The organism is Streptomyces sp. NPDC056222 (genome assembly GCF_042264065.1).
In the GTDB taxonomy this organism is placed as follows: domain Bacteria; phylum Actinomycetota; class Actinomycetes; order Streptomycetales; family Streptomycetaceae; genus Streptomyces.
Window position 1 is genome coordinate 1 of the sequence record NZ_JBHJTL010000064.1, and the last position, 46,996, is coordinate 46,996.

General features: G+C 70.6%; 47 protein-coding genes. 29 read left to right on the forward strand and 18 right to left on the reverse strand.

Annotation, left to right across the window (positions count from 1 at the left end; all coding sequences use genetic code 11):
- Positions 1 to 282: 282 nt before the first annotated feature.
- Positions 283 to 549, forward strand: coding sequence for a hypothetical protein (locus ACFC0D_RS26010; protein WP_376440475.1), 267 nt, complete (start codon positions 283 to 285; stop codon positions 547 to 549).
- 541 nt (positions 550 to 1,090) lie between these two features.
- Here ACFC0D_RS26010 and ACFC0D_RS26015 read toward each other — a convergent pair.
- Positions 1,091 to 1,360, reverse strand: coding sequence for a hypothetical protein (locus tag ACFC0D_RS26015; RefSeq protein WP_376440477.1), 270 nt, complete (start codon positions 1,358 to 1,360; stop codon positions 1,091 to 1,093).
- Between the two features lie 615 nt (positions 1,361 to 1,975).
- Here ACFC0D_RS26015 and ACFC0D_RS26020 point away from each other — a divergent pair.
- Positions 1,976 to 2,452, forward strand: a complete 477-nt coding sequence (locus ACFC0D_RS26020) for a hypothetical protein (RefSeq protein WP_376440479.1) — start codon at positions 1,976 to 1,978, stop codon at positions 2,450 to 2,452.
- A 292-nt stretch (positions 2,453 to 2,744) separates the two neighbouring features.
- A complete protein-coding gene (locus ACFC0D_RS26025; protein ID WP_376440482.1) occupies positions 2,745 to 3,026 on the forward strand; it encodes a chaplin in 282 nt (93 codons plus the stop codon).
- 88 nt (positions 3,027 to 3,114) lie between these two features.
- Here the strand turns inward: ACFC0D_RS26025 and ACFC0D_RS26030 are convergent, their stop codons facing one another.
- The gene (locus ACFC0D_RS26030) at positions 3,115 to 3,981 is read right to left on the reverse strand and encodes a tyrosinase family protein (RefSeq protein ID WP_376440485.1); all 867 of its coding nucleotides are present in this window, start codon (positions 3,979 to 3,981) and stop codon (positions 3,115 to 3,117) included.
- Positions 3,965 to 4,357, reverse strand: a complete 393-nt coding sequence (locus ACFC0D_RS26035; protein ID WP_376440488.1) for a tyrosinase family oxidase copper chaperone — start codon at positions 4,355 to 4,357, stop codon at positions 3,965 to 3,967. The genes ACFC0D_RS26030 and ACFC0D_RS26035 overlap by 17 nt, the downstream gene beginning before the upstream one ends.
- Positions 4,358 to 4,530: 173 nt before the next feature.
- Between ACFC0D_RS26035 and ACFC0D_RS26040 the strand changes: the two genes are divergently transcribed.
- The 3 genes from ACFC0D_RS26040 to ACFC0D_RS26050 are packed head-to-tail and all read left to right on the forward strand — an operon-like array spanning position 4,531 to position 6,733.
- Entirely contained in the window at positions 4,531 to 5,034 is a 504-nt protein-coding gene (locus tag ACFC0D_RS26040; protein ID WP_376440491.1) for a DUF5949 family protein, read from the forward strand.
- Between the two features lie 18 nt (positions 5,035 to 5,052).
- Positions 5,053 to 5,700 (forward strand): vitamin K epoxide reductase family protein, encoded by a 648-nt coding sequence (locus ACFC0D_RS26045; protein WP_376440494.1) that lies wholly within the window; start codon positions 5,053 to 5,055, stop codon positions 5,698 to 5,700.
- 1 nt (position 5,701) lies between these two features.
- Positions 5,702 to 6,733 carry a glycoside hydrolase family 26 protein gene (locus ACFC0D_RS26050; protein ID WP_376440496.1) on the forward strand — a complete coding sequence of 344 codons (1,032 nt, stop codon included), beginning with the start codon at positions 5,702 to 5,704 and terminating at the stop codon, positions 6,731 to 6,733.
- On the opposite strand, the gene ACFC0D_RS26055 is transcribed toward ACFC0D_RS26050, so the two are convergent.
- Positions 6,699 to 7,313 carry a TetR/AcrR family transcriptional regulator gene (locus ACFC0D_RS26055; protein ID WP_376440498.1) on the reverse strand — a complete coding sequence of 205 codons (615 nt, stop codon included), beginning with the start codon at positions 7,311 to 7,313 and terminating at the stop codon, positions 6,699 to 6,701. The genes ACFC0D_RS26050 and ACFC0D_RS26055 overlap by 35 nt on opposite strands.
- 17 nt (positions 7,314 to 7,330) lie before the next feature.
- Positions 7,331 to 8,023, reverse strand: coding sequence for a hemolysin III family protein (locus ACFC0D_RS26060; protein ID WP_376440501.1), 693 nt, complete (start codon positions 8,021 to 8,023; stop codon positions 7,331 to 7,333).
- Positions 8,024 to 8,218: 195 nt separating this feature from the next.
- Here ACFC0D_RS26060 and ACFC0D_RS26065 point away from each other — a divergent pair, with 195 nt between their 5' ends.
- Complete coding sequence (locus ACFC0D_RS26065) at positions 8,219 to 10,054, forward strand: phosphoenolpyruvate carboxykinase (GTP) (protein ID WP_376440504.1); 1,836 nt, start codon at positions 8,219 to 8,221, stop codon at positions 10,052 to 10,054.
- A gap of 150 nt (positions 10,055 to 10,204) precedes the next feature.
- On the opposite strand, the gene ACFC0D_RS26070 is transcribed toward ACFC0D_RS26065, so the two are convergent.
- The 6 genes from ACFC0D_RS26070 to ACFC0D_RS26095 all read right to left on the reverse strand — a co-directional run bounded on the left by ACFC0D_RS26070 (position 10,205) and on the right by ACFC0D_RS26095 (position 16,585).
- Positions 10,205 to 10,795, reverse strand: coding sequence for a hypothetical protein (locus ACFC0D_RS26070; protein ID WP_376440506.1), 591 nt, complete (start codon positions 10,793 to 10,795; stop codon positions 10,205 to 10,207).
- On the reverse strand, positions 10,782 to 12,437 hold the full coding sequence (locus ACFC0D_RS26075) for a substrate-binding domain-containing protein (protein WP_376440509.1): 1,656 nt from the start codon (positions 12,435 to 12,437) through the stop codon (positions 10,782 to 10,784). The genes ACFC0D_RS26070 and ACFC0D_RS26075 overlap by 14 nt, the downstream gene beginning before the upstream one ends.
- Positions 12,434 to 13,603 (reverse strand): toxic anion resistance protein, encoded by a 1,170-nt coding sequence (locus ACFC0D_RS26080; protein ID WP_376440512.1) that lies wholly within the window; start codon positions 13,601 to 13,603, stop codon positions 12,434 to 12,436. The genes ACFC0D_RS26075 and ACFC0D_RS26080 overlap by 4 nt, the downstream gene beginning before the upstream one ends.
- Positions 13,600 to 14,718, reverse strand: a complete 1,119-nt coding sequence (locus ACFC0D_RS26085; protein ID WP_376440515.1) for a hypothetical protein — start codon at positions 14,716 to 14,718, stop codon at positions 13,600 to 13,602. Before ACFC0D_RS26085 ends, ACFC0D_RS26080 begins: the two co-directional genes overlap by 4 nt.
- A gap of 180 nt (positions 14,719 to 14,898) precedes the next feature.
- Positions 14,899 to 15,291 carry a hypothetical protein gene (locus ACFC0D_RS26090; RefSeq protein ID WP_376440517.1) on the reverse strand — a complete coding sequence of 131 codons (393 nt, stop codon included), beginning with the start codon at positions 15,289 to 15,291 and terminating at the stop codon, positions 14,899 to 14,901.
- Between the two features lie 82 nt (positions 15,292 to 15,373).
- Positions 15,374 to 16,585, reverse strand: coding sequence for a pyridoxal phosphate-dependent aminotransferase (locus ACFC0D_RS26095; RefSeq protein WP_376440520.1), 1,212 nt, complete (start codon positions 16,583 to 16,585; stop codon positions 15,374 to 15,376).
- Between the two features lie 164 nt (positions 16,586 to 16,749).
- Between ACFC0D_RS26095 and ACFC0D_RS26100 the strand changes: the two genes are divergently transcribed.
- The 3 genes from ACFC0D_RS26100 (at position 16,750) to ACFC0D_RS26110 (ending at position 19,511) form a co-directional block, all read left to right on the forward strand.
- On the forward strand, positions 16,750 to 17,208 hold the full coding sequence (locus ACFC0D_RS26100) for a hypothetical protein (protein ID WP_376440523.1): 459 nt from the start codon (positions 16,750 to 16,752) through the stop codon (positions 17,206 to 17,208).
- A 29-nt stretch (positions 17,209 to 17,237) separates the two neighbouring features.
- The gene (gene mptB / locus ACFC0D_RS26105; protein ID WP_376440592.1) at positions 17,238 to 18,686 is read left to right on the forward strand and encodes a polyprenol phosphomannose-dependent alpha 1,6 mannosyltransferase MptB; all 1,449 of its coding nucleotides are present in this window, start codon (positions 17,238 to 17,240) and stop codon (positions 18,684 to 18,686) included.
- A gap of 147 nt (positions 18,687 to 18,833) precedes the next feature.
- Positions 18,834 to 19,511 (forward strand): GAP family protein, encoded by a 678-nt coding sequence (locus tag ACFC0D_RS26110; protein ID WP_376440526.1) that lies wholly within the window; start codon positions 18,834 to 18,836, stop codon positions 19,509 to 19,511.
- Between the two features lie 28 nt (positions 19,512 to 19,539).
- Here the strand turns inward: ACFC0D_RS26110 and ACFC0D_RS26115 are convergent, their stop codons facing one another.
- The gene (locus ACFC0D_RS26115) at positions 19,540 to 21,144 is read right to left on the reverse strand and encodes an amidohydrolase family protein (RefSeq protein WP_376440529.1); all 1,605 of its coding nucleotides are present in this window, start codon (positions 21,142 to 21,144) and stop codon (positions 19,540 to 19,542) included.
- 14 nt (positions 21,145 to 21,158) lie between these two features.
- Positions 21,159 to 22,442 (reverse strand): alanine racemase, encoded by a 1,284-nt coding sequence (locus tag ACFC0D_RS26120; protein ID WP_376440532.1) that lies wholly within the window; start codon positions 22,440 to 22,442, stop codon positions 21,159 to 21,161.
- A 123-nt stretch (positions 22,443 to 22,565) separates the two neighbouring features.
- Between ACFC0D_RS26120 and ACFC0D_RS26125 the strand changes: the two genes are divergently transcribed.
- The 4 genes from ACFC0D_RS26125 (at position 22,566) to ACFC0D_RS26140 (ending at position 26,380) form a co-directional block, all read left to right on the forward strand.
- Positions 22,566 to 23,627 (forward strand): sugar kinase, encoded by a 1,062-nt coding sequence (locus ACFC0D_RS26125; RefSeq protein WP_376440535.1) that lies wholly within the window; start codon positions 22,566 to 22,568, stop codon positions 23,625 to 23,627.
- Complete coding sequence (locus ACFC0D_RS26130) at positions 23,624 to 24,385, forward strand: IclR family transcriptional regulator (protein ID WP_376440538.1); 762 nt, start codon at positions 23,624 to 23,626, stop codon at positions 24,383 to 24,385. The genes ACFC0D_RS26125 and ACFC0D_RS26130 overlap by 4 nt, the downstream gene beginning before the upstream one ends.
- Complete coding sequence (locus ACFC0D_RS26135) at positions 24,382 to 24,792, forward strand: RidA family protein (protein ID WP_361854879.1); 411 nt, start codon at positions 24,382 to 24,384, stop codon at positions 24,790 to 24,792. The genes ACFC0D_RS26130 and ACFC0D_RS26135 overlap by 4 nt, the downstream gene beginning before the upstream one ends.
- Before the next feature lie 121 nt (positions 24,793 to 24,913).
- Positions 24,914 to 26,380 carry a GntP family permease gene (locus tag ACFC0D_RS26140; RefSeq protein WP_376440542.1) on the forward strand — a complete coding sequence of 489 codons (1,467 nt, stop codon included), beginning with the start codon at positions 24,914 to 24,916 and terminating at the stop codon, positions 26,378 to 26,380.
- Positions 26,381 to 26,461: 81 nt separating this feature from the next.
- On the opposite strand, the gene ACFC0D_RS26145 is transcribed toward ACFC0D_RS26140, so the two are convergent.
- Complete coding sequence (locus ACFC0D_RS26145; RefSeq protein WP_376440545.1) at positions 26,462 to 27,799, reverse strand: M14 family metallopeptidase; 1,338 nt, start codon at positions 27,797 to 27,799, stop codon at positions 26,462 to 26,464.
- A gap of 169 nt (positions 27,800 to 27,968) precedes the next feature.
- Here ACFC0D_RS26145 and ACFC0D_RS26150 point away from each other — a divergent pair, with 169 nt between their 5' ends.
- On the forward strand, positions 27,969 to 29,246 hold the full coding sequence (locus ACFC0D_RS26150) for a serine/threonine-protein kinase (protein ID WP_376440595.1): 1,278 nt from the start codon (positions 27,969 to 27,971) through the stop codon (positions 29,244 to 29,246).
- 56 nt (positions 29,247 to 29,302) lie between these two features.
- Here ACFC0D_RS26150 and ACFC0D_RS26155 read toward each other — a convergent pair whose 3' ends face one another.
- A complete protein-coding gene (locus ACFC0D_RS26155) occupies positions 29,303 to 31,003 on the reverse strand; it encodes a chitinase (protein ID WP_376440547.1) in 1,701 nt (566 codons plus the stop codon).
- Between the two features lie 341 nt (positions 31,004 to 31,344).
- On the opposite strand from ACFC0D_RS26155, the gene ACFC0D_RS26160 reads away from it, so the two are divergent.
- The 14 genes from ACFC0D_RS26160 (at position 31,345) to ACFC0D_RS26225 (ending at position 42,409) form a co-directional block, all read left to right on the forward strand.
- Complete coding sequence (locus ACFC0D_RS26160; protein WP_376440550.1) at positions 31,345 to 32,220, forward strand: hypothetical protein; 876 nt, start codon at positions 31,345 to 31,347, stop codon at positions 32,218 to 32,220.
- Positions 32,221 to 32,251: 31 nt separating this feature from the next.
- On the forward strand, positions 32,252 to 32,956 hold the full coding sequence (gene cpaB, locus ACFC0D_RS26165; protein ID WP_376440553.1) for a Flp pilus assembly protein CpaB: 705 nt from the start codon (positions 32,252 to 32,254) through the stop codon (positions 32,954 to 32,956).
- Positions 32,957 to 32,962: 6 nt separating this feature from the next.
- The gene (locus ACFC0D_RS26170) at positions 32,963 to 34,267 is read left to right on the forward strand and encodes a CpaE family protein (RefSeq protein ID WP_376440556.1); all 1,305 of its coding nucleotides are present in this window, start codon (positions 32,963 to 32,965) and stop codon (positions 34,265 to 34,267) included.
- A 3-nt stretch (positions 34,268 to 34,270) separates the two neighbouring features.
- On the forward strand, positions 34,271 to 34,657 hold the full coding sequence (locus tag ACFC0D_RS26175) for a TadE/TadG family type IV pilus assembly protein (RefSeq protein ID WP_376440559.1): 387 nt from the start codon (positions 34,271 to 34,273) through the stop codon (positions 34,655 to 34,657).
- On the forward strand, positions 34,654 to 35,022 hold the full coding sequence (locus ACFC0D_RS26180) for a TadE family protein (protein WP_376440561.1): 369 nt from the start codon (positions 34,654 to 34,656) through the stop codon (positions 35,020 to 35,022). The genes ACFC0D_RS26175 and ACFC0D_RS26180 overlap by 4 nt, the downstream gene beginning before the upstream one ends.
- A complete protein-coding gene (locus tag ACFC0D_RS26185; protein WP_376440564.1) occupies positions 35,019 to 36,359 on the forward strand; it encodes a CpaF family protein in 1,341 nt (446 codons plus the stop codon). Before ACFC0D_RS26180 ends, ACFC0D_RS26185 begins: the two co-directional genes overlap by 4 nt.
- Positions 36,360 to 36,372: 13 nt before the next feature.
- The gene (locus tag ACFC0D_RS26190) at positions 36,373 to 37,314 is read left to right on the forward strand and encodes a type II secretion system F family protein (protein WP_376440567.1); all 942 of its coding nucleotides are present in this window, start codon (positions 36,373 to 36,375) and stop codon (positions 37,312 to 37,314) included.
- A gap of 10 nt (positions 37,315 to 37,324) precedes the next feature.
- Positions 37,325 to 38,212 carry a DUF5936 domain-containing protein gene (locus ACFC0D_RS26195; protein WP_376440570.1) on the forward strand — a complete coding sequence of 296 codons (888 nt, stop codon included), beginning with the start codon at positions 37,325 to 37,327 and terminating at the stop codon, positions 38,210 to 38,212.
- Positions 38,209 to 39,462 carry a sensor histidine kinase gene (locus tag ACFC0D_RS26200; protein ID WP_376440573.1) on the forward strand — a complete coding sequence of 418 codons (1,254 nt, stop codon included), beginning with the start codon at positions 38,209 to 38,211 and terminating at the stop codon, positions 39,460 to 39,462. Before ACFC0D_RS26195 ends, ACFC0D_RS26200 begins: the two co-directional genes overlap by 4 nt.
- The gene (locus ACFC0D_RS26205) at positions 39,459 to 40,232 is read left to right on the forward strand and encodes a response regulator (RefSeq protein WP_376440575.1); all 774 of its coding nucleotides are present in this window, start codon (positions 39,459 to 39,461) and stop codon (positions 40,230 to 40,232) included. Before ACFC0D_RS26200 ends, ACFC0D_RS26205 begins: the two co-directional genes overlap by 4 nt.
- 114 nt (positions 40,233 to 40,346) lie before the next feature.
- A complete protein-coding gene (locus ACFC0D_RS26210) occupies positions 40,347 to 40,559 on the forward strand; it encodes a Flp family type IVb pilin (RefSeq protein WP_376440598.1) in 213 nt (70 codons plus the stop codon).
- 23 nt (positions 40,560 to 40,582) lie between these two features.
- Entirely contained in the window at positions 40,583 to 41,203 is a 621-nt protein-coding gene (locus ACFC0D_RS26215) for a pilus assembly protein TadG-related protein (RefSeq protein WP_376440601.1), read from the forward strand.
- A 20-nt stretch (positions 41,204 to 41,223) separates the two neighbouring features.
- On the forward strand, positions 41,224 to 41,802 hold the full coding sequence (locus ACFC0D_RS26220) for a hypothetical protein (RefSeq protein WP_376440578.1): 579 nt from the start codon (positions 41,224 to 41,226) through the stop codon (positions 41,800 to 41,802).
- Positions 41,803 to 41,809: 7 nt separating this feature from the next.
- Positions 41,810 to 42,409 (forward strand): OmpA family protein, encoded by a 600-nt coding sequence (locus ACFC0D_RS26225; protein WP_376440580.1) that lies wholly within the window; start codon positions 41,810 to 41,812, stop codon positions 42,407 to 42,409.
- Between the two features lie 159 nt (positions 42,410 to 42,568).
- Here ACFC0D_RS26225 and ACFC0D_RS26230 read toward each other — a convergent pair whose 3' ends face one another.
- The 3 genes from ACFC0D_RS26230 to ACFC0D_RS26240 form a co-directional block, all read right to left on the reverse strand.
- The gene (locus tag ACFC0D_RS26230; RefSeq protein WP_376440583.1) at positions 42,569 to 43,540 is read right to left on the reverse strand and encodes a glycosyltransferase family 2 protein; all 972 of its coding nucleotides are present in this window, start codon (positions 43,538 to 43,540) and stop codon (positions 42,569 to 42,571) included.
- A 128-nt stretch (positions 43,541 to 43,668) separates the two neighbouring features.
- On the reverse strand, positions 43,669 to 44,076 hold the full coding sequence (locus tag ACFC0D_RS26235; RefSeq protein WP_376440586.1) for a hypothetical protein: 408 nt from the start codon (positions 44,074 to 44,076) through the stop codon (positions 43,669 to 43,671).
- 187 nt (positions 44,077 to 44,263) lie between these two features.
- Positions 44,264 to 46,666, reverse strand: a complete 2,403-nt coding sequence (locus ACFC0D_RS26240; protein ID WP_376440589.1) for a glycosyltransferase — start codon at positions 46,664 to 46,666, stop codon at positions 44,264 to 44,266.
- Positions 46,667 to 46,996 lie beyond the last annotated feature (330 nt).

A 46,996-nucleotide genomic window follows, 5' to 3' on the forward strand; every position in this document is an offset into this window, starting at 1 on the left:
GGCCCCCCCCGCCCGGGCGCCGGGGCGCGTGGGGGGGGGGCGCGGCCACCCCCGCGGCGCCGCCCCGCCCCCCGGGGCCGCCACGGCGTTTCGCATATCCGATCGGCAAATACGACCGCGCCCCTTCCTTCGGGTGCAGTGTCGAGAAATCCCTCCTCCCGGAGTTTCCGGTGGCCGCGCCCCTCGTTACAGAAGGCAGGAACGACGTGCGGGAATGCCCAACAGGCCTGCACAGCAAGCGACTTGCTTGTGAACTGATGCCATAGAGGAAGGACTCCCCTCATGAAGCCCACCAAGGTCGCCGCGGTCGTCGCCGGTTCCGTCATGGCCCTGGGTGCCGCCGCGCCCGCCATGGCCGCCGAGTCGATGGCGATCCCCACCAGCCTGAACGGTGGTCTCGCGACGATTGCCAGCGAGGGCCTGAAGACGGACGCGCTGAGCAGCACCACGGACGGCTCTGTCGTCAAGGCCGTGGGGGACACCGCGACCGAGCTGAACAAGACGACCCGGAGCGCGCCGCTCATCGGTGGCCTTCCGCTCGGCGGCTGACGAACACTCGGCAGCACCGCTCCACCGCGCACATCCCCCGCGCGGACGACCGCGTTTCGCGGTCCTGACCCTCCTGGATCGCCCCCCTCGTTCCGCCGGTCGGCGGACGCTCCCACCGGCACGGGCCGCTACGCACTGTGATCGGCCGATAGAATGATTTTCTGTTCGGCTGCCGTGTGGCCGCGGCTCTCCGTAGTGTGCCGCTCCTTACGCTCTCGCCAATCCCACACGGAAGGTTGGTTCATGGAGCGACCGAAGACGGCAGCGCTCGACCTCGCACCGCAGCCGCGGCGCGCATCTGCCCGGTACCCCTGAGCCTTACGTTCCGTAACCAGTGCGTCAGTGTGACTGACGCACTGGGCGCGCGGAAAGGCCGGTCGGAGCGAGGGGGGATCCTCGCCGGTCTCTCCCTTCTCCAAGGAAGAGCGGAATGCGATCCATCATCAGTCGGAAGCTGTTCACTGCCGCGGCAGCGACAGGCATCCTGTCGCTGACCGGAGGCTTCGCCGTGGCGGCGAACACCGGAGACGGTCCGGGTGACTCACCCCAGCCGGGCGCCGGGCACCACCTTCAGGTCCCCCTGCCCGCCGATCTCTGCGGGCAGTCCTTGCACCTCGACGGCCCTGCCGCGGCCGCAGTCGGAGACCTCTGCGCCCGTCCGGGCAAGGACGAGCCGGACGGCTACGGCGACGACGGTCACGAGAACCCGCACCACCCGGGCGACCACCCGGGCGAGCACCCGGGCGAGCACCCGGGCGAGCACCCGGGCGAGCATCCGGGGGACCACCCGGGCGACCACCCGGGCGGGCACCCGACGAAGCCTCCGACGCACTCGGAGCCTCCGACGAAGCCGCCCACGAAGCCGCCGACCAAGCCTCCGACGAAGCCTCCGACGAAGCCGCCGACGCACTCGGAGCCTCCGACGAAGCCTCCGACCAAGCCGCCCACCAAGCCTCCGACGAAGCCTCCGACGAAGCCGCCCACCAAGCCTCCGACGAAGCCGCCCACCAAGCCTCCGACGAAGCCTCCGACCAAGCCGCCGACGACAACCGCTCCGCCGACTCATCCCGGCGGGCCGGGTGGGCCGGGTAAGCCCGAACTTCCCGACACCGGAGGCGACTCCGCGCTCATGGGCGCGGCCGCCGTCAGCGCCGCGCTGCTCATCGGCGGATCGGTCGTGTACATCCGCGCCGGGCGCGTCGCTCGCGCCGGACGCCGTCACTGATCAACCGTGCTGACGTAGCGTCAACGAAGGCCCTCGCCGTCACCGGTGAGGGCCTTCCGCGTTGCTGCACACGGGCGAATCTCGCGACGTTCCTTCCGGAGGGCTCGTTCACAGAGCGCATCACCACAGCACCGTCGTCACCTGCTCTGAAGGGCGTACGCAGTCATGAATCTGCGATCTCAAGCCGGCATGGGAATCCTCATGACCGCTCTCGCCTCCGCGGCCATGGCCGCTCCCGCGGCCGCCGCCGAGGCGCCGGTGATCGTTCCGCTCCAGGGCCTGGAACCGGTGATCCCGATGGACGCTCCCTCGGTGGCCTCCGGCGTCCCGCTGCCGGTGCCGGGGGGACCCACGGGCTTCCAGGAGGGGCAGTCCGGCCTTCTGCCGGACGTCGCCCTGCCGCGGGTGCCGGTCTCCAGCACGATCCCGGAGACCCTCGTCGCCGCCCCGCTGCCCGAGCTCATCGAGGGAAGCGAGCCCGGCAAGGCGCTGTTCGCCACCCCCAGCTCGCCCGTGAAGGCGACCACCCCCGGTGCGACGGTCGGCAACCCCGTCGTCGCGCCGCGCGGCGACAGGCTCGGACTGCCGGACCTCGCCGTGCCGGAGGTCGGCGTCCTTACTCCCGCGGTGAGCGGAGCGCTGGATTCCCAGGCGGGTCTGGCGCAGCCGACGGCCTGACGGCGGTCTTTTGTACGACCAATGGCCCGGTTGGTGAAGACACGATTCTTCCCCGCCACCCGAGGGGTCGTTGCTCGTTACAACAGAAGGCTTGTCGCATGGCCGTGGCCCGCAGATCCACAGGGTTCGCTCCGCCGTATCCGACGGTGGGCATCCCGGTGGTCTGCGGGCCTTCCTCACGTCATTTCGTCTCGTCCGGCCTAAAGGCCGTGACCCGTGCGCCTTTTCGGCGTTGAACGGGAACGTCGGCCGTCATTCTCGCGGTCGCCTTTCCACGTTCAAGGAGTTCCTGATGTCTCGCATCGCGAAGGCTGCAGCTGTCCTCGCCGGCACGGGTGCCGTTGCCCTCAGCGGAGCCGGCATGGCCGTCGCCGACTCGGGCGCCGAGGCCGTTGCCGCCCACTCTCCCGGTTTCGCCTCCGGCAACGTCGTGCAGGTCCCGGTCCACGTCCCGGTCAACCTCTGCGGCAACACCGTGACGATCATCGGTCTGATCAACCCGGCGTTCGGCAACCAGTGCGCGAACGTCGACGGTCACCACAAGGGTGGCCACGACGGTGGCTACGGCGGCTGATCACCCCTCAGTAGCGAGCGGCCCCCCGGCATCTGCCGGGGGGCCGCTTCCGTTCTCGTGAGCGCGGTACGGGGCTCCGCGCGGACCGCTACGCGTAGCGGTAGATCCCGCTGTGGTCGAGCATCTCGGCCGGGGTGACACCCCATGGGCCCATCTTCTCGTCGCGGGCAGCGATCCGGCGGTACTGCGACTCGCCCAGCTGCGGGGGGTGCACCGGCACATAGCCGGCCCGCGGATTGCGCTGCTGCCAGCGCGACCAGAGCAGATCGACGAACGAGTGGTGGAGCCAGAAGACCGGGTCGTTCACGGAGGCCCCGCCGAGCATGAGACCGCCGACCCAGCGGTGCACTCGGTTGTGGATATGGAAGCGGTCGTTGCCCCGGCCCGGGGACCAGCCCTCCAGCCGGTTGCGGAACCCCGACGCGCTCGTGGAGTTCCAGGGCTCCACGTCGTACACCGTCTCCGTCATCACCTCGTCGAGCTGCGCCTCCGTCGGCAGCGAGATCGGATCCGAGGGGCGGCCGAAGTCCCTGGTCAGGAATCGGCCCTCGGTCATGTTGTGCACCACGGTCCAGCGGCCGCCCGCGTAGGCGAAGGGGCCGGTCGTCACCTGGAGGTCGCTGCGCCGCCCGTTGCCGCCCATGAAGTCCTCGCTCCAGAGCGAGGCCGCCGGGGTGTTGTCCCGGGTCCAGTCCCAGTACGGCACGGTGACCGACGGGTCGATCCCGCGCAGCGCCCGCTCGAACTCCAGCAGGAACTTGCGGTGCCAGGGCAGGAAGCTGGGCGTCATATGGGCGACGCGCAGACGGTTGTCCCCGTCGGCGACGTAGTAGTCGATGTGCGTACGGACGAAGCGGTCGTACGCGCCCGTCCGCTTGAGCTCCAGGACCGCGGCCACGAACTTCCGCCGCTCGGCGCTCGTCAGATCGCGCTGGTTCTTACGCGTGTACACCACGCGAGCTCCCTCCCGGGTGGACACCGTGAGCGGCGGCGAAGCGGCTCAGCGGGGCGGACCCCAGCTCGTCCACGGCCGCGCGGGTGGCCGCCAGCGGCGTCGGATAGGTCTGGTAATGGTCGATCGGGGTGAGATAGCCGCCGTCCGCGCAGCGCATCAGATGCAGCGGCCGCCCGTCGACGAGAACCTCGGGCACCCCCGCGGGGGTGCGGCGGGCCTGGATGCGGCGGCCCCCGTACATCTCGTCGAAGATGTCGCCGGAGGCGACGGGGAGCCGGCGCGGCGCGGTGGCGATACGGGCCAGCGCGCCGCCGGTGAACGCGGCGACGGTCAGGGTGAAGAGGGACCGCAAAGCGACGCGGCGCGTGACGATCATGAGTGATCTCCTGATGTCGGCTGGGGGTCCCCCGCCGAAGGCAGGGGAAGCCCTCAGGGCACAACGATGGAAACCCGACTTCGTTGCGAGTGACATGCCAGCGGGATGAATGTCGGCCGATCGAGTGAATTCGGTCCGGGGTGACGGCTGTTCGACCACTAGCATCCGGATTCATGACCTCTCCCAATGTCGTTTCCTCGGCGCGCAGCGAATCCCCCTTCGGGACGCTCACCGTCGTTCCGTGGACCGTCGGTCCCACCGCCGATATCCCCGTCACCCCCTTTCTGATGGTGTATTCGCTCGGGGACGGCCGCGAGGGCCCCGAGGCCGGCGAAGAGGCGATGCGGGCCACTCTCGAAGGCATGGGCCTGCCGCTCGGGGGCCGCGTGGTCGACGCCTCGATCGAGCGGGGGACCGGTGCGCATCTGCTCGTCGAGGCCCAGCGGGCCGTGCTCACCCTGCCGTTCATGAAGGTGCAGATCCCGGTGCCGGAGGAGTGGGAGGCGGCCGCCCACGAGAACGGGCACGCCTACCTCATCTGCTCCGTCCGCCCCTGGCCCGACGCGGTGCCCGGAGAGGAGCTCACGGACGAGCGGCTGAGGTCCTTCGTCACCGACGACGAGGTCGTGGGGGCCGCGGCGCACCTTCTGCTGCCCGTCCGGCGGCTGCAGGGCTGAGCGGCGAGGGGGCACGTCATGGCGACGGTCAACGTACGGGGCGGGGTGCTGCCGGGGCAGCGGCAGGAGGAGGCCCGGGAGGACGCCGGGACGATCGGTGCGAGCCGGGCACTCGGTCTGCTGCTGATGATCACCGGGGCGGCCGGGGTGCTGGCCGCCTGGGTCATCACGATCGACAAGTTCAAGCTCCTGGAGGACCCGAACTTCCAGCCGGGCTGCAGCCTCAACCCGGTCGTGTCCTGCGGCAACATCATGAAGAGCGAGCAGGCCTCGGTCTTCGGCTTCCCGAACCCGATGCTCGGCCTGGTCACGTACGGGATGGTCGTCGCCATCGGCGCCGGGGCCCTCGCCGGTGCCCGCCACCGCGGCTGGTTCTGGCTGGGCCTGAACGCCGGGATGTTGTTCGGCGTCGGGTTCTGCACATGGCTGATGCACCAGTCGCTGTACGAGATCAACGCGCTCTGCCTCTGGTGCTGCTTGGCCTGGACCGCGACGATCGTCATGTTCTGGTACGTGACCTCGCACAACGTCCGCACGGGTGTGCTGCCCATGCCCGCCGCCGTGAAGGGGTTCTTCGAGGACTTCACCTTCGCGCTGCCCGTCCTGCACATCGGGATCATCGGGATGCTGATCCTGACCCGATGGTGGGATTTCTGGACGAGCTGACGTGACTCTCCTCTCCTGGCCGCGGGCAGCACTGATCGTGCTGCTCGCGGCCGTTCTCGCGCTCGTCCTGCCCGACGGCCGCATCGCGCCGGGCTCCCGGCATCTCGCGGCGCCGGCCGCGCCCGACCCGACGCCGTCCGTGCCCGACCCGACGCCGGTGACGGTGCCGTCCGGCTTCTTCACTGGCTCCGACGAGGCCGGCGTGCGGCGGATCGCCGAGGTGCAGCGCTGGCTGGGCGGCGGGTCGCTGACCGTCGGACACACCTATCTTCCGGGCGACCGCTGGTCCAACATCGAGGGCCATCGCGAGCTCTTCGAGCCGTGGGCGCGGTGGAAGGAGGAGCAGCCGGGGCGGCTCTTCGTCCTGAACGTGCCGCTGCTCGACCGGAACGAGGAGGGGCTGGCGGACGCCGAGGTCAGGGCCGGGCTGCGGCGCGGGGCGGCGGGGTCGTACGACGGTCACTTCCGGATCCTGGGGGAGCGGCTCGTCGAGAACCGGCTCTCCGACGCCGTGCTCGTGGTCGGCTGGGAGATGAACGGCACCACCTACAGCCACCGGTGTGGACCGGACCCGGAGAGCTGGAAGGCGTACTGGCGGCGGGTGGTGGACGTGCTGCGCGCGGTGCCGGGACAGCGGTTCCGTTTCGACTTCACCGCCAGCCGGGGGCGGGACGCGGTGGAGTGGACGCGCTGCTACCCGGGTGACGCGTACGTCGACATCATCGGGCTCGACGCCTACGACCAGCCCGAGGGGCTCTCCTTCGAGGAGCAGGTCACCGAGGACTTCGGGCTGGCGCACCATGTGCGCTTCGCGGCCGAGCACGGCAAGCCCGTCTCGTACCCGGAGTGGGGTCTCTTCCGCAACGGCGACAATCCGGCGTACGTACGGGGGATGCTCGACTGGTTCGCGCGGCACCGGCCGGTCTACCAGACGTTCACGGACTACTGCCCGCACGGGGTGTGGGGGTGTCCGGACAATCCGGAGTCGGGGCGGGTCGTCAGGGGAGCGCTCGGAGCGACAGACCACCCTTGAGGGTGTCGACGGTCCGGTCGAGAAGGCGGACCAGGTCGTCGGTCTGTCCGCGCTCGGCCCAGTAGACGGTCGCCTCGCGCAGGGCGCCGAGGACCGCCGCGGTGAAGACCCGTACCTCCAGGTCGTCGGCGTCGCGGCCGGTGCGCTCGGCGAGGGCGCGGGCCAGCAACTGCGCGGTCTCGGCGGCGGTCTCGGTGAGCCGGGCCCGTACGGCCGGGACCTCGACCATGACGCGGGCGCGCAGCCGGGTCTCCTCCGGCTCGTCGGCGAGCGCCGTCGCGACCGCGTCGAGGACGACGGCGCGCAGGGACTCCAGCGGCTCCTCGCCGGCCGGCCGGGCCCGCAGCCGGGCGTCGAGGACGGCGTCGCTCTCGTCGGTGAGGAGGATGTCCTCCTTGACCGGGAAGTAGCGCACCACGGTGGAGGGGGAGACGTCGGCCGCCGCCGCGATGCGCTCCACGGTGGCCGCTTCGTACCCCTGCTCGGCGACGAGCTGGTAGGTGGCCTTCCGGATCGCGGCGCGGGTCCTGAGCTTCTTGCGTTCGCGCAGGCTGGGCGGAGGGCTCTGTTCGGCGGCCATGGCCGCCATTGTGGGGCTCACGCGTGCTGGTAGGCGACCAGCGAGATGCCGACGTAATGGACGATGAAGGCCGCCAGGGTCAGCGAGTGGAAGACCTCGTGGAAGCCGAACCAGCGCGGGGACGGGTTGGGCCGCTTCATGCCGTAGATCACGCCGCCCGCGCTGTAGAGCAGTCCGCCGACGATGACGAGGACGAGGACGGCGATGCCGCCGGCCCGCATGAAGTCGGGCAGGAAGAAGACGGCGGCCCAGCCCATCGCGATGTAGCAGGGCGTGTACAGCCAGCGCGGGGCGCCGACCCAGAAGACCCGGAAGGCGATGCCGGCCGCGGCGGCGGCCCAGACCGCCCACATGAGCGGCCGCCCGGTGGAATCGGGGAGCAGCAGCAGCGTGAGCGGGGTATAGGTGCCCGCGATGATCAGAAAGATGTTGGCGTGGTCGAGGCGCCGCAGGATGGCCTCGCCGCGCGGGCCCCAGTTGCCGCGGTGGTACAGCGCGCTGATGCCGAAGAGCAGGCAGGCGGTGAGGACGTAGATCCCGCAGGCGATCCGGGCGCGCGGAGAGTCGGAGAGCGCGACGAGGGTGAGACCGGCGACGATCACCGCCGGGAACATGCCCGCGTGCAGCCAGCCTCTGAGCCTGGGCTTCAGCAGATGCGGGTGGGACGAGGTGTGCTCTATCCGGGTCACGTCCGGCACGGCTGAAGTCATGAGCCGAATGCTACCTACGCCCCCGTAGGTCCCGGATAGGAGTGGCGATGCTCACGTGTGCGGCCCTCTGGACATATGGGCGTATGCGTCGGATGATCAAATGAGTGCGGTCGGCACCGGATGAGCAGCTACGACGCATCCGGGTCGCAGCCCCCACGGGGCAGACATCTAAAAACCCCTCATCAAGGAGCAATCGTGGCGCGCGAGAACGCGGCTCCCACCACCCTTCCGACCAAGCACCAGGAGCTGATCTCCTGGGTGAACGAGATCGCGGCGATCACGCAGCCGGACGCCGTGGTCTGGTGCGACGGATCCGAGGCCGAGTACGAGCGCCTCTGCGAGGAGCTCGTCGCCAAGGGCACGTTCAAGAAGCTTGACCCGATCAAGCGACCGAACTCGTACTACGCCGCCTCCGACCCGACCGACGTCGCGCGCGTCGAGGACCGGACCTTCATCTGCTCCGAGAAGGAGGAGGACGCGGGCCCGACCAACCACTGGAAGGCCCCGGCGGAGATGAAGGAGATCTTCGCGGGCGAGAAGGGCATCTTCCAGGGCTCGATGCGTGGCCGCACCATGTACGTCGTGCCCTTCTGCATGGGCCCGGTCGGCTCGCCGCTCTCCGCGATCGGCGTCGAGATCACCGACTCCGCGTACGTCGCCGTCTCCATGCGCACCATGACCCGCATGGGACAGGCCGTCCTCGACGAGCTCGGCACCGACGGCTTCTTCGTGAAGGCCGTCCACACGCTGGGCGCCCCCCTGGAAGAGGGCCAGGAGGACGTGCCGTGGCCCTGTAACTCGACCAAGTACATCTCGCACTTCCCCGAGAGCCGTGAGATCTGGTCGTACGGCTCCGGCTACGGCGGCAACGCCCTGCTCGGCAAGAAGTGCTACGCCCTGCGCATCGCGTCCGTCATGGCGCGTGACGAGGGCTGGCTCGCCGAGCACATGCTGATCCTCAAGCTCACCCCGCCGCAGGGCGAGTCCAAGTACGTCGCCGCCGCGTTCCCGTCCGCCTGTGGCAAGACCAACCTCGCCATGCTGGAGCCCACGATCTCCGGCTGGACGGTCGAGACCATCGGCGACGACATCGCCTGGATGCGCTTCGGCGAGGACGGCCGCCTCTACGCGATCAACCCCGAGGCCGGCTTCTTCGGCGTCGCGCCCGGCACCGGCGAGCACACCAACGCCAACGCCATGAAGACCCTCTGGGGCAACGCCGTCTTCACCAACGTCGCGCTGACCGACGACGGCGACGTCTGGTGGGAGGGCATGACCGAGGAGCCCCCGGCCCACCTCACGGACTGGAAGGGCAACGACTGGACGCCCGAGTCCGAGACGCCGGCCGCCCACCCGAACGCCCGCTTCACCGTCCCGGCCTCGCAGTGCCCGATCGCCGCGCCGGAGTGGGAGGACCCCAAGGGCGTGCCGATCTCGGCGATCCTCTTCGGTGGCCGTCGTGCCTCCGCGGTGCCGCTGGTGACCGAGTCCTTCAACTGGAACCACGGCGTCTTCCTCGGCGCGAACGTCGCCTCCGAGAAGACCGCCGCCGCCGAGGGCAAGGTCGGCGAGCTGCGCCGCGACCCCTTCGCCATGCTGCCGTTCTGCGGCTACAACATGGGCGACTACATGGCCCACTGGGTCAAGGTCGGGGGGACCGCTGCGGCAAAGGGCGACGCCGCCAAGCTCCCGAAGATCTACTACGTGAACTGGTTCCGCAAGAACGACGCCGGCAAGTTCGTCTGGCCCGGCTTCGGCGAGAACAGCCGCGTCCTGAAGTGGATCGTGGAGCGCCTGGAGGGCAAGGCCGAGGGCGTCGAGACCCCGATCGGCATCCTGCCGACCGTCGACTCGCTCGACACCGAGGGCCTGGAGCTGCCCGCGGAGGACCTCGAGTTCCTGCTCAAGGTCGACCGCGACGTCTGGCGCGAGGAGGCCGCCCTGGTCCCCGAGCACCTGAACACCTTCGGCGACCACACCCCGAAGGAACTGTGGGACGAGTACCGCGCGCTGGTCGAGCGCCTGGGCTGATCCCGCACCTCAAGACTCGTGGCGGGTCGCCCCGAACACCGCCCTGACCAGTGGGGTCACGAACGGCTCGTCACGATGCACACCGGTCCCCCGAAGCCCCCTCACGGCTTCGGGGGCCGGTGCTTTCTGTTCCTCGACCGATGGTCGAGGTCAGGGATTGCGACGGTCTTCGAGGTACTGCGTGTGCGTGCGCTGGCGCATCGCCTCCGCGTCCTGGAGGGCGGCCGCGATCTCGGCGGCCTCGGCGTGCAGCGCCGTCAACTGGCGTTCGAGATGGCGCTCCGGGGGCTCGGAACCCGGCGTGACCCGGGTCCACCAGCGCGTCCGTACGAAGGTGTCCACCGCCTCCGGGATGTCCTGGCGCACCGCCCGGGCCAGCACGTGCAGATGCTCCGGATCGCTCACCCAGCCCGGCGCGAGCAGCGCCTCGACCAGGGCGTCCAGCTCGGTGAGACGGCCGGCCGCGGCGGGCGGCAGCTCGACCTCCGCGAGATAGCCGCGCAGGGTCGCGAAGTCCGCCCGCAGGGCGTCGAGCTGCTCCGCCGCGTCAGGGAACTCCGGCGCCGACGGCCGCTCGGGCGGGGCGATCAGCGCGCCCGCGCCGTACAGGCCCACGACGACCACGGGCCAGAGGGAGCCGGCCGCACCGGTGAAGGTGAGGGCCAGCCCGGCCAGGCCACAGGCGCAGCCGGTCAGGTTCTTGCGGGACTCGAGGAAGGCGACGGCCTTACTGGTAGCCACGGATCTCCTCGAAGGCTCCGTCCAGCGAGCCCTTGGTGGCGTCGAAGAGCCGGCCGCCGGTCAGGGACGCGATGTGGTCGAGTTCGGTGCGGTCGGAGTCCCCGAAGAGGATCGGGAAGACCGGTGTCCGCTGCTGGGCGGGCGACTGGCCCCGGTAGAACGAGTCGAACGCGGTGGCCGGTTCGCCGTCGGTGTTCTCGCCGTCCGTCATCAGCACGATCGAGGTGAAGGTGTCGTCGTCGGACGCGGTCCCGAGATGCTCGTACGCCTCCTTCAGGCTGGAGTAGATCGCGGTGCCGCCGGAGGCGGAGAGCCCGCCAGCCTGGGCGCGCATGGCGTCGATGGCCGTCTGCGGGGCGGCCGGGTCGACCGTGTACGTACGGACCTCGCCCTGCTTCACCGCGGAGCCGAACGGCATCAGGGTGACCGTCTCGCGGTCCCGGAAGTCCCCGGTCAGCTCGGCCAGCGCCGACCTGAGCCGGGTCAGCCGCTCGCCCTCCATGGAGCCGGAGGTGTCGAGGACGTAGACGGTGCGGGAGGGGCGGCGGAGCTTGTTCTCGTACGCGTCGAGGAGGCCGTCGGCGACGGACCGGCTGCCGGGGAAGGGCAGTTCGCGGCGCTGGTCGGCGGTGAGCGGCGCCGCGAGCTCCACACCAGGGACCACCGGGCGGCGCAGGGTCCGGTTGGTGATCATCCGCTGGGCGCTCGGCGTGCGGAGATGGGCGGTGAGGCTCGCGGCCGCCTGCTTCGCGTCCGGGCTCGCGGAGGTGAGGAGCGTGAAGGGGTAGTCGGCGGTGACGACACCGTCGGCGGGGCGGACGACCGTGAGCTTCTCGGCCGAGTTGAGCAGCACGGACTCGTAGTTGATCAGTGCGTCGACGTCGGTGCGGCGGGACCAGGCGGTGGCCAGCCAGCCCGAGGAGCCGGACGTCAGCTTCTGGCCCCCGAAGAACTCCTTGAGCTTCGGGGTGGCCGCGGCGACGTCCTTCTCGGTGAGGGCGGACTGCGCGCCGGAGAGCCCGGAGGCGATGGAGACCAGCGCGGAGAAGCCGGAGTTGGAACGGGCCGGGTCGGTCATGCCGTAGCCGAGCTTCTTGTCGGCGACGGCCTGGTGGATCTGCGACCAGGTGACCTTGGCGGGGTCCCAGCCGAGGCCGGCCACGGCGCCCGGCCGGAGGCCGAGGGCGACCGGGGAGGTCATGATCGGGGTCTCGCCGGTGATCTTCTTCGCGGTGTCGGGACGCAGCCGCAGGTAGTCGTTGGAGGAGAGCCAGACAGCGTCGTACGACTTCTCCGCCGCGCCGGACGCGATCTGCTCGACGGCGTCGAGCGTGCCGGCGTAGGTGGGGCGGACCGTCACCCCGGTCGCCTTGTGCGCCTCTTCGAGAACGGGCTCCATGTCCGCGAGCTCGGACGAGGCGAGGACGCGGAGCGTGCGGGGCGAGTTCGCCCGCGTACCGCCGTCGCCGTCGTCGCCGTCACCACCGGCGGTGCAGGCGGTGACGGCGACCATGACCGCGACGAGCGCGAGGGCCAGGGCGGAGGGGCGGGTGGCGCGCCGAGAGCCCGTGCGGGCGGTCACGTCGTCGGTGGGGGTGGTGGCCGGCGTCGGTCTGCCGGACCCCGGTGCCGAGGGTGTCATTCCTGGCCGCCTTCCAGTGCGCTCCTGCGGCGGGTGCGGTCCAGGTAGGCGCCGGCCGTGCGGAGTTCGGAGGTCAGGGACTCGACCGTCGCCGCCATCGACTCCGTCGCCTGGACCTTGTACGTGTCGATCGCGTCGAGCGTCCGGTAGATCTGCTGGAACGCCGTGCGCAGGGTCTCCGCGCCCACGGCCGGGTCCGCCGCGATGCGCTGGATCTCGCCGCTCTGGGTCGCCAGCATCTCCGCGTTGCCGCGGATCAGGTCCTCCGTCGTCGACCGCAGGACGTTCACCTGCTCGACCACCTTGCGCTGGTTCTCCAGCGCGGAGGAGAGCATCACCGCGATCCGCAGCGCCGAGACGGTCGTCGTGGCCGCCCGGTCGACGCCCTTGATCAGCTCGTCGTTGTTGCGGCGGACGACGTCCATCGCCAGGTAACCCTGGGCACAGACGGCGAGTTGGGTCAGCAGGTCCTGGTGCTTCTGGCGGACCGGGAAGAGGACGTCGGAGCGCAAGGCGTCCGCCGCCGACGGGTCCGCCGTCAGCGCGATGCGCTCCTCCACGGCCGCGTCGAGCGCCTCGGTGAGGACCGCGTACTCCTGGAGCTTGCCCATGGTCTCCCAGAGCCTGGCCCGCTCGGTCTGCAGCGCCGCGTTGTCCCGGCGCAGCTCGTCCTGGCCTCCGCGCAGCGACCCCACGATCCGGTTCAGCGTGCCCTGGGAGGAGGCGTACTTGGCGACGTGGTCGCGCAGCTTGTTGCCGCCCGGCAGCTTGGACAGGAGCCGCCGGGCACCCCTGCCGGGGGTGTCGCGCGGGTCGAGGTCCTCGACCGTGCGACGCAGTTCCACCAGCGAGGAGCCGACCCGCGACTGGGCGTCGCCGCCGCCGTCGGCCAGCGAGCGGACCGTACGGTCGAGCATCCGGTTCGACTGCGCCGCCGCGCTGCGCATCTCGCCGGCCCCGAGCGTGGTGATCTCCCCGATGCGGCCAGCGAACTCGGGCGAGCGGGTGTCGAGCCCGGCGAGCGAGCCGACGTACTCGACCGCCCTGCGGGTCATCTCCGTGCGGACGGACTCGTCGAGCGGGACGAGACCGGAGGCCTGTTCGGTACGGACCGGGGCGACCGGCTCCGGCGGGGTGAGGATCAACGGGGCTTCGGGCGTGGTCATACGGGGTCCCCCTGGGTACGGGCCCGCCGCGCCATCTCGTGCAGCACTTCGCTGGTGGGCACGGGCGCCTGGCGGACTCCGGTCATGGTCTGGTTGAGGCGGTCCTTGAGTGGTGCGGTCGCGGCCGTGAACTCGGCGGCGGCGCCCTGCGGACGGAAGCCGTGGCCCACCGCGAGCTGACGCAACTCCTTGTCGGAGGTGAGCAGTTCGCCGAGCGCCCGGCCGTTGTCGCTGAGCGGTACGACCGTGTGGTCGCTGATCACGGTGGTGTCGGGGTACAGCACCACCAGGTCACCCAGGTCCTGCTTCGCCAGGAGCGGGGAGGCGACCTGGGACTCGTACACGAGCACCAGCTGATTGCCGACACCACTGATGAAGTCGCGGAACGGGGCGTCCGAGCCGGACTGCTGGGCGCCCTGCACCTGGATCAGCTTGCGCAGCAGCGGCGCCGTACGGTCCACGGCCGCCTTGTCGCCCGCCACCTTGCCGCCGTCGGCGACATAGCTCGCCGCGGCCAGGTAGAGCGCGCCGGAGTTGGAGGCGACCGGGTCGGTCGACGTGATGAAGACCGTGCCGCTCAACTCGGGATGTCCGGCCGCGCCCTTGAGCTGCTGCCAGGTCCGGTCCGCCTTCGCGGCCTCCAGGTACGGGCCCATGCGCAGGGTGCCGGTGCGGCCTCCGGCGCCCAGGGCGACCAGGCCGTTGTCGGCGAGGACCTTGGCGGCGGAGCTGTGGGCGACGACCACGAGCGGCGAGTAGAAGGGGCGCAGCACGGCGCCCTTCACCTTCGTCCGGGCCCGCAGCTCGTCGGCCGGCGCCTTGGACGACGGGAACGCGAAGTCATAGCCGTCGAGCGGCAGTTGCTCCATGTCCCAGGACCCGGAGGTCTCCGCCTTCACGGTGAAGCCCTTGTCGGCCAGGGTCTTCACCACCTTGGGATCGGCGAAGAACTCCGCCTTCTCCGATCCGATCACTCCTCGCACGGTCTTCGTTGCCGTGCCCTTGTCCTTGCCGCCGCCCGCCACGAGGGCGGCGGCCACACCGCCCAGGAGCAGGACGGCGAGGACGATTCCCAGGATGCGTCTCACGGGAGCAGGTTGCTCGCGGAAGCCCACATTCCAGGGGGAGTTGGGTGGACGGGGGGTGAAGTGGTGATCCCGGTACCGAACCGGAGCGCCGTGTACCGTGCTCGCCTCCGGGGCGAGGACCCGGCCGGGCGGTGCGACGGCCGCCGGGGTGTCCGGAGCTGGGTGGCACCCGGGCAGCGCGCCTCCCCGGCACGGGGCCCGGGGCCGTCAGGGGGTGCTGACCAGCTCGTCGGAGGCCAGTGCCGCGGTGTGCGCGTCCATGCGCTCGGCGGCGAGGATCGCGACGGCCGTGTCGGCCCGGGAGGCGGCGACGACCAGGGCGCGACCCGCGAGGGCGTGGGCGCGCCGGTGCAGCGACTGGGGGTTCGAGCCACTCAGGCCCGCATGACGGGCCGGCGGCGCGCCGCGCAGCCGCGCAACCTGCCGGGCGATGAGCTCTCCGGCCGCCGCGTCGCCCAGCTCGTCCGTGACGGCGAGCAGCGCGGCGAGATGCCCGGCGAGCTGAATGTCCAGCTCTTCCTCGCGGGAACGGTGCGGGTACGCGTCCTGGTCGTCGTCGGCCATCCGGTGGACCGACTTCGTGCGGATCGGTTCGTACATGGGGACGGCCTCCTGCAGTAGCTCTGCAGCCATCCTAGCTTGGATTCAATCTAAAGTTGAGCCATGTCCGGAAGGTGAGAGGCTACGGCTGGCTGTACCCGTCCAGGAACCGCCCGATCCGCGTCACCGCGTCCGCCAGGTCCGAGGCCGTGGGGAGCGTGACGATCCGGAAGTGGTCCGGCTCGTGCCAGTTGAAGCCGGTGCCGTGCACCACCATGATCTTCTCGGCCCGCAGCAGGTCGAGGACCATCTGCCGGTCGTCCTTGATCTTGTAGACGTTCGGGTCGAGCCGCGGGAAGAGGTACAGGGCGCCCTTCGGCTTCACACAGGTCACGCCCGGGATCTGCGTGAGCAGCTCGTACGCCGTGTCGCGCTGCTCGAGCAGCCGGCCGCCGGGCAGGACCAGGTCCTCGATCGACTGCCGGCCCTGGAGGGCGGCGGCCACCGCGTGCTGCGCGGGCATGTTGGCGCACAGTCGCATGTTGGCGAGGATCGTGAGCCCCTCGATGTACGAGGTGGCGTGGGCCTTGGGGCCGCAGACCGCGAGCCAGCCGGAGCGGAAGCCGGCGACCCGGTAGTTCTTGCTCATCCCGTTGAAGGTGAGGACGAGCAGGTCGGGCGCGATGGCGGCGGTGGGGGTGTGCGTGGTGCCGTCGTAGAGGATCTTGTCGTAGATCTCGTCCGAACAGACGACCAGGTTGTGGCGGCGGGCGATCTCGGTGAGGGAGCGGAGCATCTCGTCGTCGTAGACGGCACCCGTGGGATTGTTCGGGTTGATGATCACGATCGCCTTGGTGCGATCGGTGATCTTCCGCTCGATGTCGGCGAGGTCCGGCATCCAGTCCGCCTGCTCGTCGCAGCGGTAGTGCACGGCCGTACCGCCGGCCAGGGAGACCGAGGCGGTCCACAGCGGATAGTCCGGGGCGGGGACCAGCACCTCGTCGCCGTCGTCGAGCAGCGCCTGCATCGACATCTGGATCAGCTCGGAGACGCCGTTGCCGAGGTAGATGTCCTCGACGGAGAGCGGAATGCCCTTGGTCTCGTAGTGGCTCATCACCGCGCGGCGGGCGGAGAGCAGCCCCTTCGCATCGCCGTAACCATGGGCGTCGGCGAGGTTGCGCAGGACGTCCTCGAGGATCGCCGGCGGGCACTCGAAGCCGAAGGCGGCCGGGTTTCCGGTGTTGAGCTTGAGGATGCGATGACCCGCAGCCTCAAGCCGCATCGCCTCTTCGAGCACCGGACCCCGGATTTCGTAACAGACGTTGGCGAGCTTCGTGGACTGGATCACCTGCATGTCGAGAGCTTACGGCGGGCCGGAGCAGGGCGCCTCGTGTTTTGGGACACGTCGGGCGGAACGGAAGGGCGGCACGGGGCGGCGGGAGGGGCGGCGGGAGGGGCGGGGGCCGGGGAAGTGGGCGGTGCGCCGGGGTGCGCGCCCGCTCCGTAGAATTCGCGGCCATGAGCCGCCACCAGGACGACCGTGCCGCACGCGCCCCCGGGCGACGCCGCCGTCATGCCACGGCGCGGCCGGCCCCTTGGGGGCGCAGGCTGCTGGCCGGGGGCGGCGTCGTCGGCCTCGGACTGCTGGTCGCGGTCGTCTCCGGAGCGTTCCGGTCCGGGCAGACCGGCGGAGCGCCGACGGGTGACGACGGCCGCCCGGGGTTGCCGGCGCTGATCCAGGCCGATCCGACGGAGGACGGCGCGGAGACCGGTGCCACCGGCACACCGGCGCCGTCCGCGTCGAAGCCGTCCGGGTCCGCGTCGGCTGCGGCCTCGGCCCGTCCGAGTGCCTCCGGAACGGCGACCGTGGAGGCCACCACGACGGACAGCGCCACCGACGGTTCGTCCGGCGGTTCCACGACCGACAAGCCCGGGAAGTCGGGCTCCGCCCCCGGGCAACAGAAGCGGACGCAGTGAGCCAGGCGGTCGTGTCGCGGTGGAGCGGCCTGTGGAACGCCTCCGGGTGCCGTTGGCTGGGCGCCTTCGGATCGCTGGCTGTCGCGGTGGGCGGGTACACGGCCGGAACGCTGCCGGTGCGGGAGCCGTGGGGGCTGTGGGCCTCGCGCGGATCGGCGTCGGCTCTGGCCGGTGCCCTGCTCGCGTACCTGGGTCTGTCCCTGCTCGTGGCGGCCTGGTGGCGGTACGGGGTGCTGCTGGCGCGCGGGGTCCGGGACGCGCGGGACGGGGTGATCGGCACGCTGGTGTGGTGGACGGCGCCGCTGGTGCTCGCGCCGCCGCTGTACAGCGCCGACGTGTACAGCTACATCGCGCAGGGCGCCATGGTCCTGGAGGGGCACGACGTGTACGGGGGCGGGCCGTCGGTCCTCGGCCCCGGCGACCTCGGGGCGGACGCGGCGGCGAGCGTCGGCGGGCACTGGACCGACACCCCCGCTCCGTACGGGCCGGTCTTCCTCGTCCTCGCGCAGGCCGTGGTGAAGGTGACCGGCGGGGAGATCGTGCCCGCCGTGTTCGGGATGCGGCTGATCGCTCTCGGCGCGCTCGCGCTGATTGTTCGGGCCGTCAGGGGGCTGGGGGGCGGCAGCGGCGCACTCTGGCTCGCCGCGCTCAATCCGCTGCTGCTCATTCACGTCGTCGGCGGGATGCACAACGACGGGCTCATGGCCGGGCTCATGCTGAGCGGCGTCGTGCTCGCGGTGCGGGGGCGCTGGGTGCTCGGCTGTGTCCTCGTCGGGCTCGCGATGATGATCAAGTCGCCCGCGGCGGTCGCGCTGCTCTTCATCGGGGTGATGGTCGCGCGGCGGGACGGTGGCGTACGGGGTGTGGTGAAGGGGCTCGCTCTGCCGGGCCTGGTGGCGGGTGCGGTGGCCGCGGTGGCCACGGTGGCGGCCGGAACGGGGTTCGGCTGGCTGCGGACGCAGGGCGTCGCCGGGGCCATCCACACCGCGCTGTCGGTCACGAGCGACGTGGGGCTGGGGCTGGGGCTCCTCCTCGCGGACGACCCCGATCCGGTGAAGGACGTGGTGCAGAAGCTCGGACTTCTCGCGGCGGTGGCGATCATCCTGGCGCTCGCCTGGCGCGCGTGGAAGGGGCGGATCGAGCCCGTGGTGGGTCTCGGGCTCTCGCTGGTGGCCCTGGTGGCGCTCTCGCCGATGGTGCAGCCCTGGTACCTGCTGTGGGGTGCGGTCGTCGTCGCGGCGGTGGCGTGGGACACCCGGGCGGGGCAGCTGCTCGCCGTCTTCTCCGCGGCGCTCGTGTACGAGACGGCGCCGTCGGGACACACACCGTGGTACGGGTTCGTGGCGGCCGGCGTGGTGCTCGCCCTGGGACTCGTGTGGGCGCGGCGGGAGCCGTGGGCGCGGCCCGCCGAAGGGATCGCGCCGTCGGTCCCGGCACGCCGGACGGCCCACGCCGACCGGGCCGACAAGCCTTCGTAGACGGCACGCGGGAGGCCGTCGGCGGCGCGGGGCCACGGGCAATGACCCGTTCGGACGGCGAAGTGACAGGCGCTCGACGGGTGGCTGCTGGATACCGTCCCGACAGGGCACCTCGGAGCGACCGACGTGCGGGAGGGAGGTCGTACCGTGCTGCTCCAGGCGATCGGGGCCGTGCTGCCCGCCGCACTCGCCGTCGCGCTCAGCCCCTTCCCGCTGATCGGCGTCGTGCTGATCCTGACCGGCCGGCACGGACGCCGCAACGGCGCGCTGTTCGCTCTCGGCTGGGTCGCCGGACTCGCGGTCGTGGCCACCGTCGTCGTGACGCTGTTCGGCGCGGCCGACGACCCTGACAGCACCTCGTCGTCGGTCGCGGACTGGGGCCGGGTGGCCGCCGGAGCCGCACTGATCGTCCTCGGGGTGCGCAAGTGGTGGCTGCGGCCGCGGTCGGGTGACGTGGTCGAGGAGCCGCGGTGGATGGCGCGGCTGGACGACGTGTCGGCATGGCGCTCATTGATTCTCGGCGCGCTTCTGTCGGGCGCCAACCCGAAGAACGTCGTCCTGACGGCGTCGGCCGCCACGGCTGTCGCCGAAGCGGGCCTCCACGATGCCGATCTCGTGGGGGCCGTCGCCCTCTTCGTGCTCCTCGGTTCCTGCACCGTCCTCGGGGCCGTCGCCGTGGAGTTCGCCGGCGGCCGGCGATCGGAGGCGCTCCTGGACGGTGTTCGGCGGTTCATGGTCGCCAACAGCACCGTGATCATGGTGATCGTGCTGCTCCTCCTGGGCGCCAACGTGCTCGGCGCGGGGCTCGGCGGAATCGGCCGATGACGCCGCCGCGCGCCGGACCACCGTCACGTCACGGCTGCCTCCTGACGGCGCGGCCGGCCAGGACGTCCGTACGTCTGCCGTCCTCGATCACGAACCTCCCGTCGACGAGGACGTGGGGGATGCCCACCGGGAGGGTGCGCGGGGCCTCGTACGTCGAACCCGCCGCCACCGTCGTCGGGTCGAAGAGGACCATGTCCGCCACGTAGCCCTCGCGGATCAGGCCGCGGTCCGGGAGGCGGAGGCGGGCCGCGGGGCGGGAGGTCAGGTGGGCCACGCACTCCTCGAGGGAGAGGACGCCCTCCTCGCGTACGTACTTCCCCAGGTACTCCGGGAACGTGCCGTACGCCCGCGGGTGCGGCTTGAGGCCCTGGAGGATGCCGTCCGAGCCGCCCGTGTGGACCCGGTGGCGCATGATCGTGCGGACGTTCTCCTCGTGGCCGACGTGCTGGAGGATCGTCGAGCCGAGTCGGTCGTCGATCAGCAGACGCCGGGCGGTGGTCCAGGGGGACTCCCCGCGCATCCGCGCCGACCGGTCGATCGTCCTGCCGACGAGGGACGCGAGACCCGGGTCGCCGACCCCCGAGATCTCGATCGTGTCCCACTCGATCGGCACTCCGTGGCAGCCGTCCGAGCCGATCTCCTCCAAATGGTGGCGGATCCGCTCCGAGGTCTCCGCGTCCTGGAGTCGCGCGAGGATCGCCTCCGGGCCGCCCTCGCTCGCCCAGCTCGGCAGCATCGCCACGAGGGTCGTGCAGCCGGGCGTGTACGGGTAGGTGTCGAGGGTGATGTCGGAGCCCTGCTCCAGCGCCTCGTCGAGCAGGTCCAGGAGATCCGGGGCCCTGCCCTTGTTCACGCCGAAGTTCATCGTCGCGTGCGCCAGGTGCAGCGCGCAGCCCGCGTCCCGGGTGAGGGCGACCATCTCCTCGTAGGCCTGGAGCGCACCGGCGCCGTACGAGCGGTGGTGCGGGCAGTAGTAACCGCCGTACCCCGCCACGACCTTGCAGAGCTCGGTGAGTTCGGCGTCCTTCGCGTACATCCCGGGGGTGTACGTGAGCCCGGAGGACATGCCCACCGCGCCCTGCTCCATGCCCTCCGCGACGAGCTGCCGCATCCTGTTCAGCTCGGCGTCGGTCGCCGGGCGGTCGTCCCAGCCGACCGCGTACATCCGCACCGTGCCCTGGGGGATCAGATACGCCGCGTTCACCGCGATCCCGCGGTCGAGGCGGTCCAGGTACTCGCCGACCGTGCGCCAGTCGAAGTCGATGTCGGATCCGTCGCCGTTCCAGCCCGTGATCGACCTGCGGACCTCCGCGAGCGTGCGGTCGTCGACCGGCGCGTACGACAGCCCGTCCTGGCCCAGGACTTCGAGGGTCACGCCCTGCGCGGCCTTCGCGGTGTGCTCCGGGTCGCGGAGCAGCGCGAGGTCGCTGTGGGCGTGCATGTCGATGAAGCCGGGGGACAGGGCGAGCCCCTCGGCGTCCAGGACGCGCCGGGCGGTGGGGCGCTGACAGCCCGCCGCCGCGGCCTCCTTGACGATGGCGGCGATCCGGCCGCCGTCGACGGCGACATCGGCGCGGTACGAGTCCCCACCGGAGCCGTCTATGACGTCCACGTCGCGGATGACGAGGTCCATGGTGACCGGCTCCTCTAGAAGAAGGTACGGATGTAGTCGACGACCGTGCCGTCCGCCTCGACCAGCGGGATCAGCTGCCACTTGTCGAAGGAGGTGCACGGGTGGGACAGGCCCATGCCCAGCCAGTCACCGACCTCCAGCTCGGCGCCCTGCTCCGTCCGTACCCAGCCGTGCTGGTCGGACAGTCCGGTGACCGCGATGCCGTCGGCGGGGCGGACCGCGCCCGTACGGCCGTCGCGGACCACCTGTGCCTCGGGCAGGTCCAGGTCGTACGCGGCGTCGCGCTTGCCCGCGTTGGTGAACGCCTGCTCGGGCGTCGGGCGCGAGACGACCTGGGCCCAGAGCCGGAACGCGGGCTGGAGCGTGCCCTCCTCGGGGACCCGGTTGAAGGGGGTGAGGTGCCGGTAGTGGCCGTCGTCGTGCGAGATGTACGCACCGGAGCGCAGGAGCTTCAGTACGGGGAGGGAGAGTTCGGGGATCCCGGCGAAGACGTCGGCTACCGCGTCGAACCAGGCGCTGCCGCCCGCGCTGACGACGATCTCCTCGACCCCGGGGGAGAACCGGCCCGCCTTGTCGAAGTCGGCGGCGAGGGAGACGAGGCGGTTCAGCCAGTCGTGCACCCGCTCGGGCGTGGCTTGCGGGACCTCGCCCTCGTAGCCGGCGACGCCGACCAGGCGCAGCGTCGTGGTCGCCGCGACGGCGTCCGCGACGGCCGTGCAGTCGGCCTCCGTACGGGCTCCGGTACGGGCTCCCTCGCCGGCGCCGAGCTCGACGACGACATCCACGGGGCGGCGGGCGCCGGCCTCGGTGAGCGCCGCGTCCATCAGCTCGACGCCGCGCACGGAGTCGACGTAACAGACGAAGCGGAAGTCGGGGTCCGCGTCGAGCTCGGAGGCCAGCCAGCGCAGGGCGGGCGCGTCGACGAGCTCGTTGGCGAGGAAGATCCGGGCGATGCCGTGCGCGCGGTAGACGCGGGCCTGGTGCGGGACGGCGGCGGTGATGCCCCAGGCGCCGTGCTCCAGCTGGCGGTCGAAGAGCTGCGGCGCCATCGAGGTCTTGCCGTGCGGGGCGAAGGCGAGGCCGTGGCGCTCGGCGTAGATCTCCAGGAGGCGCAGATTGTGCTCGACGGACTCTGCGGAGAGGGCGAGGACGGGGGTGGTGAAGCCGCCGGTGAACAGATTGCGGCGCTGGGCGGCCAGTTCGCCGACGGTCAGGCCCTCGGCGTCCGGGGGCAGGGCCTTGAAGCGGTGGTCGACACGCTCGTTGGCCAGCTGAGGGGTGGGCCGGTCGGCGGGCATGGGTCCTCCTCGTCGAGGTCGTTGCATCATGTGCAACAGTCATTGCGCATATCGCTTGATGCTGTCTAACATCCGGGCCAACGCCGGGTCAATGGACCCGCATGATCGACGAGGAGTCCGCACGTGACCGGAGCCCCGCCCGTGGACGCGCCGCCTGTGGACGTCGTCTGCCTCGGCGAGTCCATGGTCACCTTTCTGCCCTCCCGGCCGGGCCGCCTCGCCGACGCCCCCTCGTTCGCCCGCACCATCGGCGGCGCCGAGTCCAACGTGGCGTGCGCGCTGGCCGCGGCGGGGCACCGGGCGAAGTGGGTCAGCCGGCTGGGCCGCGACGGCTTCGGCGACCACCTCGTGGAGACGATCGCCGCGTACGGCGTCGACGTGTCCGCCGTGGGGCGGGACGCCGACCGGCCGACCGGCATCTACTTCCGTACCGCAACGGACCGCGCGACCGCCGGGCACGAGGTCGCGTACTACCGGGCCGGATCGGCGGCGTCGGCGATGTCGCCGACGACCGTGCCCTACGACTCCGTCGCGGACGGGCGGGTGCTCCATCTGTCCGGGATCACCGCCGCGCTGTCGGACGACTGCCTGGCGCTGACCCGTTCGCTGACCGCGCCGCGGGCGGGTCGGCCGCTGGTGTCGTTCGACGTGAACTTCCGGGCGGGGCTGTGGCGCGACGCGGCCGCGGGCGGACACGTGCTGCTGGAGCTTGCGCGGGGCGCTGACGTGGTGTTCGTGGGAGAGGACGAGGCGGAGGAGGCGTGGGGCGTGTGCGGGGCGGCTGCTGTGCGGGCCGCGCTGCCGGAGCCCGGGGTTCTCGTGGTGAAGCGAGGTGGTGCGGGCGCGGTGGTCTTCGAGCGCTGCGCCGGCTCTTCCCCCACCCCCGGACAGGACCTCGTCACCACCGTCCCCGCCCCCACCGTCGACGTCGTCGCTCCCGTCGGTGCCGGCGACGCCTTCGCCGCCGGATTCCTCTCCGCCACCCTCCGCGGGCTCGACGCCACCGCCCGGATCAGGCACGGGCACCTCATGGCCGCCGCCGCGCTCACCGTTCCCGGCGATCTGGGCGCCCCTGCCCGTACCGCACACGCCGACCGGCTCGTCGCCCTCGACGACGAGGGCTGGGGGAGACTTCACCTCGGCCCCGGCTGGACGGGGGACGACCAGGAGGTACGTACGTCATGAGCCAGACCGTCGACCGCGCGCTGAGCATCCTGCCGCTGCTCGCCCAGGGCCCCGCCGACCTCGGGCAGGTCGCCGACCGGCTCGGCGTGCACAAGTCCACCGCGCTCCGGCTGCTGCGCACCCTGCACGAGCACGGGCTCGTCTACCGCCAGCAGGACCAGCGCTACCGCCTGGGCGCCCGCCTCTTCGCCCTCGCCCAGGAAGCCGTCGAGAACCTCGACATCCGCGAGATCGCCCACCCCCACCTCACCGCGCTCAACGAGCAGATCGGACACACCGTCCACCTCGCGGTCCACGAGGAGGGCGAGGTGCTCTACATCGACAAGGTCGAGAGCCGATACCCGGTCCGGATGTACTCCCGAATCGGCAAGCCCGTCGCGATCACCGTCGCCGCCGTCGCCAAGCTGCTGCTCGCCGACCTGCCCGAGCCCGAGCGGCGCGCCATCGCCGCCAAGCTCGACTACCCCATGTACACGTCCCGTTCGATCCCCAACGCCGCCGCCTTCCTCAAGGAGCTGGCGACCGTGCGCGAACAGGGCTGGGCCACCGACCTCGGTGGCCACGAGGAGTCCATCAACTGCATCGGTGCCCCCATCCGCGGTGCCGACGGCCGCGTCGTCGCAGCCATGTCGGTCTCGGCACCCAATGTGGTCGTGACCGCCGAGGAACTCCTCACCCTGCTCCCGCTGGTGCGCCGCACCGCCGACGCCATCAGCCGGGACTACTCAGGCAACACCCCTACCAAGGACCGGACATGACCGAGAAGATCGCCCTCACCCCCGCCACCCACACCGCCCCGCCCGCGAAGTTCTCGCACGGCGTCAAGAAGGGCAACATCCTCCAGGTCGCCGGCCAGGTCGGCTTCCTCCCCGCCGTCGAGGGCCAGGCGCCCACCCCGGCCGGCCCGACGCTGCGCGAGCAGACCCTCCAGACCTTCGCCAACGTCAAGGCGATCCTGGAGGAGGGTGGCGCGAGCTGGGACGACGTGATGATGATGCGCGTCTACCTCACCGACGTCGACCACTTCGCCGAGATGAACGAGATCTACAACGCGTACTTCGAGGAGCAGGGCCTCAAGGCGCCCGCCTCGGCGCGTACGACGGTCTACGTCGGCCTCCCCAAGGGCCTCCTCATCGAGATCGACGCTCTCGCGGTCCTGGGCTGAAAACCGGCTGAAAACCCGCCCCCGAACCTGAGCTGATTCTGCTGAAACCGCCCCTCCACGGCACGGCGTTCGTCCCCGCGACGCCGTGCCGCGCTCCCCCCTACCCAAAAACGAGGTCCCCTTGCTGCTCGCCGCCGCACCCCCCGCCGCCGAGACCCCACCCCACACGGGTGGCCTTCTGCTGCTGATACCGGGCACCGCCGGACTGCTCACCGTCGCCGCCCTCGGAATCGCCCTCCTCCTCGTCCTGATCATCAAGGTCAGGCTGCAGCCGTTCGTCGCGCTGCTCGCCGTCTCGATCAGCGTCGGCCTCGCCGCGGGTCTCTCCGTCACCGAACTCTTCGGCACCGTCCAGAGGTCCGCCGCCACCTCGGTCATCGAGACCGGCATGGGCGGCATCCTCGGCCATGTCGCGATCATCATCGGCCTCGGCACCATGCTGGGCGCGATACTCGAGGTCTCCGGCGGCGCCGAGGTGCTGAGCAGCCGGTTGCTCAACCTCTTCGGCGAGAAGCGGGCGCCGCTCGCGATGGGTCTCACCGGTCTGATCTTCGGCATCCCGGTCTTCTTCGACGTCGGCATCTTCGTCCTCGCGCCGATCGTCTACGCGGCCGCCAAGCGCTCCGGCAAGTCGATCCTGCTCTACTGCATGCCGCTCCTCGCGGGTCTCTCCATGACCCACGCCTTCCTGCCGCCGCACCCCGGTCCCGTCGCCGCCGCCGGACTGCTGCACGTCTCGCTCGGCTGGGTCATCCTCATGGGCATCGTCGTCGGCATCCCCGCCGTCCTCGCCGCCTGGGCCTACGCCTCCTGGATCGGCAAGCGCATCTTCGTCGAGGTCCCGCAGGACATGGTCGAGGCCGCGGAGGACGCCAAGGCGCAGGTCGCCGCCGAACGCAAGGGCGGTGCCTCCGAGGCGCCCGTCTCCCTCGCCACCGTGCTCCTCATCATCGGTACGCCGCTGGTCCTCATCCTCGCCGCGACGTTCTCCTCCATCGCGTTGGACGAGTCGACCGCCCGCTCCGTGATCGAGTTCTTCGGCAACCCGTTCGTCGCCCTGACGATCGCGCTGTTCCTCGCGTACTACCTGCTCGGCATCCGGCGCGGCTGGTCCCGCAAGTCCCTGGAGCAGGTGTCCACGTCCTCGCTGAAGCCGGTCGGCAACATCCTGCTCGTGGTCGGCGCGGGCGGTGTCTTCGGCGCGATCCTGAAGGCGAGCGGAGTCGCCCAGGCGCTCTCCGACACCTTCAACGACGTCGGTCTGCCCGTGATCGTCCTCGCCTACCTGATATCGCTCGTCCTGCGCGTCGCGCAGGGTTCGGCGACCGTCGCCATCGTCACCACGGCCGGCATCGTCCTGCCCCTGGTCGAGGGCGGCGACCACTCGCAGGCGTTCCTCGCCCTGGTCATCATGGCGATCTCGGCCGGCTCGATCTTCGCCTCGCACGTCAACGACGGCGGCTTCTGGATCGTGAGCAAGTACTTCGGCATCTCCGAGCGCGACACCCTGAAGTCCTGGACCGTCCTGGAGTCCGTGCTCTCGCTGGCCGGTTTCGCGGTCGCGGCCGCCCTGAGCCTGGTGGTGTAGGGCCCGGCCACGTGCCGGGGCCGTACGCCCCGGTCGTCGAGCAGGGGCGCCCCGGAATCCCGGGGCGCCCCTGTCCGTATGTCAGGCGGTGCAGTACTGCGAGGCCTTGCCGATCGAGCGGTACATGCAGTCCGCGTTCTCCAGAAGCTGGAGGACGGCGTCCTTGTTGCGGCTGGTCTCGCGCTCGATCACCTCGTCGGGCGGGTAGAAGCCGCCGTTCCAGGACGAGGCCGGATACATCTCGAAGGTGTATCCGAAGATCTTCTGCGAACCCCAGAGGTAGTCGTCGATCGACCCGTCGGTGATGTAGAGGTCGCTCGACTGCTCGGCCGTGTAGCCGTTGCTCGCAGCCATCTTCTGGCCGACCGCGGCGAACGCGTCACGGTCGTCCTGGGTCATCCCCGGCGCGGTGTTCGCGGTGGTCCAGCCGAACGGCCAGAGCACCAGCTCGCTGTACGTGTGGAAGTCGATCGCGGCCCTGATCTGCTGCTTGCCGCCCACCACACGGGAGCGGACGAAGTCGGCGACGACCTTCACCTCGGGCGCGGACTCGGGGGCCGTGCCCCGGTACGTCTCGGAGCTCTTGCTGCCCGAGGAGCCGCCGCAGCAGCCCCACTTGTAGTCCCAGTTGCGGTTCATGTCCGTACCGACGTAGCTGGACCCGGAGTTGGGCTGCCGGTTCTTGCGCCAGCTGCGGTAGGAGCCGGAGGCGATGTCGTACTCGCCGCCGTCCGGGTTGAGGTCCGGCACGATCCAGATCTCGCGGCTGTTGACCACGTTGGTGATCCGGGAGTCCGTGCCGTAGCCCGCTCCCAGCTCGCGCAGTAGATAGAGCGCCATCTCGACGGTCAGGTGCTCGCGGGCGTGCTGGTGGTGGGTGAAGAGGACCTCGGGCTCGGCCTCGTCCGTACCGACGTTGTCGCTGATCTTGATGGCGACGATGTCGCGGCCCTGGTACGTCTTGCCGATGACCCGCTTGTTCATGATGTTCGGGTACTGGGCGAGGCGCTGGTCGATCTCCGCGTTCATCTCGGCGAAGTTGTGGTACTTCGAGTCGGCGGACGGGAAGTCGAAGGGCTTGACCGCCAGGCCCTTGACCGAGCGGTCGGGCGGGGCCGGCAGCGCCTCGGGGCGGTGGCCGAGTGCGCGGAGCTTGCGCAGCTGGGCGGCGTTGGCACTGACGACGACGCTGTGGTCGTCCGCCTCGTCGATCGAGACGCCGGTCGCGGCGAGCGCGGTGCGTTCGGCGACGGTGGACGGGCCGTGGATCTCGTACTGGCGGATCACTTCCTCGGCGGCGGCGGTCGGTTCCGAGTCGGCTCCGGCTTGGTGGGCGCCTGCGGAGAGCGGCGCCGCGAGGGCGAGCGCCAGAAGGGCCGCGAGTGTGGCGGACCTTCTTCCGCGGGTTCGAAGTCGCATGCTGTCTCCTGGGTGGGGAGTGTGGGGGTGTGCGACAGATTGGTGCGGGTGTCCGGGCATATCGTGAGGCTCTGACATGCACTGGTCAAGCAGGTACTTCGGCCATACTGTCGGCGTGGGGACGCTGATCGGTACGTACGAGGTCGAACACAAACTAGGCGAAGGCGGTATGGGCACCGTGTATCTGGCGCGCTCGCGCGGCGGACGGGCGGTCGCCGTGAAAGTGGCGCGGCCGGAACTCGCCGCCGATCCCGCCTTCCGCGAACGCTTCCGGGCCGAGGTCGCCGCCGCCCGGATGGTCGGCGGCTTCCATACCGCGCAGGTCGTGGACGCCGACCCCGACGCCGCTGCGCCCTGGCTGGCCACCGCGTACATCCCGGGCCCCACCCTCGCCGGTCTCGTCACGGCCGAAGGTCCGCTGCCCGAATCGCGGCTTCGGGCGCTCGGCGCCGCGCTCGCCGAGGCCCTGGAGGCCATCCACGGCTGCGGACTGGTCCACCGCGACCTCAAGCCCGGCAACATCGTGATGGCCGCCGACGGGCCCCGGGTCCTCGACTTCGGGATCGCCCGCGCGCTGGAGTCGACGCGGCTCACGGCCACCGGGGCGGCCTTCGGCACCCCCGGCTACCTCGCCCCCGAGCAGGCCCTCGGTGAGGAGGTGACCGGCGCCGCCGACATCTTCGCGCTCGGGGCGGTCCTCGTGGCGGCGGCCGGCGGGCGCGCGTTCGGGGACGGGACGCCGATGGGTCTCATGTACCGATCGGTGCACGAGGCGGCGGATCTGACGACCGTTCCGGCCGGACTCCGTGACCTCGTGGCCTCCTGCCTGGCGAAGGACCCTGCCGACCGGCCGACACCCGGAGGGATTCTGGACGCGCTCACCGCTCCGGCGTCGCATCCCACGCCGACGGTGATCGCGGCTCCCCGCGTCCCCGCCGACATCCAGGACGCGGTGCCGCATCACGCGCGCCGGACGCAGGACGTACGGGACGCGCCCGAGATCCAGGACGCGGTGCCGCACCACGCCCTCCCGACGCAGGACGTCCAGGACCTTCGTGATGTGCGGGACGCCGTGCCCGCGCCCCCGATGCCTGCCGGGCCGCCCCCACCCCCGCCCGTGCCACCGAAGCCCTCCGGCCCGCCGTCCCCCGCGATCCCGGTGCGCTCCGACCCGCCGCCCGCGCTCATCGCCGCCGACGGGGAGTGCGGTGTCGTCGCCGACGCCGACGGAGTCGTCTTCGAGATGTTCGGCGAGGAGGCCGAGTTCGGCTGGGGCGAGATCGGATCCGTCGCGTACGAGACCGCCCGGCGCGACCGGCAGTTGCGCGTCGTCGTCACCCTTCAGGACGGCAGCTCCTACGACTGCGAGGTCAACGGCCGCGCCGCCCTCGTCACGCAGTGGGTCGCCCAGCTCGACCTCGTACTCGACCGCTACCTGGCCGAGTGAACGCACGGACAGCGCCGCCGGGGGAGCGGCGGCGCTGTCCGTGGCGGAATCCCGTACTACGGGAGGTTGTGGACGTGCGGTCCGACCGCGTTGGACCAGGCGTTGCCGGCCGTCGCGTCCCAGTTGGTCGACCAGGTCATCGCACCGCGGAGGTTGGGCCAGGTCTGCGAGGGCTTGAAGGAGCCGCAGTTGGTGCCCCGGGCCAGGCAGTCCAGAGCGTTCCTGACGATCGACGGGTCGACGTAGCCGCTGCCCGCACCACGGGTCGAGGCCGGCACGCCGAGCCCGACCTGGGAGGCGTCGAGGCCGCCCTGGAGCTGGATGCAGGCGAGCGCGGTGAGGAAGTCCACCGAGCCCTGGCTGTACACCTTGCCGTCGCAGCCGAGCATCGAACCGCTGTTGTAGTACTGCATGTTGACCACCGTGAGGATGTCCTTCACGGCGAGCGCGGTCTTGAAGTACTCGGTGCCCGTGTTCTGCATGTCGATGGTCTGCGGGGCCATCGTCAGGACCATCGACGAACCGGCCTTGGCGGAGAGCTGGCGCAGCGCCTTGGTCAGGTACGTGGAGTTGATGCCGTGCTCCAGGTCGATGTCGACCCCGTTGAAGCCGTACTCCTGCATCAGGGCGTACGCGCTGTTCGCGAAGGCGGTCGCGGAGGCGTCACTGTTGATGGTGACGTTCCCCTTCTCGCCGCCGACGGAGACGATGACCGACTTGCCGGCCGCCTTCTTGGCCGCGATGTCGGCCTTGAAGTCGGCGACGGAGGCGTAGCCGACGGCCGGGTCGAGGTTGAAGACGATCTGGCCCGGCGTGGTGGTCGAGTCGGCGAAGGAGACGGCGATGATGTCGTACTGCGCCTGGACGTCCCGCAGCTTCTGGACGGTCGCGCCGTTGTTGAAGTTCTGCCAGTAGCCGGTCAGGGCGTGCTTGGGGACGGACGGGCCGGGACCCGGGTTGGTGGTGCCGGTCCGGGCCGAGACGGCGGTGGACTTGGCGGACTCGCCCGCCGCGTTGGTCGCGGAGACCTGGAACTGGTACGTGGTGTTGGCGGCGAGGCCCGTCACGGTGGCCGAGGTGCTGGAGACCGTCTGTGCCAGGGCGCCGTCCCTGTACACCTTGTAGCCGGTGGCGCCGGAGACGGCGTTCCAGCTCAGGGCGACCGAGGACGAGGTGACCGTGCCCGCGGCGAGGCCCGCCGGGGTCGACGGGACGACCGGGTCGGGGTCCGTGCCGCCGCCACCGTCGGGGCCGAAGACGGAGACGTCGTCGACGAAGTAGGCGGCCTGGCCGTACCAGCCGTGGGTGTAGACGGTGACCGAGGTGGTGTTCGCGCCGGTGGTGAAGCTGGTGGTCAGCTGCTTCCAGGAGGGGCTGTCGGGGGTCCAGGTGGACACGTCCGTGGTCCCGGTGCCGGTCGCGCCGAGGTAGGCGTACCCGCCCTGCACCCAGGCGCTCAGGGTGTAAGTCGAGTTGGGCTTGACGGTGACGACCTGGCTGCACCGGGCGTTGTCCTGGCCGGCCGGGGTCGCCCTGAGGGCGCCTGCCCCCGTCCGTACGGGCGAGGAGACCGCGGAGCCGCTGCCCGCGGAACAGGTCCAGTTGGCGGTACCGGACTCGAAACCCGCGTTCTTGGCCACGTTGACGTCCGCGGCCTGGGCGGTGCCGGCGCCGCCGACGAGGACGAGCCCGGAACCGACGGCCAGCGCGAGCGCGCCGCCGATCCATCTGCGCGAGCGTGTGGTGGTGCGGTCCACTTGCTGCCTCCGGAGGGGGAGTTGGGGGTGTGGAGGGGTCGGAACGGTGGCCACCGCTGAGGGAACAAGCTGGTCCAGACCAATCGAGTTGTCAAGACCTCTGGAAGGTGCGGGAGTTGGTCGGCGGGGTCCACGTGTGGGCCCTGGGGCCCATGGCCGACCGCATCCGGGCCCACGTCAAGGCCCCACGCAAGGGCCGTGCGGGCCCAGAAATCTCCTGACGCTTGGCGGATTGTGTGTTCACCGGACCACGGTCCGTGGATAAGGTGCAGAAGCACCGCGCTGTGCAGTAACGCAGTGAACGCAGTGAGTCATGGGGACATGGGGACGGGGAGCCCGACGTGCCGACAGCGATCGCGGTCACCAGTGCCGATCTGGTGCTGCCACCGACCGACCAGCAGACACCCGCCGCCGCCGTCCTTCCGGCACCGGGGACCCAGCCACTCGCCTCCGCCGTCGCCGACCTCCAGCTCCTCCTCGACCGGTACGGCCATGTGATCGTGGTCTGCCCCACCTCCGTACCGACCGCCACGGAGCAGCGACTGCACGCCGTACGGTCCCTCCTGGAGAGCGACCGGATCGCCCTGGTCAAGACCGATCTGCCGCCGCTCGGCACCGCCGTGCTGGCCCGACAGCTGCGGCAGCTGTCCGCCTGCGACTTCAGCCCCGGCGTCGTCGCCTCGGCCGCCCGGCTGCTCGCCCACTACATCTACGCCGGGGCCGTCCTCGGCTCCGTCGCCAAGCTCGACCGCGTACCGGTCAGCCTCAAGTCCCACCTCAAGGGCTGGATGCCGGGCGCCCAGTTCGCCGTCCTCGCCGGGCCCGTACCGCAACTCGTCCGCATCACGCCGGGCGCCGAGCCACCCGCCGGACCCGAGTTCGCCACCCAGCTCCTCCTGGCCCGCGGACAACTGCAGACCGACTGGCCCACCGGCACCCTCGCCCCCCGCTGGCAGGTCCAAGGTGTGCAGGAGGCGCCGCTGCCCGCCGAATCGCCGCGCTGGTGGGGCACCGGCAGGCTGGTCGAGTTCGCCGCCCACCTCCCCGACATCGCGGTCCTCCACCACCTGGTCTCCTCCGTGCGCCGCGAGACCTGCCACTGGTGCCGGATGGAACTCATCGGCGACCGCTGCGGATTCTGCTCCGCCCCCCTGCCCACCACCGTGCCGCCCACCGCCTCGGCCGAACCCCGGGCGCTCACTTCCCCTGTCCGCTGAGTCACACGGAACCGATCGAGGTTGTACGGCAATGAATTCCCGCCAGCGCCGTGGCGTCCTACTTCTGCTGCTGTCCGTCCTGTGCGCCCTCGGCGCCTTCGCCGGTGTCCTCTCGGTGATCGGTGACGTCAACTCCAAGGTCGGACCCGAGGTGAAGGCGTACCAGGTCAGGAAGGACGTGGCGCCCTACACCCCGCTGAGCGCCGGGCAGTTCGAAGAGATCGCGATGCCCGAGCGCTGGCTCTCGGAGAACGCCGTCACCGACCTCGACCAGATCGAGGGCAAGATCGCCGTCACCACCCTCCGGGCCGGCTCCCTGCTCCAGTCCGACATGATCGTCAAACGTCCGGCACTCCAGCCCGGCCAGCAGGAGATCGCCATCATGATCGACGCCGCCACGGGAGTCGCCGGCAAGATCACCGCCGGTGCCACGGTCAACATCTACGCCACCTTCGACGGCGAGAAGGACGGGCAGCCCGCCCAGTCCAAGATGATCGTCGCCAACGCCCGGGTCCTGGACGTCGGGAAACTCACCCCCATCAGCGACTCCGAGAACCGGAGCAGCCGGGCCACCGAGGCCGTCCCGATCACCTTCGCGCTCTCCACGCTCGACACCCAGCGCGTCGCCTACGCCGAGTCCTTCGCCCAGCACGTACGCCTCGCCCTCGTCGCACCCGGCGCCGAACCCACCGTCGACCCGCGCGACCGCACCTACACGCTCGACAAGGACAAGTGAGGCCGGATGACCACCAGGATCCTGCCGGCCGTCGCCGACCCCGACGCGGCCCGGGCCGTCACCACGCTGCTCAGCCAGCTCCCCGACGCCGAACCCGCCGCCCCCGTCGCCGACTCCACACATCTCGTCGACACCCTCGCCCGGCTCGCCGCCGAGTCCCTCGACGAACTGCCCGAAGTCGTCGTCGTCCACGAGCGGATCGGCCCGGTCCCGGCGCTGGAACTCATCCGCGAGGTCGCGCTCCGCTTCCCCGCCGTCGGCGTCGTCCTCATCACCGCCGACGCCAGCCCCGTCCTCTTCTCCGCCGCCATGGACTCCGGCGCCCGCGGCCTGGTCACCCTCCCCCTCGGCTACGAGGAGCTCGCCAGCCGCGTCCAGGCCGCCGCCCAGTGGTCCGTCGGCGTCCGCCGGCACCTCGGCAGCGGCACCGACGTCCTCACCGGACCCGGCGGCACCGTCGTCACCGTCAGCGGCGCCAAGGGCGGCGTCGGAACCACCGTCGCAGCCGTCCAACTCGCCCTCGCCTCCCGGGCCTCGGGCCGGACCGTAGCCCTCGTCGACATGGACCTCCAGAGCGGCGACATCGCCTCCTACCTCGACGTCCAGTTCCGCCGCTCGGTCGCCGACCTCGCGGCCGTCGACGACATCTCGCCCCGTGTCCTCCAGGACGCCGTCTACACCCACGAGACGGGCATCGCCCTGCTCCTCGCCCCCGGCGAGGGCGAACGCGGCGAGGACGTCCCCGACCGCGCCGCCCGCAAGATCGTCAGCGCGCTCCGCTCCCGCTACGACGTCGTGGTCGTCGACTGCGGAACCCACCTGACCGGGGCGGGCGCGGTCGCCGTCGAGATGGCCGACGCGGCGCTCCTGGTCACCACCCCGGACGTGGTCGCGGTACGAGCGGCGAAGCGGACCGTACGGATGTGGGACCGGCTCCAGATCCGCAAGGCGGAGGAGAGCACCGTCCTGGTGAACCGGTACACGCGCTCCACCGAGATCCAGCCCGCCCTCATCCAGAAGATCACCGGGACCCGGATGGCGGGCGTCGTGATCCCCGCCAACTTCAAGGAGCTCCAGGGCGTCGTCGACGCGGGCCGGATGCACGAACTCGACGCCCGGTCGAGCGTGAAGCAGGCCCTGTGGTCACTCGCCGGCGAGCTGGGACTGGTCGGGACACCGGGGGCCTCCTCACGGGGCACCTCGGCGGGCTCCGGCGCCGGGTCGGGATCGCGCCCGGGGATGCAACTCGCCCTCACGCGCGGGGACGACCGGGGATCGCTGGGCCTGCGCCGCCGCGGGAAAGGTCGCTGAGCCATGCCGGCGTACCAGGACGTGGCGCGACGCGACGAGGGGCAGGTGGCCGTCGAGTTCCTCGGCATGGTGCCGCTCATCCTGCTCACGCTCGTCCTGCTCTGGCAGTGCGTCCTGGTCGGCTACACCTTCACGCTCGCGGGGAACGCGGCGGACGAGGCGGCACGGGCCGGGGCGGTGGGCGGCGACTGCGGAGAGGCGGGGACGCGCCACCTGGACGGGGCATGGGCCTCGGGCGCCTCGGTGTCCTGCGCACCGTCCGGCTCCGGGGACATGGTGACCGCGACGGTACGGCTCAAGGTGCCCGTGCTGTTCCCCGGCGCGATCAGCTTCCCCTTCACCGTGACCGGTGAGGCCGGAGCCGTGAAGGAAGAGGAGGGCCGGCCATGAGGAAGGCACGCGACCGGGGCCAGGTGGCCGTCGAATACCTCGGCTTCCTCCCCATCCTGCTGCTCGTCGCACTCGCCGGGATCCAGCTCGGACTCGCCGCGTACGCCGCCCAGCAGGCGGGCACCGGAGCACGCGCCGCCGCCCGGGCCGCCACCCACGACGACACGACGCTCGGCCCCGGCGCGGCGGGCAAGGCGGCGATGAGCGACTGGATCGCCGAACGCGCGGGAGTCGACGTCGACGCCGGAGGCGACGAGGCCGTGGCGACCGTCACCGTACAGATCCCGTCCGTCGTCCCCTTCTGGGACTTCGGAGCGGTCCGCAAGAGCGCCACCCTGCCCCTGCCCGAGGAGGACGAGTCATGAGCCTGCGGGCACGCATCGGCGCACCCGAGGAGAACGGCCCCGGAGGCCGGGAGGACGGTCATCTCGTCGCGTCCTTCCGGGCCAAGCTCCTGGAGGAGATCGACCTCACCGAGATGTCGGCCCTCGCCGCCGCCGAGCGGCGGGCCCGCCTCGAACGCGTCCTCGGGCACATCATCAGCCGCGAGGGCCCCGTCCTCTCCACCGTCGAACGCGCCCAGCTCATCCGCCGCGTCGTCGACGAGGCGCTCGGCCTCGGCGTCCTCGAACCCCTCCTCGAAGACGCCTCCATCACAGAGATCATGGTCAACGGACCCGACCAGATCTTCATCGAGCGGGCCGGCCGGGTCGAACTGCTGCCGCTCCGCTTCGCCTCCCACGAGCAGCTGATGCAGACCATCGAACGCATCGTCTCCACCGTCAACCGGCGCGTGGACGAGTCCAATCCGATGGTCGACGCCCGGCTGCCGTCCGGCGAGCGCGTCAACGTGATCATCCCGCCGCTCTCCCTCACCGGGGCGACGCTCACGATCCGCCGCTTCCCCCGCGCGTACACCCTGCGCGAGATGATCGGCCTCGGCTCGCTCGACGAGCAGATGCTGTTCCTCCTCGCCGGACTCGTCCAGGCGAAGTTCAACGTGATCGTCTCCGGCGCGACCGGCACCGGAAAGACCACCCTCCTCAACGCGCTGTCCGGGCTGATCCCCGACGGCGAGCGGGTCATCACCATCGAGGACTCGGCCGAACTCCAGCTCCAGCAGTCCCACGTCATCCGCCTCGAAAGCCGGCCCCCGAACATCGAGGGCCGCGGCCAGGTCACCATCCGCGACCTCGTCCGCAACTCCCTGCGGATGCGCCCCGACCGCATCATCGTCGGCGAGGTCCGCGGCGGCGAGACCCTCGACATGCTCCAGGCGATGTCCACCGGCCACGACGGCTCCCTCGCCACCGTCCACGCCAACTCGGCCGAGGACGCCCTGATGCGGCTCCAGACACTGGCCTCGATGTCCGAGGTCAAGGTCCCCTTCGAAGCACTCCGAGACCAGATCAACAGCGCCGTCGACGTCCTCGTCCAGCTCACCCGGCACGCCGACGGCACCCGCCGCATCACCGAGATAGCCATCCTGGCGTCGAACGGACGCGAGCGCTTCACCCTCGCCACCGTCTGCCGCTTCCGCGCCCAGCCGCTCGCCGCCGACGGACGGGTGTACGGCGCGTACGAGTACCACCCGCTGCCACGACGCGTCGCCGACCGGCTGTACATGGCGGGGCAACCGATCCCACAGGCCTTCGGCGTCGCCGTGTCCGACGAGCAGCTCGCGACCCGGGAAGCGAAGTAGGAGGGGGACCGAGATGAATTCACTCACCTGGCTGGTGACCGGCGTCGCGCTGCTCTGCTGCGTCCTCGCCGTGCTCGGCATCCACCTGTACGCGAGCGGCGCCGCCCAGCGCGCCGCCCTGGTCGCCCGGCTCACCCAGACCGGCGAACCGGAGGCAGGCGGCCGCCGCAGGCGCCGTTTCCGGGGCATCGACCGACGCGTCCGCCGGACCGCGTTCGGCCGGAAGCTTGAGCTGCGGATCTCCGCCACCGGCCTCGACCTGACACCCGGCGAGTTCGTCGTCGCCATGTCCGTGACCGTGGCCGCCCTGTGGATCACCGGGCAGTCCGTGCTCTCCCCGTTCTTCGGCCCCATCTGCGGCTTCCTCGGCGTGTGGGTGGCGATGGGCTTCCTCAACTGGCAACGCCAGAAGCGCATCGAGAAGTTCATCAACCAGCTGCCGGAGCTGTCGAGAATCCTCGCCAACGCCACCCAGGCCGGTCTCGCCCTGCGCATGGCCCTCAGCATGGCCGCCGACGAACTGGAAGCGCCCGCAGGCGACGAACTGGAGAAGGTCGCCCAGCAGCTCGCGGTCGGCACCTCCATCGACGACGCCCTCGGTGAACTCACCGAACGCCTCCCCTCCCGCGAGCTCGTCGTCCTCGTCACCACCCTCGTCCTCGCCAACAAGGCCGGCGGCACGGTCGTCTCCTCGCTGCGCAACCTCACCGAGACGCTGGAGGAGCGCAAGGAGACCCGACGGGAGGTCCGTACCCAGCTCTCCCAGGTGAGCATGACGGCGTACTCGGTCCCGGTCATCGGCATCGGCTCGCTGCTGCTCATCGACAACATGCAGCCGGGCGCCCTGGACCGGATGACCGGCTCCGGTCTCGGCCAGTTCGCCGTCGTCGCCGCGTTCGCGCTGTACGTCGTCGGCTTCGTCGCCATCCGCCGCTTCTCGAAGATCGACGTCTGAGGGGCTGGACATGGACCTTCTTCTCGCCCTGGCCGCCGGCCTCTCGGTCGCCGGGATCTTCTACGGCATCCGCCTCTACCGCGCGGACGCCAAACTCCCCGCCGACCTCCAGCTCGCCCTGGAGGTCGGCTCCACCCGTACCGGAGCCGTCGACTCCGTCGTGGACCGGCTGGGAATGCGCTACTCGGCGGCCGTGCTGCGCGCGATGGGCCCGAAGCGGGTCAACGCCGTCCGCCGCAGAATCGACCTGGCGGGCAACCCCGGCGGCCTGACCATAGACAGGTACGGAGCGCGGCGCGCGGTCTACGGATTCCTGGGCGGCCTGGGCGGCCTGGTGATGCTCTCCAACGGCGACGTACTCGTCGCCCTCCTGCTCTTCGCCTTCGGCGCCTTCTGGACCGAGGTCGGCATATGGTCCGCGATCCGCATCCGCAAGGACCAGATCGAGCGGACGCTGCCGGACTTCCTCGACGTACTGGCGGTGGTGGTGTCGGCCGGGCTCGGGTTCCGGCAGGCGCTCGACCGGGTGGCCGACAAGTACGAAGGCCCCTGGGCGGACGAACTCCGGATCACCCTGCGCCAGATGGACATGGGCGTCAGCCGCCGGCAGGCCTTCGACGAGCTGCGGCGCCGTAACGACTCCGAACAGGTCGCCCAGTTCGTCACCGCGCTCCAGCAGGGCGAGGAGCTCGGCGCGCCGATCGTCGACACGCTCATCCAGATCGCCAACGACATGCGGCGGACGGACGCCCAGAACGCCCGGCGGAAGGCGGCGAAGGCGGTGCCCAAGGCGACGATGGTGATCACGACACTGATGGTCCCGGCGACGATGATCCTCCTGGGCGCGGGGCTGTTCCTGGGGACGGGCACGAACTTCGGCTCGATCACAGGGGAGTGAGGGCCGTGACGGTACCCGTGGCCGTGTCGGTCTCGATCGAGGTGAACGCCCTCCAGGCGATGTGCCGCCAGGTCTTCGGCTTCCGGCTGGCGATGATCGCCCTGGCGAGCCCGACGGCCCTGATGGGAGCGGCACCGGGTGTCGCGGCCTGGCTCGTGGGCTCGGCGGTCCTCGTCACCTTCATGGGCTCGTACGTGATGTTCCGCGACTGGGAACGGTTCGGCCCGCTGCTGCTCCGGCACCCCGCGCTGCTCGCCGCCGACACCCTCTTCGGCTCGCTGCTCCTGGTCACGGCGGGCCCGCAGAGCACGCTCGGATACGTCAGTGTCTGCACTCCGCTGCTCGCGGGCCTCGCCTACAGCTGGCGCGGTGCCGCCTTCTTCGCCTGCCTCCAGTCGCTGATCCTGCTGGCGATCCATGCCGCGGAGGTGGGCGGCGGGAGTGGTGGCGGCGGTGCGGGTGGTGCCGGGGACCTGGGGGATGCCGCGCTGCTCCCCGGCCTGTGCGTGATCACGGGCGCCCTGGGCGTGACGCTCCGCAACCTGCTGCTCCGCTTCGGCGCGGCGACCCGAGCCCTCTCGGAGGCCCGTACCCGTCTCGCCGCCGCCCAGGCGGTGGAGGAGGAACGGGCCAGGCTCGCCCGCGACATGCACGACTCGGTGGCCAAGACCCTGCACGGCCTGGCGCTGGCGGCCGACGGCCTGGCGGAGTCGGCGGACCCGCGACAGCAGGCACAGGTGGTCGCGCGCTCGGCGCGGAGGGCGGCGGCGGAGTCGCGCGAGCTGCTGGCGGACCTGCGGAGACAGTCGTACGGACTGGGGGAAGAGGTCGACCTCTCCTCGGAACTCTCCGTCCGAGTGCGGGAGTTCGCCCACCGCTCGGGCATCGAGACCCACTACAGCGGGGTCGGCCCGGGGGCGGTGCCCCCGGTTCCGTACGCGGTGGCGCGACAGCTGTTGACGATCGCCTCGGAGGCGATGGAGAACGCGGGCCGCCATGCGGCGCCCACGCGGGTGGACGTCTCGGCCGGCGTCGTCGCGGGCCTGCTGCGGATCAGCGTGTGCGACGACGGCCGCGGCCTGCCCCCGGGCACGACCCTGGACGACCTGCGCAGGACGGGCCACTTCGGCCTGGTCGGCATGGTGGAGAGGGCGGCGGGGGTGGGGGCACGCATCAGGATCGGCCGGGGAAGCGTGGTGCGCGGCACCGAGGTCCGCCTGGAACTCCCGGTCGAGGGGGTCGTGCGATGACGGTCACGGTGCTCGTCGCCGACGACAACCCGGTGGTACGGGCGGGCCTGCGGGCCCTGCTGGACACCGACGGGGCCCTCCGGGTCGTCGCCGAGGCGCCCGACGGCCGCACGGCGGTGCACCTGACGGAGCAACACCACCCGGACGTGGTCCTGCTGGACGTCCGCATGCCGGTGATCGACGGCCTGACGGCCCTCCCGCACCTGGTCCCCCTGGCACCGGTGCTGATGCTGACGTACAGCGGGGAGAGCGAGATCGTCCGGGAGGCGCTGAGGCTGGGCGCGGGCGGCTACCTGGTCCACGGCGAGTTCACCCCGGAGGAACTACGGACGGCGGTCCGCGACGTCGCGGCCGGCCGGGCCCACTTCACCCCGACGGCGGCGAACGCGGTGCTGGGGGTGGTGAGGGGTGCGACTGCACATGGTGGAGTGCGGCCAACTGTCTCGAATTCATTGAGATCTGGCGAAACGCCTTCGCAGCTGCAACGGAATGTGGCACGGTATGGACTGAGCGTGAGGGAGGGGGAGGTGATGGACCTGATCGCGTCGGGCCTCAGCAATCGACAGATCGCGGACACCTGCTTCATCAGCGAGAAGACGGTCAAGAACCACATCAACCGCATCTTCGCCAAACTCCACGCGAGGAGCCGCAGCGAGGCGATAGCGGCATGGCTGGGCACACGGGGCACGCGGGGGGCGTGGGAGGTCCCGGGTGACCTCCTGCGCGGGCTCGGCACGCTCGGCACGCTCGGCACGGGGAGGACCTCGTGATTTGGGCCCGGGTTTGGGCCTACGGGCCCTGTGGGGAGGAGGGGGTGGGGGCGTACCGTGCGCGGGCCGAGTTCGGCATCGGCACGGGGACGTTCGAATCCGGAGGGGACCACGATGAGCGACGTCATGCTGAGGGCCGTGACGAAGGCAAAGGTGCGCTTCGACGGCTGGACCCGCGGGAGGTCGGGGGACCGGGGGCAGACGGCGGTCGAGTACCTGGGGATCATTGTGGTGGTGGTGGCGATCGTGATCGCGATCACTGGTACGGACATCGGCAATACGATCAAGAACGCGATCACGACGAAGATTGCAACGCTGACCAAGTAGCGCCGACGCGCAGCCGGCGAGATCTGGGCCAGGCATTCCCGATCTACATCACGGTGGTGGCCGGTCTGCTCCTGCTCGCGTTTGCCTACTTCGCAGTGGGGCAGGCAGCCGCGACGCGCAATGGGGCACAGACGGCAGCCGACGCCGCTGCGCTGGCTGCCGCGCAGGACGCTCGCGATCAGCTACGGGACGGCTGGCTGGAAGTCATCCTCAACCCCGACCGGTGGGGTGAGTTCCTCAAGGGCGAGGTCTACAGCCGGGACACCGCTTGCCAGCAAGCTGCCTCCTTCGCGGCGAAGAACGACGCGGAACTTTGGGGTGAGCGCTGCAGCCCCCTCTCCGTCGGCGAGGAGGGCTTCCAGGTGGAGGTTCGCACGCTGAACACCGTCGGCGAATCCGTGATCCCGGGTACCGAGAAGCGTCACGCCACAGCGAAGGCCAAGGCGGTGATTGAGCCACTCTGCACATTTGAGGAGCCTGACGTACCCGCCCCTTCAGAGAGCGCTACGCCGGATCCAGGATCCGACGAGGAACCTCCGCCGATCCTGGGCCTCACATGCGACGGTGTCCCCTGGACGATCGACCCTGATCGCCCGAGACTCCCAAGGGCCATTGATCTCTTTACTGTTCGACTGGCCGACTGACAAGCGAAGGACCCCAGTTCATGAGTGTTCGGTACGCAGCAAGGGTTCGCAGGGGGATCTCTGCGGTCGCCTTCGCCTCCTTGGCTCTGCTCGTGGCTGGTTGTGGTGCCGAAGAGAAGCCGAAGGCGGACAAGCCGGCCACGAGTACGAAGACCCCTCAGCAAAGCGCGGGCGCCACAGAGACGCAGACGCAGGAGCCTGTCGAGACTTTGGCTGTTGTGAATGGGCAGGGCGGACTTGAGCTCACGATTACCTCGGCGGAACGGGATCCCGGCGGGTTTCTGACGGTCAAGGGCACACTGAAGAACCCAGGCTCGGAGCCTGCTGTACTTCCCGGGCAGGTCCGAGGGGACGAGACGGAGGTCATGAAGCACGGCAACTCCCTCGGAGGCGCGACACTTGTGGACTCCGCGGGAAAGAAGCGGTACTACGTTCTACGGGACACCGACGGGCGACCGCTCACGACCACCGGGCTCGACATTCTCCCTGGAGGAGGTTCGGCGCCTGTCTTCATGCAGTTCCCCGCGCCGGAGGCCAGCGTCACCGAGGTGACATTCCAGCTGCCCACCTTCAACCCCGGCACCATCAAACTCTCCTGAGGCAGCCATGACGACATCGAGCCGCATCGCCGTCCTCACCGCAGTCCTCCTCCTCACCACCGCCACCCCCGCCCTCGCCGACGATCCCCCCAACTCCACCTCCAGCGGCTCCCCGCCACCCGCGATCGACGCGAACTCGCCCGAGCTCATGCTTCCCGACGGCGCCACCCTCGCCCCCGCCAAGATCCTCGACATCAAGCAGGTCGTCGAGGAGGAAGGCGGCGAGCAGCGCCGCGAGGACACCAACGTCGACGTCACCTTCGCCCTCCAGGCCGAGGTCCTCTTCGGCAAGGACAGCGCCAAGCTCAGCCCCGCCGCGACCGCCCGCATCGCCGCCATCGCCGTGGAGATCAACAAGCAGAACTCCAGCAAGGTCCGCGTCTTCGGCTTCACCGACAACCTCGGCACGTACGAGCACGGCCTCAAACTCTCCAAGCAGCGCGCGGACGCGGTGCAGCAGGAGCTGGCCAAGAACCTCGACGCGGGGAAGACGTTCGACATCCGCGGGTACAGCGAGGACTACCCCATCGCCGACAACAGCACGGAGGAGGGCCGCACCAAGAACCGCCGCGTGGAGATCTCCTTCCCGCGGACGACGGGCGGCTGAGACGCGTCTTTCAGGGAAGGTCGCCGGCGCGTCGTGGTGCCGGTCATCGCCCGGTAGACCGGGGAAGCCCAGGAGGCCGGGCGGTGCTCGCAGTCGCGGACCGGGCAGCGCCGATGCAGTATCAGGATCCCGGATCGGGCCAACGCGGCAGAGCGTCCGTCAAATGGCGGGAGCCGTCTGGGCGGGGCCCTTCTCCCGGTTGGGCGGCGGGCCGACGGTTCCGTTGTGAGCGGCCAGCGCCTCTTCCAGTCGCTTGATGTGGTAGTACTGCACCCGCGCTGTGCGCTGCAGGGCCATGACCGCACCGAGGAACTGGTCCATCTCGGTTGCCCGGGTGAGGATGTCGTCCGGCACATGCTCGTCCCGCAGGCAGGCCTCCGCGTCCTGACTGAGCACGGCCTGCGCCCAGGCACGGGTGATCGGCTTGAACAACCCTTGGTGGTTGGCCACGATGCGCGCCCGGATCGCCAGGTCGTTCTCAGCGGCTTCCACGTGCAGTCCTGTGTCCTTGTTGCGCGCCCCGAACAGCGGCTCATGGATGTGGTGAGCATCGAATCCGTGCTCGACGCAGCCGACCCAGAAGTCCCAGTCCTCCCCGGCCCGCATGCTCTCGTCGTACCCGCCCACGGTCTGCCATGCCTCGCGGCGGAACAGCGAGCAGTAGAACATGATGAGCCGCTGGAGCAGCAGTTCTCTGCTGTAGGCGGGGAAAGGCATCGCCTGCGGAGGCAGATCGTCGTCGGTGAAGGCGAACACATCGGTTGAGGCGATGGCGACGCCGGGGTCGCCGTCCAGTACCGCGACGGTCTTCTCCAGCATCGTGGCCGCGATCACGTCGTCGGCGTCCAGCGGAAGGATGTACCGGCCGGTGCTGGCCTCGATCCCGGTGTTGCGCGCGGCGGAGACCCCGGCATTGGCCTGCTGGAGCAGCCTGATGCGCCGGTCGGGATGCTGGGAGATCAGGGCCTCGGCCACCTCGACGCTGTTGTCGGTACTGCCGTCGTCCACGATGACGATTTCCCAGTCGCGGAACGTCTGTGAAAGGACGCTCGACACCGCGTCGGGCAGATAGCGGCCGTAGTCATGACACGGGATGACCACCGAGACCACGGGGTCGGAACTGTGCGGCATGCGCCGTCCTTCGCTTCGGAACCGGGAACGGGGAGGAGGATTCGGGTGATGGGAGGTCGGACAGGCCCGGCGTCGGCCCCCCCGCCCCGTTCAGGGGCCGCGCCGGAGCAGACCTGCTGAACCACGTGCTAGCTGAGGCGCTCCAGTGACCCGTAGTCGGGCTTGTGGTCCGGCTTGTGGTCGGGCCTGTGGGGCCCGTGCTGGTCGTGGTCGTGCTCGCGGCAGATCCCGTAGTCCGGGATCGTGATGTTGCCGACGGGTGTGCAGCAGTGTCCGTAGTCCGGGATCGTGATGTTGCCCACGGGCGTGCAGCAGTGCCCGTAATCCGTGATCGTGACGTTGGCGAACGGGGGGCAGGGGTGTTCCGTCCCCGGGGTGAGGGTGACGTCACCCATCGGCTGTATCTGTTGCCCGTACTTCGCCGAGGCTGTCGTGTCCGGACCGAGGGAGGCGTACGCCGCCTCCGCGGTGCCGAGCAGTCCGGCGGTGGCCAGTGCCGCGGGAAGAGCCAGGGAAGTGATGGCGCGGACTCTCACGGTGGCGCCTTTCTGTTGAGGCTGGGGAAGCTGCCCCGGGATGCCGGTGAACTCACGGCAGGGCAGTAGTGCCACCGTAAGATTGCCTACCAACCGTGTCAAAACGGACACTCTCCGTTAGGGGTGCCGCCGGCGTACAGCTGTGCCGACGGTCCTGTGACCCCGTGGCCCTGTATGTGGCCCTGCATCAGGAAACCGAGACGGCCTCGGTGCCCACAGGCGCCTGGGTGTGGTGCGGATGCAGCACTTCCAGGTCGGGCAGTGCCCAGCAGGCGCTGCCCATGTCCCGGGCCATCGCGGCAAACCCTTCCGTCTCGATGAGGTGCTGGTAGGGGAAGGACGGGAAGATCAGGCCGTCACGATGAAGGTCGGCGCGTACCAGCAACGTGGTGCCGCCGACCGAGTCGACGCGCATGAGTCCTTGCCCGCGCAACTCCTCGAGGTACGTCCTGCCGAACCCCCTGGGGGGCTGAAGGATGCCGTCACGCAGCCACTGGGACCAGTTGAGCGTGCCGGCCTTCGGGTGAAGGACGAAGGTGTTGAGATCGTACGTAGGCCCACCGGGCGCGGTGGCGCAGTGCGGGACGACGATGTCCTTGCGAGCGCCGAGCAGGCGCTGGACCAGGTCGGCCGGGTAGTCGGTGACATCGACGTCGAGCCACAGCACCCACTCCTCGTCGACGAGGGCCTGGGAGAGCAGATGGTTTCGCACCTTGGCCAGCACCGACCGGCGTCGGCGCTGGATGCCGGGCTCCCAGCGGGGCCCGGTCAACTGGAGGCCGAAGTCCCGGCGTACGAGGGTGACCCGCCGGTACTCCGCTTCGAGTTCGGGCAGGACCTGCTGAAGCAGCTCCGGTGTCGTGTCCCGGCTGTCGCCCTCCAGCAGACCCAACGAGATGGCCTCGCGCGGGTAGTCCAGCCTGCGAAGGCCGTCCAGGTAGCCGGGCAGGAACGCGGCCGCGTCCTTGAGCGGGGTGAGCACCAGTACGAGGGGTCGCTCACTCGCCGAGGCCGTCGCGGACCCGACGGCCGGCTGTTGTGTCCGCTCGGAGGGTTGGGCGGTGGGAGCGCCGGCCTCCGCGTGGGCGATGTCCCCGGGCTCGATCGGAAGCCGAGTCGCCATGGCCAGCAACCGCTCCGCGTAGGCATCGGGTTCGGCCCAGATCTGGGTCGCCACGTCGAAGTGCTCCGCGAAATGGGACTCGTTGAACGTATTGCTCCCGTGGCACACATACGTGTACAGCTCGGGCGCGTCGACCGATACCACTCGGCAGGTCCGGACCACCTCTTCCGCCACTGGGGTGTCTTCACCCCGGCGTTGCGCCGGGTAGCGCGGGAGCCGGTCCTTCGCGCACACCATCGACCCTTCCCACACCCGTGCGCAGGAGACCGCGAGCTTGCGGCGGGCGGGCCACCACAGTTGCTCTCGAGCGAGGAAGCACGCCTCGGCGCCGAGCGAGAGAATCGCCGCCATCTGCGTCTCGACCCGCTCCGGGTCATAAAGGTCGTCGTCGTCCCACTGGCATACGTAGGGCCCGGCGGCCCGGTCCACCGCCTCGTTGCGCAGTTCGCCCAACGTCCGCCCCTCCGGGGGGAGCCGGTGATAGCGGATCCTGGAGTCGCCCAGGTCACGGATGTGCTGCTCGAGGGCGTCCCCCGTGCCGTCCTCCACGACAACCAGCTCCAGGTTCGAGTAGGTCTGGTCGCGGAAGCATGTGATCGCCCGTCGCGCCGTCGCCGAACGGTCCTTGGTCACCATCAGGCAGGACACCTTCGGCGCGGGCGCGCCCGAGGCCCAGCGGCGGCGCTGTGCGTCGAGGGTGAGCAGGCCGTCGGCGACGGGCTGCAGCTCCTGGCTCACCCAGAACGGAAACCGCTTGGCGGCCGAGATGCGCGCCGCCCCGGGGGTGTCGCACGCCCAGCTGTCCGACCAGTGGTGCACGGCGTACGCGCGGTCGTAGTCGGGTTCCTGTGGGCCGAACAGCTCTGTCGCGTACGGACTCACCTTGGGGTACAGGACCTCGGGGCCGAGAACCGTGATCGAGTCAGGCTCCGGGGCGCTGTCGATCGCTCTGGTGAGGAAGAACGGGCCCGTCGCGTCCAGGGTGCTGGGCTGCTTGTGGGCACTGACCAGTTGGCGGTGGACATGGGCCCAGAAGGGGTGGCCCGGCCGCGACGCGATGAACGCGTTGCCGACGATGCGGCCGAATCCGCGCCGGCGGGCCAGAAGGAGCTGGGTGTGTGCCTCGGGCTCGCAGCCGAGGACGAGCTCGCGCCCGTCAAGGATTCCGGAGACGGGGCTGAGACACTCGAAGTCCAGATCCACATACAGCCCCCCGAAATGGTCGAGCAGGAAATAGCGAATCGCGTCGGCTCGCATGATCGCTTCGGGATAGCCGTCGTAGACCGGCAGGAACCACGGATAGTGCTCCTGAAGGAATGCGCGATTGTCCGCGTCGGTCCACAGGCGATACCCCCAGTCGGGGTGATGCAGCCGCCAGGAATCGGACCATTTCTGCCACTCCTGAGGGAGATCGGTATCTTTCCATGTCTGGTGGATGAGCGGGGTAATTTTCTCCTGCGCGCGCATTCGCGCAGTATGCCCGGCTATCTGGCCGGGCCGAGCTGTCATGGACCCCGTCCGCGGCACATTCACTCGGGCGGTCCACGAGACACCGCTGTGTGCGGTCCGCGCCGCCGCGCGGCTGCACGACCACGGGGACGATGCCACTCGGCAGCGTGAGGTGTTCGTCAGGTGCGGGCCTGATGCCCGCGGCCGCTGCATCGGTCCTCCGGCCGCGGGGCGGTCGGGGTGAGCGGTTCTTGTGGGCTTCTGGTTCGGCCGCCCTCGTTCCGAGTGTGGCGACCGGAGGCGGTGCGTCAAGGGCGCTCCCTGCGGTCGCGTCGCTGCGCGATGGGC

What these genes read in the sequence shown, in the direction of transcription:
- ACFC0D_RS26170 (WP_376440556.1), top strand. Translation starts at nt 32,963, where the DNA reads ATGACCACCAGGATCCTGCCGGCCGTCGCCGACCCCGACGCGGCCCGG.
- ACFC0D_RS26180 (WP_376440561.1), top strand. Translation starts at nt 34,654, where the DNA reads ATGAGGAAGGCACGCGACCGGGGCCAGGTGGCCGTCGAATACCTCGGC.
- ACFC0D_RS26225 (WP_376440580.1), top strand. Translation starts at nt 41,810, where the DNA reads ATGACGACATCGAGCCGCATCGCCGTCCTCACCGCAGTCCTCCTCCTC.
- cpaB (WP_376440553.1), top strand. Translation starts at nt 32,252, where the DNA reads ATGAATTCCCGCCAGCGCCGTGGCGTCCTACTTCTGCTGCTGTCCGTC.
- ACFC0D_RS26145 (WP_376440545.1), bottom strand. Translation starts at nt 27,799, where the DNA reads ATGCGACTTCGAACCCGCGGAAGAAGGTCCGCCACACTCGCGGCCCTT.
- ACFC0D_RS26075 (WP_376440509.1), bottom strand. Translation starts at nt 12,437, where the DNA reads ATGACACCCTCGGCACCGGGGTCCGGCAGACCGACGCCGGCCACCACC.
- ACFC0D_RS26130 (WP_376440538.1), top strand. Translation starts at nt 23,624, where the DNA reads ATGAGCCAGACCGTCGACCGCGCGCTGAGCATCCTGCCGCTGCTCGCC.
- ACFC0D_RS26090 (WP_376440517.1), bottom strand. Translation starts at nt 15,291, where the DNA reads ATGTACGAACCGATCCGCACGAAGTCGGTCCACCGGATGGCCGACGAC.
- ACFC0D_RS26185 (WP_376440564.1), top strand. Translation starts at nt 35,019, where the DNA reads ATGAGCCTGCGGGCACGCATCGGCGCACCCGAGGAGAACGGCCCCGGA.
- ACFC0D_RS26175 (WP_376440559.1), top strand. Translation starts at nt 34,271, where the DNA reads ATGCCGGCGTACCAGGACGTGGCGCGACGCGACGAGGGGCAGGTGGCC.
- ACFC0D_RS26025 (WP_376440482.1), top strand. Translation starts at nt 2,745, where the DNA reads ATGTCTCGCATCGCGAAGGCTGCAGCTGTCCTCGCCGGCACGGGTGCC.
- ACFC0D_RS26230 (WP_376440583.1), bottom strand. Translation starts at nt 43,540, where the DNA reads ATGCCGCACAGTTCCGACCCCGTGGTCTCGGTGGTCATCCCGTGTCAT.
- ACFC0D_RS26120 (WP_376440532.1), bottom strand. Translation starts at nt 22,442, where the DNA reads ATGCCCGCCGACCGGCCCACCCCTCAGCTGGCCAACGAGCGTGTCGAC.
- ACFC0D_RS26045 (WP_376440494.1), top strand. Translation starts at nt 5,053, where the DNA reads ATGGCGACGGTCAACGTACGGGGCGGGGTGCTGCCGGGGCAGCGGCAG.
- ACFC0D_RS26190 (WP_376440567.1), top strand. Translation starts at nt 36,373, where the DNA reads ATGAATTCACTCACCTGGCTGGTGACCGGCGTCGCGCTGCTCTGCTGC.
- ACFC0D_RS26020 (WP_376440479.1), top strand. Translation starts at nt 1,976, where the DNA reads ATGACCGCTCTCGCCTCCGCGGCCATGGCCGCTCCCGCGGCCGCCGCC.
- ACFC0D_RS26115 (WP_376440529.1), bottom strand. Translation starts at nt 21,144, where the DNA reads ATGGACCTCGTCATCCGCGACGTGGACGTCATAGACGGCTCCGGTGGG.
- ACFC0D_RS26095 (WP_376440520.1), bottom strand. Translation starts at nt 16,585, where the DNA reads ATGCAGGTGATCCAGTCCACGAAGCTCGCCAACGTCTGTTACGAAATC.
- ACFC0D_RS26210 (WP_376440598.1), top strand. Translation starts at nt 40,347, where the DNA reads ATGAGCGACGTCATGCTGAGGGCCGTGACGAAGGCAAAGGTGCGCTTC.
- ACFC0D_RS26100 (WP_376440523.1), top strand. Translation starts at nt 16,750, where the DNA reads ATGAGCCGCCACCAGGACGACCGTGCCGCACGCGCCCCCGGGCGACGC.
- ACFC0D_RS26240 (WP_376440589.1), bottom strand. Translation starts at nt 46,666, where the DNA reads ATGCGCGCGCAGGAGAAAATTACCCCGCTCATCCACCAGACATGGAAA.
- ACFC0D_RS26195 (WP_376440570.1), top strand. Translation starts at nt 37,325, where the DNA reads ATGGACCTTCTTCTCGCCCTGGCCGCCGGCCTCTCGGTCGCCGGGATC.
- ACFC0D_RS26060 (WP_376440501.1), bottom strand. Translation starts at nt 8,023, where the DNA reads ATGACTTCAGCCGTGCCGGACGTGACCCGGATAGAGCACACCTCGTCC.
- ACFC0D_RS26055 (WP_376440498.1), bottom strand. Translation starts at nt 7,313, where the DNA reads ATGGCCGCCGAACAGAGCCCTCCGCCCAGCCTGCGCGAACGCAAGAAG.
- ACFC0D_RS26135 (WP_361854879.1), top strand. Translation starts at nt 24,382, where the DNA reads ATGACCGAGAAGATCGCCCTCACCCCCGCCACCCACACCGCCCCGCCC.
- ACFC0D_RS26040 (WP_376440491.1), top strand. Translation starts at nt 4,531, where the DNA reads ATGACCTCTCCCAATGTCGTTTCCTCGGCGCGCAGCGAATCCCCCTTC.
- ACFC0D_RS26080 (WP_376440512.1), bottom strand. Translation starts at nt 13,603, where the DNA reads ATGACCACGCCCGAAGCCCCGTTGATCCTCACCCCGCCGGAGCCGGTC.
- ACFC0D_RS26010 (WP_376440475.1), top strand. Translation starts at nt 283, where the DNA reads ATGAAGCCCACCAAGGTCGCCGCGGTCGTCGCCGGTTCCGTCATGGCC.
- ACFC0D_RS26035 (WP_376440488.1), bottom strand. Translation starts at nt 4,357, where the DNA reads ATGATCGTCACGCGCCGCGTCGCTTTGCGGTCCCTCTTCACCCTGACC.
- ACFC0D_RS26150 (WP_376440595.1), top strand. Translation starts at nt 27,969, where the DNA reads ATGGGCACCGTGTATCTGGCGCGCTCGCGCGGCGGACGGGCGGTCGCC.
- ACFC0D_RS26220 (WP_376440578.1), top strand. Translation starts at nt 41,224, where the DNA reads ATGAGTGTTCGGTACGCAGCAAGGGTTCGCAGGGGGATCTCTGCGGTC.
- ACFC0D_RS26205 (WP_376440575.1), top strand. Translation starts at nt 39,459, where the DNA reads ATGACGGTCACGGTGCTCGTCGCCGACGACAACCCGGTGGTACGGGCG.